This is a genomic window from Bacteroidota bacterium, from assembly GCA_026391695.1.
GTDB lineage: Bacteria > Bacteroidota > Bacteroidia > Bacteroidales > JAGONC01 > JAPLDP01.
In genome coordinates, this window is sequence record JAPLDP010000034.1 from 1 (window position 1) to 57,671 (window position 57,671).

44 protein-coding genes (1 of these 44 running past the window's edge) are annotated in these 57,671 nt (G+C 40.6%); 11 read left to right on the top strand and 33 right to left on the bottom strand.

The annotated features are described in order from the left end of the window. The 3 genes from NT175_04115 to NT175_04125 form a co-directional block, all read left to right on the top strand. Window positions 1-949: DNRLRE domain-containing protein (locus tag NT175_04115; protein MCX6233896.1), on the top strand; the 949-nt coding region annotated here is incomplete at its 5' end. A 244-nt stretch (window positions 950-1,193) separates the two neighbouring features. Next, on the top strand, window positions 1,194-3,461 hold the full coding sequence (locus NT175_04120) for a PKD domain-containing protein (GenBank protein MCX6233897.1): 2,268 nt from the start codon (window positions 1,194-1,196) through the stop codon (window positions 3,459-3,461). Between the two features lie 81 nt (window positions 3,462-3,542). Beyond that, entirely contained in the window at window positions 3,543-5,363 is a 1,821-nt protein-coding gene (locus tag NT175_04125; GenBank protein MCX6233898.1) for a PKD domain-containing protein, read from the top strand. 61 nt (window positions 5,364-5,424) lie between these two features. Here the strand turns inward: NT175_04125 and NT175_04130 are convergent, their stop codons facing one another. The 13 genes from NT175_04130 to NT175_04190 form a co-directional block, all read right to left on the bottom strand. Then, window positions 5,425-5,886, bottom strand: coding sequence for a VOC family protein (locus tag NT175_04130; GenBank protein MCX6233899.1), 462 nt, complete (start codon window positions 5,884-5,886; stop codon window positions 5,425-5,427). Between the two features lie 74 nt (window positions 5,887-5,960). Next, on the bottom strand, window positions 5,961-6,434 hold the full coding sequence (locus tag NT175_04135; protein ID MCX6233900.1) for a GNAT family N-acetyltransferase: 474 nt from the start codon (window positions 6,432-6,434) through the stop codon (window positions 5,961-5,963). A gap of 188 nt (window positions 6,435-6,622) precedes the next feature. Further along, window positions 6,623-7,012, bottom strand: coding sequence for a HEPN domain-containing protein (locus tag NT175_04140; GenBank protein ID MCX6233901.1), 390 nt, complete (start codon window positions 7,010-7,012; stop codon window positions 6,623-6,625). Window positions 7,013-7,016: 4 nt separating this feature from the next. Further along, entirely contained in the window at window positions 7,017-7,304 is a 288-nt protein-coding gene (locus NT175_04145; GenBank protein MCX6233902.1) for a nucleotidyltransferase domain-containing protein, read from the bottom strand. Window positions 7,305-7,507: 203 nt separating this feature from the next. Next, the gene (locus NT175_04150) at window positions 7,508-8,614 is read right to left on the bottom strand and encodes a hypothetical protein (GenBank protein ID MCX6233903.1); all 1,107 of its coding nucleotides are present in this window, start codon (window positions 8,612-8,614) and stop codon (window positions 7,508-7,510) included. A 4-nt stretch (window positions 8,615-8,618) separates the two neighbouring features. Continuing rightward, window positions 8,619-10,700 (bottom strand): hypothetical protein, encoded by a 2,082-nt coding sequence (locus tag NT175_04155; protein ID MCX6233904.1) that lies wholly within the window; start codon window positions 10,698-10,700, stop codon window positions 8,619-8,621. A 143-nt stretch (window positions 10,701-10,843) separates the two neighbouring features. Beyond that, complete coding sequence (locus NT175_04160) at window positions 10,844-11,266, bottom strand: energy transducer TonB (protein ID MCX6233905.1); 423 nt, start codon at window positions 11,264-11,266, stop codon at window positions 10,844-10,846. A 148-nt stretch (window positions 11,267-11,414) separates the two neighbouring features. Continuing rightward, window positions 11,415-11,726 carry a type II toxin-antitoxin system RelE/ParE family toxin gene (locus NT175_04165; protein MCX6233906.1) on the bottom strand — a complete coding sequence of 104 codons (312 nt, stop codon included), beginning with the start codon at window positions 11,724-11,726 and terminating at the stop codon, window positions 11,415-11,417. Then, complete coding sequence (locus NT175_04170; protein ID MCX6233907.1) at window positions 11,714-11,896, bottom strand: hypothetical protein; 183 nt, start codon at window positions 11,894-11,896, stop codon at window positions 11,714-11,716. The genes NT175_04165 and NT175_04170 overlap by 13 nt, the downstream gene beginning before the upstream one ends. Before the next feature lie 121 nt (window positions 11,897-12,017). Continuing rightward, complete coding sequence (locus tag NT175_04175; protein MCX6233908.1) at window positions 12,018-12,986, bottom strand: hypothetical protein; 969 nt, start codon at window positions 12,984-12,986, stop codon at window positions 12,018-12,020. 1,068 nt (window positions 12,987-14,054) lie between these two features. Further along, window positions 14,055-14,666: a hypothetical protein gene (locus NT175_04180; protein ID MCX6233909.1), complete on the bottom strand. Its 612-nt coding sequence runs from the start codon at window positions 14,664-14,666 to the stop codon at window positions 14,055-14,057. 208 nt (window positions 14,667-14,874) lie between these two features. Continuing rightward, a complete protein-coding gene (locus NT175_04185; protein MCX6233910.1) occupies window positions 14,875-15,348 on the bottom strand; it encodes a hypothetical protein in 474 nt (157 codons plus the stop codon). A 384-nt stretch (window positions 15,349-15,732) separates the two neighbouring features. After that, window positions 15,733-16,476, bottom strand: a complete 744-nt coding sequence (locus NT175_04190; GenBank protein MCX6233911.1) for a hypothetical protein — start codon at window positions 16,474-16,476, stop codon at window positions 15,733-15,735. Window positions 16,477-17,184: 708 nt separating this feature from the next. Between NT175_04190 and NT175_04195 the strand changes: the two genes are divergently transcribed. Both NT175_04195 and NT175_04200 read left to right on the top strand, forming a co-directional pair. After that, window positions 17,185-17,442, top strand: a complete 258-nt coding sequence (locus NT175_04195; protein MCX6233912.1) for a hypothetical protein — start codon at window positions 17,185-17,187, stop codon at window positions 17,440-17,442. Beyond that, complete coding sequence (locus NT175_04200) at window positions 17,435-17,971, top strand: DUF2335 domain-containing protein (GenBank protein MCX6233913.1); 537 nt, start codon at window positions 17,435-17,437, stop codon at window positions 17,969-17,971. Before NT175_04195 ends, NT175_04200 begins: the two co-directional genes overlap by 8 nt. A 159-nt stretch (window positions 17,972-18,130) precedes the next feature. On the opposite strand, the gene ccsB is transcribed toward NT175_04200, so the two are convergent. Beyond that, complete coding sequence (gene ccsB, locus NT175_04205) at window positions 18,131-21,271, bottom strand: c-type cytochrome biogenesis protein CcsB (GenBank protein ID MCX6233914.1); 3,141 nt, start codon at window positions 21,269-21,271, stop codon at window positions 18,131-18,133. Window positions 21,272-21,631: 360 nt separating this feature from the next. Here ccsB and NT175_04210 point away from each other — a divergent pair, with 360 nt between their 5' ends. Both NT175_04210 and NT175_04215 read left to right on the top strand, forming a co-directional pair. Next, window positions 21,632-22,753, top strand: coding sequence for an outer membrane beta-barrel protein (locus NT175_04210; GenBank protein MCX6233915.1), 1,122 nt, complete (start codon window positions 21,632-21,634; stop codon window positions 22,751-22,753). A 61-nt stretch (window positions 22,754-22,814) separates the two neighbouring features. After that, window positions 22,815-22,991 carry a hypothetical protein gene (locus tag NT175_04215; GenBank protein MCX6233916.1) on the top strand — a complete coding sequence of 59 codons (177 nt, stop codon included), beginning with the start codon at window positions 22,815-22,817 and terminating at the stop codon, window positions 22,989-22,991. 47 nt (window positions 22,992-23,038) lie between these two features. Here NT175_04215 and NT175_04220 read toward each other — a convergent pair whose 3' ends face one another. From NT175_04220 to NT175_04240, 5 genes are all read right to left on the bottom strand, one after another. After that, the gene (locus NT175_04220; protein MCX6233917.1) at window positions 23,039-23,860 is read right to left on the bottom strand and encodes a TPM domain-containing protein; all 822 of its coding nucleotides are present in this window, start codon (window positions 23,858-23,860) and stop codon (window positions 23,039-23,041) included. 23 nt (window positions 23,861-23,883) lie between these two features. Next, window positions 23,884-24,336: a TPM domain-containing protein gene (locus NT175_04225; protein MCX6233918.1), complete on the bottom strand. Its 453-nt coding sequence runs from the start codon at window positions 24,334-24,336 to the stop codon at window positions 23,884-23,886. 1 nt (window position 24,337) lies between these two features. After that, window positions 24,338-24,955: a LemA family protein gene (locus NT175_04230; GenBank protein ID MCX6233919.1), complete on the bottom strand. Its 618-nt coding sequence runs from the start codon at window positions 24,953-24,955 to the stop codon at window positions 24,338-24,340. Window positions 24,956-25,030: 75 nt separating this feature from the next. Further along, on the bottom strand, window positions 25,031-26,935 hold the full coding sequence (gene htpG, locus NT175_04235) for a molecular chaperone HtpG (protein MCX6233920.1): 1,905 nt from the start codon (window positions 26,933-26,935) through the stop codon (window positions 25,031-25,033). Window positions 26,936-27,180: 245 nt separating this feature from the next. After that, a complete protein-coding gene (locus NT175_04240) occupies window positions 27,181-27,642 on the bottom strand; it encodes a hypothetical protein (GenBank protein ID MCX6233921.1) in 462 nt (153 codons plus the stop codon). Window positions 27,643-27,761: 119 nt separating this feature from the next. On the opposite strand from NT175_04240, the gene NT175_04245 reads away from it, so the two are divergent. Further along, complete coding sequence (locus NT175_04245; protein ID MCX6233922.1) at window positions 27,762-28,781, top strand: branched-chain amino acid aminotransferase; 1,020 nt, start codon at window positions 27,762-27,764, stop codon at window positions 28,779-28,781. A gap of 47 nt (window positions 28,782-28,828) precedes the next feature. Here the strand turns inward: NT175_04245 and pyrF are convergent, their stop codons facing one another. The 6 genes from pyrF to secDF all read right to left on the bottom strand — a co-directional run bounded on the left by pyrF (window position 28,829) and on the right by secDF (window position 38,302). Beyond that, complete coding sequence (pyrF, locus tag NT175_04250) at window positions 28,829-29,659, bottom strand: orotidine-5'-phosphate decarboxylase (GenBank protein MCX6233923.1); 831 nt, start codon at window positions 29,657-29,659, stop codon at window positions 28,829-28,831. A gap of 13 nt (window positions 29,660-29,672) precedes the next feature. Then, window positions 29,673-30,749 (bottom strand): peptide chain release factor 1, encoded by a 1,077-nt coding sequence (gene prfA, locus NT175_04255; GenBank protein ID MCX6233924.1) that lies wholly within the window; start codon window positions 30,747-30,749, stop codon window positions 29,673-29,675. A gap of 89 nt (window positions 30,750-30,838) precedes the next feature. Next, window positions 30,839-32,008: an AIR synthase-related protein gene (locus tag NT175_04260; protein ID MCX6233925.1), complete on the bottom strand. Its 1,170-nt coding sequence runs from the start codon at window positions 32,006-32,008 to the stop codon at window positions 30,839-30,841. Between the two features lie 41 nt (window positions 32,009-32,049). Next, entirely contained in the window at window positions 32,050-34,476 is a 2,427-nt protein-coding gene (locus NT175_04265) for an OmpA family protein (protein ID MCX6233926.1), read from the bottom strand. 259 nt (window positions 34,477-34,735) lie between these two features. Beyond that, window positions 34,736-35,080 (bottom strand): twin-arginine translocase TatA/TatE family subunit, encoded by a 345-nt coding sequence (locus NT175_04270; GenBank protein MCX6233927.1) that lies wholly within the window; start codon window positions 35,078-35,080, stop codon window positions 34,736-34,738. 99 nt (window positions 35,081-35,179) lie between these two features. Beyond that, window positions 35,180-38,302, bottom strand: coding sequence for a protein translocase subunit SecDF (gene secDF, locus NT175_04275; protein ID MCX6233928.1), 3,123 nt, complete (start codon window positions 38,300-38,302; stop codon window positions 35,180-35,182). A gap of 750 nt (window positions 38,303-39,052) precedes the next feature. On the opposite strand from secDF, the gene NT175_04280 reads away from it, so the two are divergent. Beyond that, window positions 39,053-41,323, top strand: coding sequence for an FG-GAP-like repeat-containing protein (locus NT175_04280; protein ID MCX6233929.1), 2,271 nt, complete (start codon window positions 39,053-39,055; stop codon window positions 41,321-41,323). Between the two features lie 361 nt (window positions 41,324-41,684). Here the strand turns inward: NT175_04280 and tnpA are convergent, their stop codons facing one another. The 4 genes from tnpA to NT175_04300 all read right to left on the bottom strand — a co-directional run bounded on the left by tnpA (window position 41,685) and on the right by NT175_04300 (window position 47,621). Then, window positions 41,685-42,053, bottom strand: coding sequence for an IS200/IS605 family transposase (gene tnpA, locus NT175_04285; protein ID MCX6233930.1), 369 nt, complete (start codon window positions 42,051-42,053; stop codon window positions 41,685-41,687). Window positions 42,054-42,717: 664 nt separating this feature from the next. After that, window positions 42,718-43,173 carry a low molecular weight phosphotyrosine protein phosphatase gene (locus NT175_04290; GenBank protein ID MCX6233931.1) on the bottom strand — a complete coding sequence of 152 codons (456 nt, stop codon included), beginning with the start codon at window positions 43,171-43,173 and terminating at the stop codon, window positions 42,718-42,720. 153 nt (window positions 43,174-43,326) lie between these two features. Continuing rightward, complete coding sequence (locus NT175_04295; GenBank protein ID MCX6233932.1) at window positions 43,327-45,564, bottom strand: KamA family protein; 2,238 nt, start codon at window positions 45,562-45,564, stop codon at window positions 43,327-43,329. A gap of 680 nt (window positions 45,565-46,244) precedes the next feature. Then, complete coding sequence (locus NT175_04300; protein MCX6233933.1) at window positions 46,245-47,621, bottom strand: IS1380 family transposase; 1,377 nt, start codon at window positions 47,619-47,621, stop codon at window positions 46,245-46,247. 163 nt (window positions 47,622-47,784) lie between these two features. On the opposite strand from NT175_04300, the gene NT175_04305 reads away from it, so the two are divergent. Together NT175_04305 and NT175_04310 are read left to right on the top strand one after the other, a co-directional pair. Further along, complete coding sequence (locus NT175_04305; protein ID MCX6233934.1) at window positions 47,785-50,001, top strand: amino acid permease; 2,217 nt, start codon at window positions 47,785-47,787, stop codon at window positions 49,999-50,001. A 1-nt stretch (window position 50,002) separates the two neighbouring features. Beyond that, window positions 50,003-50,674 carry a hypothetical protein gene (locus NT175_04310; GenBank protein ID MCX6233935.1) on the top strand — a complete coding sequence of 224 codons (672 nt, stop codon included), beginning with the start codon at window positions 50,003-50,005 and terminating at the stop codon, window positions 50,672-50,674. A 143-nt stretch (window positions 50,675-50,817) separates the two neighbouring features. On the opposite strand, the gene NT175_04315 is transcribed toward NT175_04310, so the two are convergent. From NT175_04315 to carA, 4 genes are all read right to left on the bottom strand, one after another. Continuing rightward, window positions 50,818-53,190, bottom strand: coding sequence for an ABC transporter permease (locus NT175_04315; protein MCX6233936.1), 2,373 nt, complete (start codon window positions 53,188-53,190; stop codon window positions 50,818-50,820). A 38-nt stretch (window positions 53,191-53,228) separates the two neighbouring features. After that, window positions 53,229-53,963, bottom strand: a complete 735-nt coding sequence (locus NT175_04320) for a TIGR00730 family Rossman fold protein (GenBank protein ID MCX6233937.1) — start codon at window positions 53,961-53,963, stop codon at window positions 53,229-53,231. Window positions 53,964-54,073: 110 nt separating this feature from the next. Beyond that, on the bottom strand, window positions 54,074-57,292 hold the full coding sequence (gene carB / locus NT175_04325) for a carbamoyl-phosphate synthase (glutamine-hydrolyzing) large subunit (GenBank protein ID MCX6233938.1): 3,219 nt from the start codon (window positions 57,290-57,292) through the stop codon (window positions 54,074-54,076). Next, window positions 57,285-57,671, bottom strand: partial view of a glutamine-hydrolyzing carbamoyl-phosphate synthase small subunit gene (gene carA / locus NT175_04330; protein MCX6233939.1) — the end only. The gene runs 696 nt beyond the window's last position; only the last 387 of its 1,083 coding nucleotides appear in the window; its start codon lies beyond the right edge, outside the window; its stop codon occupies window positions 57,285-57,287. Before carA ends, carB begins: the two co-directional genes overlap by 8 nt.

Below are 57,671 nucleotides of genomic sequence, written 5' to 3' on the forward strand. Positions count from 1 at the left end.
GACTAAAGTGGTCAGCGTATATTTGCAAACGCAGACTACCATCGTTTTACAACCTGGCCCTGAAGATGGCAAGGATGTCCTGTTATCCACGCTGGATCCGGATTTAAACTTGTATTATGATCCTGATTTCTGCGCGGTTTCCTGGACTTTCCAGGGAGAACCTTATATTTACAGAAGCCTGATTGAATTTGATCTTTCGGCTATTCCGGCCGGTGCAGCCATAATCAATGCTTCGTTATATTTATCAAACAATCCAAATTCCACAACAAATAATGGGGAGCATTCCTCCTTATCAGGCTCAAATGAATGCTGGTTATCTCGCGTTATTGAGGAATGGGGTAAATATTCAGTAACCTGGAATAACCAACCTTCTGTCACAGAGGAGAATAAGGTTTATTTGCCATATACGCTTGATCCTCATCAGGACTTCGAGGTTGATGTCAGGCAGCTTATACAGGATATGATTGATAATCCTGCATCCGGTCATGGATTCATGTATAAGCTGGCTAATGAAGATGGCAATTCAACATCTTTTCTGTGGGATTTTGGCGATGGTGAAACATCCGATATTCAGAATCCGTTACATTTTTATGAAGAAATTGGAGAATATCAGTTACAACTTATCGCATATAATGACCTTGGATCGGATACCATCGTGGAACTCCTCGATATCATCACATCCAGTGATCAGATAATGATGGATCAGATAAGCATTTACCCAAATCCTGCACATGAGAAGATTTATCTGAAAATTGATTCCGACGATTTCAATTTACTTCACTATCAGTTGCTAAACATGCAGGGCCAGCTAATCAGGGAAGATAAGCTTTATCTTGCAGGTAATGGTTGCTTTAATTCTATTGATATTTCGCACTTCGAAGGAGGTATCTATTACTTCCGTTTTTTCAACCAGGAAATATCTTTGACTAAGAAGGTGGTGATATACTAATTGGAACTCAGGGATAGGGGTGGCTAAAAAGCCTTAGTGCGCCTTTGTCGCCTTTGTGGTTACATCTTAAGTTATTGAACCACAAGGATCACAAAGTACACGCAGAGGAGCACAAAGGAGGAAATCTAAAACATTTTAACTTATTAGTCACCCCCATCCCTTTAATACTGCCCTGAAATTTTTTTCAAACAGCTTTTATTAGATTGAATTATTTTGTATATTTAAAGGTTCTAAAATATATGAAATGAATAGATACTTCCTGATCCTGATTGTAGCTCTCACTGTTGGATACATAGGTCCAACACAATCGCAGACTACTATCACTTTACAACCTGGCCCTGAAGATGGCAAGGATGCCTTTATTAGCACCTATTACCCTGACCAGAATTATTATTATCATATAGATTATATTGCTATGGCCTGGACTGCGGGAGGGATTCCGTTTGTAGTTAGATCTTTAATTGAATTTGATTTATCAGTGGTTCCATCAGGGGCATCTATAATCAACGCTTCTTTGTCATTATATAATAGTCCAGATCCTACCAATAATCATGGTGAACACTCATCTTTATCCGGTCCAAATACCTGCTGGCTCCAACGGATAACTGACGAGTGGGATGAATATACAGTAACCTGGAACAATCAACCATCAACAACAACATTACATCAGGTTACTCTTAAACAATCAGTTGACCCTCACCAGGATTATGAAGATATAGATGTCACTCAACTTATAAAAGATATAATCGATAATCCCGAAACGGGACATGGTTTTATGATACGGCTTATTACAGAAGAGTATTATAGGTGCATGATCTTTGCCTCAAGCGATCATCCGGATCCAAACCTTCATCCTAAACTGGCCATCACATTTATTGCTCCTGTAGCTGATTTTTTATACATACTTGAAAATAAAACTGTATATTTCAACAATCTCTCGCAATGGGCTGATACGTTTTTATGGAACTTCGGAGATGGTGTCCAATCTATTCTGGAAAATCCGGTACATGAATACCAGGATTTTGGAGATTATGAGGTGACCCTGATAGCCAGCAAGGAGGAAATGTCAGATACTGTGACGAAAGTGGTCAGAGTATGCTTGCAGCCTGTTGCTGAATTTGACTATCAGTTGGATGAATTTACATTGTCTGTCAGCAATACATCCCAAAATGCCCTTTCTTATTTCTGGGACTTCGGGGATGGCAGCTTCTCTTATATGGAAAATCCAACGCATGTTTATCCTGACGCAGGAGAGTACGAATTACGGCTGGTAGCCTATAATGATTGTGAGCCTGATACTGCAGTTGAATACATTACAGTATATCATCATTACGAGATTGATTTTGATTATACTTGTGGTGATCTCAGGGTTTCATTTGTTATGAATACCTCATCCGATTATGATTCATTTATTTGGGACTTCGGAGATGGAATCCAGTCTATACTTGAAAATCCTGTGCATATTTATCAGGATTTTGGAGAATATGAAGTGACAGTGAAAGCCAGCAACGAGTTACAGTCAGATACTGTGGTGAAAATGATTAAAGTGTGCCAGCGGCCTGATGCTGAATTTGGCTATCAGTTGGATGGATATACATTGTCTGTGAACAATTTATCTCAAAATGCCAATTCTTACTTATGGGATTTTGGGGATGGCAACATCTCCTTTCTGGAGAACCCAACCTATGAATACCTGGTTGAGGGAGACTATGAAGTCAGTCTGATCGCATTTAATGAATGTGCACCTGACACAGCGGTGGAAAATATTTCGATATGCAAATCCCCCGTTGCAGGTTTTGACTATATCTGTGAGGACTTCAGGGTTTCATTTATGAATACTACCATCAATTATGATTCATGCATCTGGGATTATGGTGACGGTATTGGTTCTACATTGATTAATCCTGAACATATCTACCAGGAACCTGGAGATTATTCTGTAAATCTGGCAATATGGCGTTTTTGCGGAGAAAATCTGTTGACACAGGAGCTGGTTCAGGTCATTACGGTTCCCTGTTCGCCACAGGCATCGTTTACATACGCCATAAGTGAATTTGAAATCTCATTCACAAATATGTCATTCAATGCCACATCATTTATATGGGATTTCGGCGACGGCGATACATCCGACATTCAGAATCCGGTGCATTCTTATGCTGAAATTGGGGATTATCAGGTACAACTGATCGCATATAATGACCATGGATCGGATACCATCGTGGAACTCATTAATATTACTTCTATTGATCAGATATTGAAAAATAATATTATTAGCATTTTCCCCAATCCGGCACATGGGAGGATTTATCTGAAAATTGATTTTGGGGATTTTAGTTCACTTAACTATCAATTACTAAACATGCAAGGCCAGATAATCAGGGAAGATAAATTATATCCTGCAGATAATGGTTGCCTTAATCCTATGGATATTTCATATCTAAAAGGAGGTATCTATTATTTCCGGTTTTTCAACCAGGAAATATCTATGACTAAGAAAGTGGTGATATACTAATAAACAAAGGGATGACATCTCGCCAGAGATGTCATCCCTTTGACCAAAAATTTATAATTTATTGATTGTAAATAAAATTACATGAAACAGTCCCTTTACTTTTTACTGATTTTTCTCAGCATTATCCTTTATTGCAAATGCACAATTTTTTCCCAGACAATTATTATTCTGCAGCCGGATGCGGAGGAAGGAAAGGATGCTCCCATATCCGATTATAACCCAAATACCAATGATGGTAGTAGGAATGAGTTAACTGCCCTGGCCTGGACACAACAAGGAATCCCGTTCCTTTGCAGAGGTGTGATTGAGTTTGACCTGACAATTATTCCGGAAGGTTCAATTATTACTGATGCTTTACTTTCATTATTTAATAATCCGGAATCCTCATCTAACAATGGTGAACATTCTTCTCTTTCAGGTTCGAATGCCTGTCGGATTCTACGGATCACTGAAGAATGGGATGAATTTACAGTGACATGGAACAATCAGCCTTCTGTCACCACACTCCATCAGGTTACGCTTCCCCAATCAATCGATCCCCATCAGGATTATGAGGATATAGATGTCACGCAACTTGTTATAGATATGATCGATAACTCAGAGGTGAGTCATGGTTTTATGATTCGTCTCATCACTGAAGAGTATTACCGATGCATGACCTTTGCATCAAGCGATTATACGGATCCAGACCTTTATCCTAAACTGGCTATCACATTTACTGCCCCTGTAGCTGATTTTTTATACATACTTGAAAATAAAACTGTATATTTCAATAATCTCTCACAATGGGCTGATACGTATTTATGGGAATTTGGCGATGGCATTCAGTCAATACAGGAGAACCCTGTTCATGCCTATCAGCAATTTAGTGACTACGAAGTAACCCTGATTGCTAGTAATCAGTCATTTGCAGATACTGTAACCAAAGTGGTCAGAGTATGCTTGCAGCCTGTTGCTGAATTTGACTATCATTTGGATGAATTTACATTGTCTGTCAACAATACTTCCCAAAATGCCCTTTCCTATTTCTGGGACTTCGGTGATGGCAGCTTCTCTTTTCTGGAGAACCCAACCTATAAATATCTTGATGAAGGAGATTATAAAGTCAGTCTGATCGCATATAATGACTGTGAACCTGACACCACAATAAAATACATTTCGATCTGCACAAATCCTGAAGCCGGTTTTGATTATATCTGTGATGACCTCAGGATTTCATTTATGAATACTGCTATCAATTATGATTCATGCATCTGGGATTATGGTGACGGAATTGGTTCAACTTTAATTAATCCTGAACACATCTACCTTGAACCTGGAGATTATTGTGTTGGGATAACAGTATGGCGTTTTTGCGGGGAAAATCTGTTGACGCAGGAGCTGGTTCAGGTTATTACGGTTCCCTGTTCGCCACAGGCATCGTTTACATACGCCATAAGTGAATTTAAAGTCTCATTCACAAACATGTCATTCAATGCAACATCATTTATATGGGATTTCGGCGACGGCGATACATCCGACATTCAGAATCCGGTGCATTCTTATGCTGAAATTGGTGATTATCAGGTACAACTGATCGCATATAATGACCATGGATCGGATACCATCGTGGAACTCATTAATATTACTTCTATTGATCAGATATTGAAAAATAATATTATTAGCATTTTCCCCAATCCGGCACATGGGAGGATATATCTGAAAATTGATTCTGAGGATTTTAGTTCACTTTACTATCAATTACTAAACATGCAAGGCCAGATAATCAGGGAAGATAAATTATATCCTGCAGATAATGGTTGCCTTAATATTATGGATATTTCGTTTCTTAAAGGAGGCATCTATTATTTCCGATTTTTCAACCAGGAAATATCTTTGACTAAGAAGGTGGTGATATACTGATAAATTAAGGGATGACATCTCGCAAGAGATGTCATCCCTTTAATACCTTGAATATCATCAGTTATTTCCCTTTCCAGTTTTGAATTTCTATGATGTTACCCTCAGGATCTAAAGCATATATCGTTTTTAAAATTCCTAAACCCGTAATCTCTTTTTCAATTAATTCTCCATATTTCTTTCCCCCCATAGCAATTAACTTATCAATCGTATCTTCCACGTCACTTACGTGAAATGCAATATGACCAAATCCCAAATCATTAATTGATTGATCATTAGTTGTTCCCGATGCTTTATTATATTCAAAAATCTCAAGAGTCGGCCCATTATCATATCCTGGCAGTTTTAAATGAATCCCCTTGATTTTCACATCAGGAATCCTGGTCATTTTATCAATCCAATCTCCGGATAAATTTCTTTCCGGATATAACGGCTCACACTCAAATACATCCATATAAAATTGCGCAAGTTTTTTCCAATCCTTTGCAATAATGTTGGTATGTACAAATTTTATCTCGTTTCTCATGTTTTGGTCATTATGCCCAACGTTGGCTATTAACATTCGCCGGCTTGTGTTTACATCATATTTTCGCTAGTAGTTTATTTATTAATTTTCATTTCCATTGGTAAATATTTTATTCCATTTTCCTCCTGCATATTATCTGTTTCAATGAATCCCAATTTTTTATACACCGGTATTGAAAAAGGAGAAGCATGAACATAAAATTTATCCAGATTTGAATCTTTCTGAATACAATTTTTCAACGATTCCTGAAAAAGTTTCTTCGCTATACCTTGTCCCTGATACGCTTTATCTATAAATAGTAACGAAATTGTATTATTGTCGCGTATCTCAATCATTCCGACAATTTTTGAATCCATCATTGCTGTTAAGATAGTTCTCTGGTTTTTTTGTCTTTCTGCAATTTTATGAGGTTTGATCCAATCATAAAAAAACCGGTTGCCCTCTTTGGAATAATCCATCGAAACAAATTCATCATACACTTTTTTAATCAATTGTTGAATCATTATCTCTTGACCATCACGGTATCTTTTAATCTTTATATTGTTCATTTTTTGTCGTTAAAATCAAAATTTGCAGGATGTCTTTCGACTATTGGACATAACGCCGAGCGGAGATGCCGGCCAAGATTGTGTCGGTGTAAAGTTAAGAATTCATTATGCAGTATCCAAGCAGATACCCGCTTTCTCGGGGATTTAACATCGGGCTGGCATTTACACTTTCGTCGACTGTAGGTGATTTATTGCTTGGTAAGAGTTTCTATTTCTTTTATGAATTGATCGACTTCAGGAATTAATGTTATCACATTTTCCTCTTCAAAATCGAAAAAGTCACCGTAATCCCCTTTCTGTCGGAAGTCAAACAGGTCAGAATATAGAATTCCCAGCGATTTATCTAGTTTCTCAGTTTTTATAAAAAGAAGCAGAAATTGAGTTTTAACTCCTGAGTGAGTATGGCTATTGATGTCATGTTTGGCAAATAGAGCTAAAACAGCATAAAAACAAGCATAATACAATCGGTTAATTGAAGAATTCCAACTTCTTGCCTCAGCAAGTGATTTCGCATCGTTGAAAGTTCTCCATGCCCTTTCAATACGATATGCAATATATTCTTCTTGAGTTTTTGGCATTTATTTATATGGCTATTCCTTCGTTCGAAATATTTTTGTATAGGGGAGTCATCCAATATTTAGATTCCCATTCCTGTTTGTTATATACAAATGTTGAGAAAGCTTCTCCGAGTTCCAATTCTACATCAAATAATTTGTGCCTGAAGACTTTTTCAGTTTCTATATCTGCTTTTGTGTTGATTAGAATTAGGATGTCCCAATCAGAATCAGGTCGTTCATCTCCTCTCGCTCTTGAACCATACAGAATAATATCTGCAGTCGGGTCAATTTCCTTAACCCGCTTCTTAATCATCGATAGTACTATTTGCTTTTGGTTCTTCATAAAGCAAAGGTAAGAAAAAAAAGATTGGTTAACGAAGTTCACTTGCATCCAACGCCGAGCGCAGATGCCGGCCCGGATTGTTGTCCACCTCAGGAGGATGGTGTGAGAAGTGTACTCCGTCAGTTTTGACTGGCGGAGCCGCCTATTCGATTGAGGCATCGTACTTATTTTAATTATATTTTTTTCCTATTATTATGGAACGTGCTAAGTCTTCCATTTGCTTCAATATGGAATGTGTAATAATCACCTTCAAAATATAGGCTCTGTTCTCCATACTTGCTAAATCGCTGGTCTGGTTTTTCCTTCCAGAACTCCTGTATCTCATCATCTACCGAACTGATTACTTTTTGCATGACCATAATAACGTCCTCCGGATTCCACAGGAAATTATCTTTATGCTTGAATTGCTCGATTGCTTCAAACTCCTGGACATGCCTAAGAAATACATGGAGAAATCCTTTGAAGTCAAGATAAATGGCCCGTGCTCCTGCTATATTCAAATGCCGGGGAATGTAGCGATAGGTGTCTTTCATAAGAAACCAAAACAGGGAGGGTTTTTCGCTGCTCAATTTTTTTAAGTTGATCCCTGCATTATTCAATTCCTGTTTTAAGATTTCAAAGTTGCTGTTCATGGAATCTGACCACAACCGCTCTAATCTCTTTTGTTCCTCCTCTGTAATTACCTCTTTGTCAAACTTAATCTCCAAGTACTTTTCCTCAATGGCCGGTTTGAGTGTCCCATTATCCCGTATTTCGGCAGATTCATCTTCTGAAAGGTTTTTTTCTTCATGAAACAGCTTCATTGCCAAATACCATTCCCGGTCGTGGGGACAAAGCCCAACACCATCACTGACTAACTTCTTTGTGAAACCATACATCCAATCATAATCACCGCCCTTTGGTTCTTTTTTGATCGGGATTTCTATTTTCCTTATGGCTCTTTTTTCCTCTTTGTGGTAAAGGTTTTCATGAGGCCAGGGAGAAGGGAAGATTGATTTTATATCAGTGCTATTGATACCTTCTTTTCTGATGTACTCTGCTGCTTCCACCGGTATATCATAGCCCAGGTATTGTGCTTTAATCTTTCCGTGTGTACTTTCATCAGAATTGGCCCGAAACTTTTCTTCAAATTGTTCTCTTTCGTACTGATTGTACAAAAAGACCACCGTTAAGTCCTTACCAAACATTTTGTACCCTTCAGAATCTTCATGGAAGGTTAGCACTGCTACTTTATCATCCCTGCCAATAAGGGCATATATTTCTTCATGCGAATAGCTCATATTATTACGCAGGCTTATCAGACCAGAACATTCCAATTGGAATATGCTTGCTTACTCTTTGGAAAACGCCATCATCTAAATAAGTTGAATACTGGCTATCTTTATAGTTTTTACCGTCTTTTTCACAGATAATTTCATCTGCGATAGCAGAAGAAACTGGAAAGACTTCTCCATTTTTAATGGCATTTAACAACTCTGACTGGTCGGTTCTCAATTTCATTTTGAATTTCAATCCCTCTGAAGAGGGTTCGTAGTTGATATTAACGTCTGTGTCCACTGGTCGTCTTTTCAGGTAAAGAACTCCATCATACTTTATTATCTCTGATAATTCGGGTGATTTGTTGGCGGATTCAATGACGGATAGGTATTTAGCCTGGTCTTCTAACCATTTTTTGAAATTATCCCTTTCAGTAGGTATTTCCGAAAATGTGTCCATCCATCCTACAATATCTGTGACATGGCCTAAAACACTAATCAGGACTTCCTTATCTTCCATGTTCCATGCAAGGGTGAAGGAGAATACTTTTTCATTGCCTTTCTGAACCAAAGCTGTAAATAAGTTTTTTAGTGCAGTTAGGGTATCATTTAACAAATCCTGTGTGGTCCTATCGGAATGAAATACACAGGGTATATTGCAATACATATCTTCAGGAATCAGGTAGATAAGGTTGTCAGGAATAAACAAGTCGGTATCCAGCCTATTGAGTGCTTTCTTTAACTCAAATACATCATATTCAACCGCATTGTGGATTTCACTTCCAATAGAAAGGCTATCGAATATTGAAACTAACCTATCATGTTTAGGTTTTTCAGCCTGTTCATGATAAGAAACCAGCATTCTTATTCCTTCACCCTTGTTAATTGCATACGGTACTAACTTCTGAGTAACTGTTTGAGGAGCTTCTTCAATTACCCTGCGGACTTCCGGTTTTTCTAAACCGAAGTACTCAAATATCTGTGGATTTCCTTGCAAATAGTTAGTTACAAGACTTTTCCATTTAGCCAGAGGTAGTTTACCATCTACCCTAAAAATTTTGGTATATACGCTGCGTCTCCCAAAATCGGTCAATTTTGAATCAAGCCGTTCAAGCATCAAGTCTTTATTGTAAGATCTGATAGCTCCATCAAAATGGTTAAAACATTCTTGTTTCTTCTCATATATGGAATGAACGTATCTGCATCCATAGGTATCTACTAATTCCGGAGCAGGTTCATTTCTTACTTCTTCTAATTCGAATTCATAGTTGTTTCCGCTATGTTTCCAGTTGAAATCCGTGTTGACAATACCATAATAAAGTTTTTCAAACTCATCACTTCTGTATTGAGTTGGACCAGAAGGGATATTGGCTATATCGTCAGAATATTTCGGTCCCCACCAATATTCATATTCATAAGATTTAAGAAAGGAGGGAGCATAACCTATCATATCCGTGTCCAGCGATATTCTTACAGTAACGTCTTTTACACAATGAAGGGCAACAAGCTCATCTAAAAATTCAAAATGGAAATTATTCAAACGAGAAAGTGACCTACGAAAAAATGAGTTTGCAAAAACCGCTAAATCTGATTCTTTGTGTTTAAAAACTCCTTGGGACAAGTATTCAAATGACTGAAGCAAGTCACTCAGATATATCAATCCTGCTTTTTCCTTTTGGGCTAACTCTTTGAGGTCTGGGAAAACAGCATATAAAATTTCAGGGCTTATGTATGCAGCGCAAGAGGGATAATGAAATGTGCCGTTCTCAGAATAATTTGAGCCAAGCAAACCTATGAAAACCTCTTTATGTGGTTCAAATGCTTCACTGTATCTTTTGAGCAGTACTTTCCAACGAGCTGTATATATTTTTTCTGAATCTTCATTGTTGTCAGCAATTAAAATTCTCCCTACCGTGTAAGTAATCCCAGGCTCGAAATAAAGTCCAAACGGAATAGCCCATCCAATTAAACGGTGCATGTCGTGGCTCATGTGTGTTGGCATTCCATAAACGCCTGCTTGCCACATGCCATCTTCCAATGCTGACACGGTAAAACAGTGTCCGTACTTATTAACTTGATCAGTATTGAATACTCCGAAAAATGTTTTCATTAGTCAAATAGTCTTTGTATGTGCCCTAACGTTGAGCTCAGATGCCGGTCCGGATTGTTGTCCGCCTCCGGCGGATAATGTGAGAGGTGCACTCCGTCAGCTATGACTGGCGGAGACACCTACTCGATTATGGTGCGTTATTTCTATTCCATTCTAAACTTTATAGGGATACAGTATTTAACAGGTACAACCTTTCCATTGCATTTCCCTGGTTTCCATTTTGGCATCTTATCTATTATTCTTAGAGCTTCTTTGTCTGCAAGATCATATATTCCTTTAAGAATGATTTTATTAGTTAGGTTCCCATCAGTCTCTACCATTACCGAAACATAAACAGTTCCTTGAAAGTCATCTTGACCATCATTTGGCCATATCAAATTGTTCAAAATGAATCTTTTCAATGAGTTGGCACCTCCAGGAAATTCAGGCAATTGGTCAACCATCAAATACACTGTCCGGTTTGTAAGAGAGTCAAACAGAGACTTACACTCTGCTTTTGCATTATCTGTCTGTGCAAAGAGCAAAACTGTCCAAAATATTATAGAAATAGTCAGAAGATATTTCATTGACTTGCTTGTTTTATAATGTACCATAACGCCGAGCACAGATGCCTGCCCGGATTGTTGTCCGCCACCGGTGGACGATGTGAGTGGTGCACTCCGTTAGCTATGGCTGGCGGAGCCGCCTTTGAGATTGTCTGCTGTAGTTATTATACTACTTTTTTCTTTTGTATAGTGTTGATTTTGTCAATAATCGTGTAGAATTATGCACCGTAAGTATATCAATTCTATAAATATCCACAACTCGATAAACTATTCGGTAACTACCTCTTATTAACTCCCTTAAGTTTTTGTTATTAAATTCCGGGACAATTCTACCGGCTTTTGGGTGGGATTCCAACAGATCTGTTGATTCAAATAAATTTTGAATTACAACTTTTGCATAACGTTCAGAATCTTTTGCAATATATTCACCAATATCATTAAGATCACGAATTGCAAAATCGGTCCAAACTACTTTAACCATTTGGAAAGCCTTTTTTTTGCTTCTTCCTTGGAATAAACTTTATCTGCTAATGATTCTTCTAATCCTTTTTGAACTTTATCAATAAATATCAACTTATCTATGAGTTCATCAAGGCTGAAATTATCTGGAAGTTTTGAAACTGTTTTTATAACATTCTCTTTTGTCAACATATCTACATGGGGTGTTTTTACAAAGATAGCCGAAAATTCTATTCCCTGGATTATCAGTGAAAATTTTTATACTGGTATCCAATAAATAAGACTTCATGTTTGGTTGACGCCACACAAAGCCTTATTTATTGGTGGTAGTTATTGCTTTAATAAGTTCATTTTCAGTTATTTCAATTACTCGGATTATCCCAGCTTCACTAGCTGAACATTGATTTGCTGTATTTATTACAACGAAATAAAATACTTTGTTATTGAAATAGATAGCAGGAGGGAAAGTTTTTTCTGTTTCAGTAAAATTCATTTTAAGTTCAGCTTTGTCCATATTAAATATTATAAGGTATCCGACATCCTTATTATATTCATTAGTGTATCTGTAAATTTGCGTAAAACCATCTATAATTCTATCTTTTCCGTATCCTTTAGCTCTATCAAATATTTTTATTTCAACAACTAAAGGGTTTTCTGTATCTATTTCCCCTACAATATCGGCTCTACCGGAAGATGACATTGGAGTCGAAAATGGGTAATCAACTCCTTGGTCAAGGAGGAACAACCTTAAATCATCTTCAAAGATTTGTTCATAGTTCTTTTTTGCAGTGTCATACTGTTCAAATAATTTCTTCTTTGTAAACCATTCTGTCCTTCTCTTATACTTTTCAAGTAAGTAGATTGTTGAATTGGATTTGTCAAGCCTATCATCTAAGTAATAAAGTATTGGATAAACAAAATTTTTAATAAAAACTGTTTTTTTATCTTGATCACCCCGCGGAAGAACTTCAACATATAGAATCTGATCAGGTTCATTTCTCGAAAAAAGGTATTTTATCAACTTATAGCTGCATGTTGCTTCTTCTTCTTGGCTTTCATAACTGTAGCTACCAAAATTTCTATTATTTAACATGTTCTCAATTTTTAAATCATCATAATGATATTTAACACACGCTTCATTTATAATATTATTGGTAACTCTTTCCTTTTCAATATTGGTAATAAAAAATTCAAGTTGATTTCCAAAATGGCGAAAATCTGCCCGCTCTAATCTGGACAGCCACTCTTGAAGTTTTTCTTTTAGATTGTAGATATAATACATAATTTTTGGCTTTTGTAGTGTGTATTAAATGTTATTTTTTGATTCTCTAACGAAGTTAATAAAATCAAATTTTTCTTATAATTCTTGCACTAAAAAATATTTATTGAAAATCTTATAGATTATCCATTTCTTTATTTCCTGAATCTTTATTTCATCCAAGTATCTTAAATAAATCTCGGTCGTCTTAATATCCTTATGGCTTAGTATTTTACTGATAATGTTTACATGGATCATTATTTCCAGGGCAATAGTCGTAAAAATTGTGCCGTGAACAAGGTAAGTATGGATTTTTAATTCCGGCTATCTTTATAATCTTCGTGGCATCTATTCTTCAGACATTTCGTCTTTATTCATCTTCCGGTATCGCCGGTATGCCACTATTGTGACAATTATTATTATGGCGATGGCAAAATACACGAATGTCGGCACAAGCATCGGATCACCGCTGGCATAGGAATGAAGTCACAAAAGATAATAATTCACCCCCAGCTGATGCGCGTCCCGCTTTTGCAGGACAGGTCTTCCGAACACGTGTCCGGGTCCAGCGTCCTGCTTTTACGGGAACGCTTGCTTGAAAAAGTGATTTTAATGATAATGCTGTAAATCGATTAAACATGACCTACAGCGGAATAATAAAATGAGCCGTGGTTCACCCTGATCGATTGATCTCTACTTTCTTGTTTGTTTTTCAATTTCTACCGGCCTGGACGAGCCGGCTTTTTTATTGTGATATGCAGAGCGAATATTCTTACCAGCAATTCCTGTCAGATAGTCAAGATTTTGATCGGATCAGGGAGGGTAATACCTTTAAATAGAAAAGATTGTGAATTGTAGGACTTTATTTTAAGGGGTGGGAAAGATTATGACAATTTATATGAAGGTACAGTGATAAATCCTATCATTGTAAAAGATATTATTTTAATACGTTGCCGTACTAGTTACTCAGCCTCAAGCGGATGGTATGAGAAGCATACCTCGTCCGATAAATCTGGGGGGGCTGTCTACTTGATTATGCTCAGTTGAATAAACTTTTATCTTAATTTGTACGTTAGTTGTTTGTAATACAAATCATTTAATTTCGAAACACATTGATGCAAGAATAAACAATGAAAGTATCTCAATGAGAACAGTAATTAGAATTGAGTTCCAGTAAAGCATCATTTTTTTCTTTCGTTTTTGATAATATTCATTTTCTTCTTTTTTACTGCCCCAATCTTTTGGATCTAGATTTGACCATTCAGGCCGTTCTGGTTTTTCTTTAAAATCAGCGTTATTAATTTCCCAAGCCATTTTATTAAGAAAATAATTTATAAAATCTAAATCACGTTCGCTGGATATAAAAATGGCTTTCAAGTGCCTATGCTGGATCCATAATATTCCAATATAAACAATAAGAATTGTAATTAGAAAAATCCAATTGTATGGATGCGGAATCGGTCGATGCGCAGAATAATAAATATATCCTGAGAAAGTCGCAATAGCTGTCCACAACGCAAATGAAGTTTTCCATTCAATTTGTCGCCTTTTCCAAAGATTTTCTTGATTTATTTTGGCAGCTTCTAAATATTTATCTATTATTTTATTTTTGTTTTTTTTGGTCATTTTGAGATCCTCCATTTCATTTAAATTTAATATTTGATAATTCACTATATTCCCCGCATAATGCGTAATTCCCTTCATGAGTAAATTTATCCTTCATTCCTTCAATTAACTGAAAATCAACAATTTTTTATTAATCACCAACTTATTTGTGATCTGAATGTACTATGGTGAATGAGGCGCACTTCATTAGATAAATCGGGCGGGGCTGTCTATACGATTAGCAGTATTAATTTATTACTTTTCCTCTATTGGGGGGAGAGGTGGTGGAATAGGTTCTTGACCTTCCCTAATTATCCTGTCTGCTGGAGGTGGTGGAGGAGGAGGTAGTGGTGTCTCCTCTGGCGGTAATGTTTGATTTGTCGGTTCGTCTATCATAATTCTCAAAGTTTAAAAGGTGTTTATTTAATGCTTCAATGTTCTTTATCTCAATTTGATATGATTTATCAGGCTTATTGAATAAATTGAATAAAAATGGAATAAAGGAAAGAACTAATGAGACAATCGCAATGAACAAATATCTTTTTGAAATATATAAAAATTTAGATTTTAAATCATTATTAAAAGTATTTCTATCTGTGTATTCGGCAAGTTTATTTATAAGGTATTTTTCGAATTCAGAATCGCCATTAACTCCTGAATAACTAGCCTGATATTGCGAATAATACTCTTCAAGAGCTTTTTTATATTTTATAAGCTCTGATGCGAATGGAAGTCCACGGTATTCATAACCTTTAAATAGGTTGTTATATGATTTGAACAAATAATAACATGATAAAATTGAAAAAAAAGATGAAAGCAAAACGAATATTAGCAGAAAAAGTTTTTCTAAAAGCACAGAATTAGTGAAATCATATTCCGAAATGACATAAAATAGAACAGCAAAAATAACAGTCAAAATACCTATTGGTATATTCAGGGAACTTTCAAGCGAAGTTTTCCTTTCTTCTTCATTTTTATTCTTTTATATAAAGAAATTTAATAGATCCATATTTAATAAAGTATTTTTACTAACACCCTGCCGACAGCAGCAGTGTGGATTTTTGACAGTATTAATATTTATCTATAGTTTTCATTTTTAATATACCATTAACGTTTCTTTGCTAACCTGCATCGCATTGATTGACTGCCGGCTTGTTAGAGCATGTCATATTATTTCATCAATAACGTCATTATTGGGAACATTTTCATGAAATTTCTCATTAATAAGTTGCGCAATTGTGTGAATTGCTATATCTGGCTGATAATTTGCATTCCAGCGATAATATTTGCGGTTCATCCATTCAATTATGGCAGGCCGAGTCATTATAAACCTTCCGACAGCATTTCCTCGGCCTTTTGCATCCATATCGGCAATTCTTTGGAACCTATTTACAAGATGGATAATTAAACGTTCTGAGTTAAAATTATTTGGATACATTTTAGCAATTAAGTAGGCAGAATAGGCTGCATCAAAATCTCGAATTTGAAGAAATTCTATTAACTTCTGAATATTTAAAAAATTGACGTTTTGAGGAATTATATAGTCAGGCAATGAGTCAAACTTTCTCATTTCCCTTAGAACAATAACTTCTTGACAACCATTCTGAACACGTAATTGTTGCAATAAGTTTTCTTTTGTTAAATTATGCGGTAGATCCCACACAATTGCAACATCAAACCTCCCGTTGTCTCGGTAGTCTAATGAATTTGTTGGGATAAATTTGAACTCACAACGCCTCAGATTATATGGAATTCTTCTTTTGTCGAGTACAAGACAATCCGGACTGGACTCAATTCCATCTACCTCATTTAGTACGGGTCCAAAATATTCTATTTTCAAAATTTCGGAGGTATAACTTGAGGAAAAAAAATGTCTAAGAGATATCTCGTTACGGGGTTTGAATTGCATAATTTTAGTATTTAAGATGTGACTTAAAAGGATTGTTATAATTTAATGCATTCTAATAATTGCATAAACGCATAGAGCTTATTTCACCAATAAATGAATACTTTCTATACTTCCATAAAAGTACAAAATTTATGTACGTTTTCCAAATGCATGACGAAAGACTTATCATTCTCTCTTCTGATCTATGAACAGAAATACTCATATAGAGTGTTTTTCTGGAAGTTTTTGAATTGGGAATTTAAAAATATTTGCTAACAATGATAGTAGTTGTCGATATGATCAGGGCTTGATTCCGGAACGGTCCAGCGTAAAATGCTATCACTCTTTGCCTGGCCCAGTATCTCTGTAGTTGGTGAAAGGCCATCACTTGACTATGTGTCGAAGGCTCACCATGACGAAAAATGGATAGTATAATATTATTTTGTATTAATCATTTATTTAATATTGCATTAAATTTTTTTCATTCATAAAGGCTGTTATTGATTTCTTGGATAAAATGTTTTAACTTTAAGCGAATTTTTCTCCTCAAACCGGGTCACATTTTTTAAAACTATGGATTAACAGTAAATAGGTTGATGATGTTAAAATAGTAACATTCAAACCATTTATCAGTATAATACTGTAAACATTAATTCGTTTTAGCTGTTACATTATGGTTTGTGATTCTTTATAAACAGTTGTTTGTGGACAAATAAATAGTTATCGTGTATGTATAAGAAAGAGAGATTTAGAACAGACTTCTTATTTCCAGCTCCATCATTTTTTAAAGGATTGGCAAGCATTTTTAATGTACCGGGTAATTATTATGACTTTAATTATTCCCAATCTAATGAAGAAGCCGATTATAAGGCATTAAAGACAGATTGGTCTATTATTGGTCAAGATATCAGGAACGCCGTTGATAATATGGGCCAGCAAACAACCTTAAAAAAAGATAAGCAGTTAGAACTTAATTTTAATGAATAGTAATATCGAAGCAGATAAAGACGACAATAAAAAGAAAATACAAAAGAAAGCCGTCCATAAACAACCATCATCTAAGGCGATCCCCGAGGAAATAAGAGATTTTTTGGAGAAATTACCAGAAGAGAAACGCTTTGAAATTATGCAAGCCTATGCTGCAAAGCTTTCTATTATTGAAAAATCTATAATTTTTAGTGGCCCTTTACCGCCTGCTGCAATTTTAAAGGAATATAATGAAATCATTCCTAATGGAGCAGAAAGAATAATGAAAATGGCTGAAAAACAGTCTGATCATAGAATCGATATTGAAAAACATGCAATAAAAGAGCAATTTAAACAAAGCGGCATAGGACAGAAATTTGGATTTATTATAAGTATCTTAGGACTCGTACTTGCCTCTCTTTTAGCTTATTTTGGACATGATATAATTGCAGGTATATTCGGAACCACAACAATCCTTGGGCTGGTGACAGTATTCGTAATCGGGAAAAAACGACAAAAAAGCGAGCTAAAAGAAAAAGATGTTGATTAAAAATATTACAGATCATTCTATTTCTTTATCTCTTGAATCTTTATTTTCCCCAGCTAGTGCGAGTCCCGCTTTTGCGGGAAAGCGTGTTTGATATCAACATATTGGAAACGTAGCAAGCGTCACAGACTCGCTAGCATTGGTGACAAGCGCTGGCATTGGTCAGGAAGAAATTTCTTCCTCTTCAGTAATTTCTCCTTTATTCAACCTTCGGTATTGCCGGTATGCCATTAGTGTGACAATTATAATTATGGCGGCGGCATAATACACAAATGCCGGTACAGGCACAGGATCACCGCTGGCATATGAATGAAGTCCAGACAGATAATAATTTACTCCGAAATAGGTCATCAGCACAGAGCTGAAGCTGATAAGGGCGGCAAAATTAAAGGTGAAGGTGCCCCTGAGTCCCGGTATAAGCCTCATGTGTGTGACGAATGAATAGACTAGCATGGTGATCAGCGCCCATGTCTCCTTGGGATCCCATCCCCAGTAACGGCCCCACGATTCATTGGCCCATACGGCGCCAAGGAACGTGCCTATGCTTACCAGCACCAGGCCGATCATCAGGTTTATCTCATTTATGTTCGACAACTCTTCGATGGTCAGCTTTATCCTCTTATAGTTCTTTTCATTCTGAAAGATCATCAGCAGAAGGTTTGTGAAACCAAGGATGGCACCTATAGCCAGAAAGCTGTAGCTGGCCGTTATAACGGCAACATGTATCACCAGCCAGTAGGATTTGAGAACAGGCACAAGGTTGGTAATTTCAGGATCCATCCAGCTCATGTTGGCGACCATCAGCGTGAGAGAAGCCAATATAGCAGTCACGGCCAGCGTGATTTTCGACCTTTTGGCAAATATCAATCCCGATAGTACGATACCCCAGCCAATATAGATCATAGTCTCAAATCCATTGCTCCATGGCGCATGGCCGGCAACATACCAACGCAATATCAGTCCCAGTGTGTGAAGAATAAAGGCAATGACAATCAGGGCTATCAATATCCGTATGACTGTTTTAAAACGATCTGCATGACTTAGCATGCTGATGAAAACAAATATCAGCAGTATAAAACCAAGCAGGCTGTAAACAGGAAACAGACGTTTGAAGATATTCAGGTCATTATAAAGTACTTCACCTTTGACTTTCGATGGTGAAGGGAAGACGGCTTTACCGTACTTTTCCTGATATGACCGGATATCGCTGAGGTTTTGGTTTGGGATATTCCAGTCACCCGTTTTAATGGCTTCCGTGATAGAGGCGTAATAGCGGGGAAGGAAAGTCTTAATAAGTATCCGTTCTGTCGAATCGAAATCTTTTTCCGCATTAATATCTGAGTACCAGGTATTATTTAAATCGCCGGGTTTAGGAAATAGCTTCATCATGGAACCGCTGTAGATCATATAACAGATATTAAGCCTTTCGTCCACCTTGATGACGTCCTTGTCGAAAGCGTTGCGTAGGGCAGGTTTCTTGTTATAGGCAGCATCCACATACCCTCCAATGAGATATTTACCCATATTTTCCATATCAAAGAGATCACTGAAAGTTGCGTACTTCCCGTTAATATCAAGGATGTTTTTTAGCGTGGGGTCAGATATTTTAATCATGGGGACTTTTTGCCACGTCTCCGGATCGGTGAGCATGCCGAGCATGACCTGGTCGGGATTGAGCCCGTTAATGTCATTTAAGCGACTCACCTTACGGAGGATTTCAGATGCCATCGTATTCAACGGTTTAATGCGTCCCTGCTGATCCTGAATCAACAGTTTACCAAAAGCATCTGCATGTTTTTTGGTTACCCCTTTCGTTGGGATTATCCGTTCATCCTGTCCGGCAATAGCTTGAACCGACAAACCTGATAGGATAGCTATCAATATGACTGCCGTGATGCCTTTACTTTTTTGCCTGATAGCTGTGCTAAGATTTATGAGCTGACGAAAGCGGCTTTTTTTACTGAACAGGTTAAGAATGAGCCCTGCTGTCATGAGAAAATAACCTGCATAACTTATATAAGTTCCCCAGAAATCATGGTTGACCGACAAAATGGTGCCTTTCTCATCATTATCATACGACGACTGATAAAACCGGTAGCCGCTGTAATTAAGGACGTTATTCATGAATATTCGTCTCTGTTCTTCCAGGTTTTTACGCTGGTCGATGAGAGTGACCTCGCTCATGAAGGATGAAGGGCTTATGGAGCCGGGGTAACGCTCCAGCTTAAAGTCATTGAGTTTGATAGAGAATGGAATGGTGACGGTCTTCTGACCATAAGCTATGGTGAAATCCGCACCATTTATGCTGGTCGTGACCGGCTCGCCAAATGTATTCTCGGATGTGTATAGCACAACCTCTTTTGAAAGCCCTTCAAATTCAAGGTTGAATGTGATGGCATCTTTCAGGTTATGCGACTGATCGGCCGGAGCAGAAATGAGCTTGACTTTCCCTTTTTCCATAAACGACCGGATGACAAAATTCCTGTCATCGAAAGAGTATAGCCTTCTTATGCCAAGAGGATAGGATGCATGTGCTTCGAGCGTGTCGGTGGTGCTTAGTTCCATGGCCATCTCAACAACAGGTAAAGGGGCCTCAAATGTCAGCGCTCCGTCTTTAAACCTGAATTGAAAGGCATTTGTATCGCTAGATGGACTATTGAAGAAAAATTTCCGGTCACCAAAAGTGATGCTGTCACCCTGTTTTAAATAAAAGTATTTACGGCCTTGCTGATCAATGGTGATAAGCGTGATGATAGGCTCCCCGTTAGGATCTTCTTCAACCGTTTGACCCACGTTGGGAAGATAGTTGACATATTTTACCGTACAGTTTTTATCTCCGAACCTGATATTCTCCTTAAAATGGTTGCGTGCCTTTGTGTAAAAAAAGGCTTGTTTATCATGTGATAATACCTGTTCACCATCACGTATGGTGACCTGTACATAATGGTCGGAAGTGATGATCTGGTTGGAAGTGGCACCCTCCCTGATTATCATGGTCCCCTCAAAGCTAAAAAATCGTGTGATGGCTCCACCGAGAAGGATGATCACAAATGCAAGATGGAAGATCAGAACCAGCCACTTTTTCTTTTGAATAAGCCTGTATTTTAAAATGGTTCCTATCAGGCTGAGCGACAGGATCAAAAGAAGTATTTCCATCCATGTTGCACCGTAAACAAGGCCTTTGGCTACCGTTGTTCCGAAATCATTTTCAATGAAGGTGGCCATGGCAATGGCCACGACGAAGACCAGGAGAAGTGTCAGGGCAAACTGCATGGAAACGAAGTAGTCGACTATTTTTTTCATTTTATCAGGTTGTTAGTTTTACTCAGCCTCACCCCCCGTCCCCCTCTCCTCCAGGAGAGGGGGTGAAGAGGGTGAGGTGGTTTAGTTCATATCAATTTAGTGAAAAACCGGAGCGCAAAGATACAAATATTTAGCGCTGGTGATATATGATTTACGATATATGTAAAAATGGGATGAGGCTGTCTCAAAAGTGTTTGAAATTTGCTTTCCTGACTTTGTGTTACTTTGAGTATCTTTTGTGACACTTTGTGGTTTAATTAAATTGTGTTGTTAAGGATCAACTATTTAATTAGATAAATTTATATATTTGTATTTCAGCTTATTGTATTGTATATTTGTCTAGATATAAATTCAATTCCTATGAAAACAATTTGGATTATCATCACAGGTTTAGTCACTAATTTCTTATTATTAGGATCATTTTACACTCTCTTTGCGCAAAACCAAGAACAAAACAAACCATCGGATTGCTTAAACGCAGTTAAGCAATTAATTGAACAACTTGAAATTGTTAAAAGAGGACTTGAAAATGGCTTCGATTCTCAAGGCTCAGGTAAAAATTCAAAAGATGCGAAAGAATTGGATAAAATCATAAAACAATTACAAGACTTCATAGCTGTAAAGAACTATACGAAAAATTGGGGTGGAAGCGCACCCAGAGATCATAAGAAATTTAATGAATGGATGGATAAAATATTAAAAAAACTTGACGGAATTTTAAAAAAGTTTGACGATGGCTCTGGAAGAGACGGAAAAAAATCACCGGGCGTAGATGAAATTTCTGAGCTAATAAAGAGGATACTTGCTGCTAAGGAGCTGAATAAAGATACGATTCATGAGGATGTTGGCGGATTATATAACCGTGAAAAAGTTAAAGAAGAAAAATCAAAAAATGAACGAAAAGTATCAGATAAAAAAGGTAATGATAATGTGCAAAAAATTTTCATTGACGGAAGTTTTGGTTATTTTTTCCCAACCTTATCAGAAATCAATGATAGTTACGGAGGAAATATAACAGGTTTGATTGGAGTCTTTTATTGCCTACCGTACAATTTCTCTTTAGGTTTAGACGGAAGATTTTGGGGATCGAATTATGAAGAATGGATATACTCCGAAATAAAAGCTATAAGTAAAATCATTGTAATACCGCTAAATGTTAACTGCAACTATAATATCAGTTTGTATAATGAACACTGGTCACCTTATTTTGGAATCGGAACTGGAATTTCTCTGATAAATTCCACAACCGAATTATCTTACACTGATCCTGCAGGTGGCCATCCAATTATGGACAAAACATCCGAAAACAGAACAAGTTGGGATTTAGATGTAATGGCAGGTTTAGATTTTTATTTGAATTCTAAATTGGGAATTACCTTAAACGGAAATTATTTATATATTCCAAATGGAGACAAGGATGATCTCAGTGGACTTGGCGTGCAGATAGGTATGAAATTCTTTATGCCATGTAAATCAAAATAAATTTTTGACACTTATCCATTATTAACAATCACTATGTTAATAGTTGTTAAGAAAAAAAGGGATGAGCTGTCTACCGATGGTGGTTCAGGCATTCATCGAGATAGGGATAATTTTTCGGCACCAGTGGCACCCTGCTGAGAAACCAGGTTACCAACAATATGAACAGGCCTGTAAATCCTGCAAGGGAACCTATTCCGATAGAACCGATATTACAATGATGCACAACACTAAGGAATAAAAAAGAGGGTGCCTCACTTTTGAAACACCCTCTTTCCTGGAAAAAGGTTACCAGCTTCCGCCGGCGCCACCACCGCCAAAAGAGCCGCCGCCAAAGCCACCGAAACCTCCACCTCCGCCGAAGCCACCAAAGCCTCCACCTCCTGATGTGAAGTTGTCCCAGCTTCCGTCATGCTGACGACCTTGTCCCATGCTTCCAAGCATGAACATGGTAGCCCAGAAAGGCAGGCTGCTTTTACCGACATGATAAGATGACCGCGCACTGCTTCCCCGCATCAATAAAAATACAATGACGATGATAATAATCGGAATTAATGCACCTATTGGATATCCTCCGGTTTTTTTCCTGTACTTGGCCTTAGAAAATTCCTTTGCAGCCAGTGACATCAGAACAGAGGTAGCTTTATCCAGACCCTGGTAGTAATTGTTATTCTTGAATTCCGGGATCATCTCATTTTCTATGATGCGCTTGCTGATAGCATCACCGATGACCGGTTCAAGACCGTAACCTGTGGCAATAAATACATCTCCCCGGGTGTTGCCCTTTTTAGGCTTAAGCAGTACGACGACACCGTTATTAAAACCTTTTTGCCCGACACCCCATTTTTCACCGATCTGATAAGCCAGTGACTGAGGATCATAACCGTATAGGGAGTCCACGATGACAATAGCAATCTGGTTGGATGTGCTGTCACTGAAGCTGACAAGTTTGTTTTCAAGAGCGTTTATTTCTCCCGGCTGAAGCAATCCTGTATAATCGTTTACCAATCGGGGTGGCTGCGGACGTTTAGGTATATCCTGTGAATGGGAAACCCCCGGCGATAATAAAAACAAGATGGTAGTGAGAAAAAAGACCAGCGATATTTTCATGTTACAAAGCGTATGTTATAACCTCATTTATTTCCTTTTCCAAAAGATATATCATCCGACAATTCATTCACATCCTCCTTTTGATACGGGAAATGGCTTTTAAGCTGCTCACCTGCCATGGTGATGCCTTTTATCAGCCCTTCAGCGAATGCACCAGTGCTGAAATGTTCGAGCATAATCTTTTTGGTACTATCCCAGAAGTCGGCAGGTACCAGAACATTGATCCCAACATCGCCGATGATGGCAAATTTATGGGCGGCAATAGCCAGATAAAACAGCACACCATTTCTCTGCTGTGTCTTATGCATACCTATAATCCCAAACAAGTATGAAGCCCGGTTCAGGACATCACCTTTACAGCGGTTTTCGACGTGTACCCGTATTTCTCCTGATGTTTTTAATTCGGCCTGCCTGATGGCATTTTTAATACTCTCTTTTTCTGTTGCCGAGAAGAAGTTACGTGCAGTTGTTGCCATTTTAAAACTCGACTTTTGGAGGTTCTTCTGCTCCGGCTTTGGCTTCAAAGTAAGCTTTCTTCTCAAAACCGAACATGGAAGCAAACATATTTCTGGGGAATCGCCGGACTGACGTGTTGTATTGCTGTGCAACGGTATTGAATTTTTGCCGTTCTACGGTGATCCGGTTTTCAGTGCCTTCGAGCTGAGCCTGTAACTCTAGAAAATTCTGGTTTGCTTTCAGATCGGGATATTGTTCAACCACAACCATCAGCCTGGATAATGCCGAACTCAGGTTATCCTGCGCTTGCTGGAACTGTTGCAGCGAGTTGGCATCGAGATTTTCAGGATTTATATTGATGGATGTAGCCTTGGCACGGGCTTCAATAACCTTGGTGAAGGTTTCCTGCTCATGCTCAGCATATCCTTTAACTGTGCTCACCAGATTCGGTATCAGATCGGCACGCCGCTGGTATACATTTTCCACCTGCGCCCACTGCGAATTAACAGCCTCTTCCTGTTTTACAAGATTATTGTAAATACCGGCAATGTACGTGATGAGAAGAAAAATGAATAAGATTAATACCCCAATGATACCCCATTTACGATATGAACGGGTTCTGTTTGTGCTTTCTTCCATTTTCAGATGATTTAATGTTTAACAAATATAGTGTATATATAAGGAATGAAGTTATTAAAATGAAATATAAACGATTTATTTGATGATTTCCACGCTGCGTTTGATAAATTTAGTTAGATCTTCACCTTTTAAAAGGTTTTGCGACAGGAGAGCCAGGTCGGTGAGTTGCCTGATCAGCTCAGCTTGCCTGGTTTCATCCGCTTCTTCCAGTATCTTGCCTATCAGCCGGTGGTTCGTGTTAACGATCAGGTTGTACGTGTCGGGGAAATCCGACATAAACGGTGCTAAACCTCCCAGCCTTGACATATCTTTCATTCTTCTCATGAATTCGGGCTGTGTAATGAAGACCGGAAGATCATCTTCACCAAGACTTTCGGGCACAATGTTATATTTCTCCTTGACAACGTTTTTTTCAAAAATATTCTTCAGGTCATCCTTTTCTTTATCCGACAATTTCGAAGGTAATGTATCTTCTTTGTTAACCAGTTTATCGATAATATCGGCGTCGACACGTGAAAACCGCGTGTTTTCAAGTTTTACTTCCAGCGTATTGATAAGATGGTTATCGATCGGGCCGTCCATCACCAGCACATCATATCCCCTTGCTTTTGCCGTTTCGATATAGCTGTGCTGCTCCTCGGCGTTTGTTGTATACAGGTAAACCAGTTTTTTATCCTTATCTGCCTGAGCCTCCTTAATATGCTCATGATATTCATCGAATGTGAAATACCTGCGGGCTTCATTTTTCAGCAGTGCGAATTTCTGCGCTCTTTCATAAAATTTATCATCCGATATCATCCCGTAAGCAATGAAAAGTTTAATATCTCCCCATTTTTTCTCGAATTCCTCACGGTTATTTTTGAATATTTCCTCCAGCCTGTCAGCTACTTTTTTTGTGATGTGATTGGATATCTTCTTCACATTTGTATCACTCTGAAGGAAACTCCGCGACACATTAAGAGGGATATCGGGGGAGTCGATGACACCATGGAGTAGCATAAGGAAATCAGGAACGATTCCTTCCACCGAGTCGGTCACAAATACCTGGTTGCAGTAAAGCTGGATTTTATCTTTCCGGATATCCAGGTAGTTTTTAACCTTTGGAAAATACAATACACCTGTCAGGTTGAATGGATAGTCAACATTTAAATGAATATTAAACAGGGGATCTTCAAACATGAACGGATAAAGTTCACGGTAAAAGCTCAGATAATCCTCATCTTTAAGTTCCGAAGGTTTACGTTTCCATGCCGGGTTGGTATTATTAATAATTCGCGGTTTTTCAACCTGAATGGTTTTATCACTGCCATCTTTTTCCTTTTCCCCTTCAGCTTTTTCGAATACTTTCTCCAAGCCGAACTGGATAGGAACAGGTAAGAATTTGCAGTACTTTTTAAGTATCTCAAGAATACGGTATTCTTCCAGAAACTCCTTTGAATCATCAGCAATGTGAAGTATCACTTCAGTTCCGCGGTCATTTTTTTCAGTATCGGTCATGGTATATTCAGGGCTGCCATCACATTCCCACTTGATAGCCTTTGTGGATCCGCCTTTTTTGAAAGTCTTGGTGAGAATCTCAACTTTGTCGGAAACCATAAATGTGGAAAAAAAGCCCAGGCCAAAGTGACCAATGAGCGACTTGGCTTCTTCTTCACTTTTACCTTTGTATTTTTTCAGGAACTCTTCAGCACTTGAGAAAGCAATCTGGCTGATATATTTTTCAACCTCTTCAGCAGTCATACCAATGCCCTTGTCCTTCACAGTGAGTGTTTTTGCATCCTTATCCAATGTCACCACAATGGTCATATCTCCCAGCTCATCCTTGAATTTTCCAAGAGACGCAATTGTTCTGAGCTTTGTCGTTGCATCAACAGCATTGGAGATCAGCTCACGCAAAAAAATCTCATGATCCGAATACAAAAACTTCTTAATAATAGGGAAGATGTTTTCGGTTTTGACGTCAATTCGGCCTTTTTGCATAGTCAATAATTTTTATGGGTGCATTCTTTCTGTCAAAGCTTGTGCCATTGGATAATATCTGACAAAATGTCGGAATGATATCTGATTAACGATATTTGATATTTGATTTTAGATTTGGAGGGGATTGAGTAAATTGGTAAGGAGTTTTGGACTACAATCCCGGTATTCGTTACGCCTCACTTTCCCATTCCTAATGACTTGTGTAAAACTTCAAAAATCAAATATCGTTAATCATAAATCGTAAATCATCCCAGTTCCGGCAGTTTTTCGATCCATCCCAGGTGATATAATCCCCACACTCCGATAAGTATTGCTTCAGCTACATCGTGGGACAATGAAGTAGGATTTTTGCCTCCCGACCATTTGATAGCCTTCTGGGCCATGTCAATGGCAGTGCTCTTGGCCTGGCGGGCATTTCTCATCTCTTTTTTATCAAAAAGGTCTTTACGCCACTCTTCCGCATATATCTGGATAAAACCGATATTTTTCCGTGCGGCTTCCTTTTCCCATATAGCGGCCATTTCACCGCCTCCTTCAAGGATTAAATATCCCGGTCCGGGCAGATCGCCAAGGATATTAGCAACATCCTGCTTCAGCCTCTGCCTGCTACCATAATTATGCGACCTGTACCAGATGAGCCGGGCTTGATCACTGAATAACGCCAGGCCTGTCCTTACACCTGAATCAATTGAAAGCAGGAAAGCCATATACTTATTGTTATTTCTGCCATGACAAGTTTAAAATTATTTCCGGCAACCCTGACGAAATGATAAAAAATTTTAATTTTGCAAGAGAACCTATATGTCATTATAAAAATTACCTGCTTATGAATATAGATTGGATTAGCTTGCCTTTCGGTTATTATAAGACTGATTATAATGTGCGCTGTTATTACCGGGATGGTGCCTGGGGAGAGATGGAAATATCATCTTCCGAAATTATTCCTATCCATATGGCTGCAACATGCCTGCATTACGGGCAGGAAGCCTTTGAGGGCATGAAGGTCTTCAGGGGAAAAGACGGTAAGCTGAGGTTGTTCAGGTGGGAGGAGAATGCCAAGCGTATGCAGCGCTCAGGCAATGGTATCATGATGCCCGGTGTTCCCCTGGAGCTGTTTAAAAAAGCCATCGTTACCGCTACGCTTCTGAATAAGAAATATATTCCACCCTATGGTACAGGGGCTGCGCTATACGTGCGTCCGGTGCTCATCGGCACAGGTGCGCAGGTGGGCGTAAAACCATCCAGAGAGTATTTGTTTATGGTTTTTGTCGGTCCTGTTGGCCCCTATTTCAGGGAGGGATTTAAACCTGTCAATATTCAACTGGTCAGGGATTTCGATCGTGCAGCACCTCTTGGCACCGGCCATATTAAAGTGGGAGGCAACTATGCCGCCAGCCTTAAACCGGCAGAACGGGCTCACCAGGAAGGTTATGCCTCAGTGCTGTTCCTCGATTCCAAAGAAAAAAAGTATATCGATGAAGCCGGACCTGCCAACTTTTTTGGCATCAAAGGCAATACCTATGTTACTCCTGATTCCGGCACTATTCTCCCGTCCATCATTAATATGAGCGTTCGACAACTTGCACGGGATATGGGGATGACTGTCGAACAGCGTCATGTCCCCGTTGAAGAACTCGAGGAATTCGATGAAGCAGGTGCATGTGGTACCGCTGCCGTGATAACACCGATCGGAAAGATTTTTGACAGGGAAAGTGGAAAGGTTTATGAGTATTGCCATAATGATAGCGTGGGTTGTATATCACAGAAATTATACAATAAGCTATTGGCTATTCAATATGGTGAAGAACCTGATCCATATGGATGGACTACGGTAATTGAAGAATAATATTTCCTGCCAAATCTTACCGGATTAAATAGGGGAGGGAGAGAAGTTTAGATTATCTTACTTTTCTTTAAGATCGCCTTCATTTGACCTTGCACCGCCAATGCCTGTTCGCGGGCTTTCACGGCAAAATCTTTACCTGACGAAGCGTAGATGATATTACGTGAGGAGTTCACGATCAACCCGCAATTTTCATTAAGGCCGAATTTTGCTACATCCTCAAGACTCCCACCCTGCGCTCCAACGCCAGGCACAAGCAGAAAATGATCGGGCACGATCTCACGGATATCGGCAAGCATTTCAGCCTGCGTGGCTCCCACAACATACATCATGTTTTCCTTGCTTCCCCATTGCCGTGATCTGAACAGAACCTCCTCAAAAAATTTTTGTCTGGAGATGGTTTCCAGCATCTGGAAATCCTTGGCGCCCTTATTGGATGTCAAAGCCAGCAGAATAATCCATTTATTTTTATGGGTCAGAAAGGGGCTTACCGAATCCTCACCCATATATGGTGCCACAGTGATGGCATCAAAATCGAAATGCTCAAAGAATGCCCTGGCATATTGTGCTGAAGTGTTGCCAATATCACCGCGTTTTGCATCGGCAATTGCGAAAATATTCCTGCTGCGCGACCGTATATGTTCCAGTGTCCTTTCAAGGCTTATCCATCCTTTGGGGCCCAGCGCTTCATAAAAAGCCAGATTCGGCTTGTAGGCAACGGCAAGGTCAATAGTGGCATCAATGATTTGCCGGTTAAATGCGAAAACAGGATCATCGTCGCCTAAAAGGTGCTCAGGTATCTTAGTAACTTCAGTATCAAGACCAATACATAAGAAAGAACCCTTTAACCTGATCTGTTCCGTAATTTCGTTATAGGTCATATATCATAAGTATTTATTCAATGCTGACAGCCTCCTGGAGACGCTCAGCATTTTCAGCTATTTGCAGTTTATCGATTAATTCCTGGATGTTACCATCCATTATTGCCTGTAGATTATATAATGTAAAGTTGATGCGGTGATCAGTCACACGTCCCTGCGGATAATTATATGTTCTGATCTTTGCCGACCTGTCACCTGTCGACACCATGGTTTTGCGTCTTGACGCTATCTCGGCGAGGTATTTTTGATAATGCCTCTCGTATATTCTTGTCCGAAGCACATTCATGGCCTTTTCGAGGTTTTTGAGCTGTGATTTCTGATCCTGGCATGTAACGACAATGCCTGTGGGGATATGGGTCAGCCGGACAGCAGAATAGGTGGTATTCACCGATTGTCCGCCAGGGCCTGATGAACAGAATGTATCTTTACGGATATCCTCCGGCAGGATTTCCACATCGAATTCCTCAGCTTCGGGAAGAACTGCAACCGTTGCAGCCGAAGTATGCAGCCGCCCCTGTGTTTCAGTTTGAGGTACACGCTGAACACGATGCACTCCGGACTCGTACTTTAACAGTCCATAAACATTTTCACCGGTTACATTGAAAATGATTTCCTTATATCCCCCTACAGTCCCTTCGGCTGAGTCAACATATTCCACCTTCCAGTTTTTGCTTTCACAGTATTTTACATACATCCTGTAAAGATCACCGGCAAAGATACTGGCTTCGTCGCCACCTGTACCGGCACGTATCTCCACAATGGCGTTTTTGCTGTCCTGCGGTTCTTTAGGTATCAGCAACATTTTGATCCTTTCCTCAAGTCTATCCTTTTGTGCGGTCAGATCTGTCAGTTCCTCCTTCGCTAGCAATTTGAATTCTTCATCCTTCTCATTGTATAGGACGTCCTTAGCCGATGCTGTATTGTCAAGGATGTTTTTGTATTCAATGTATGCCTCCACGATAGGTTTCAGATCCTTATAGTCTTTGCTGAGCTTTATGAATTTCTTCATGTCACCCATCGCTTCCGGATCGTTCATTTTTTCTTCTATCTGCTTCCAGCGCTTATATATTGCCTCTAACTTCTGAATCATGTTTCATCACCTTGTTATTCTGGTTGCAAAGTTAAAAGAAAATTGATTACACAATTTCGCTCAGTAGCGCTTCGCTTCACCTGTAAAATTTAATATTCAAAAGTGCCCAACTCTGATTTGATAGTCAGTTTCAGTTTGTCGGACGGGAGGCAATGTCCGATGATCTGGGCTTCGATATGAAATTCGCCGGCAATATCAACGATCTTCTCCGCATACTTTTCGTTGACATAGAGCTCCATCCTGTGTCCCATGTTGAAGACCTTATACATCTCGTGCCAGGGCGTGTGCGATTGTTCATGGATCATCATGAAAAGCGGCGGAACGGGGAACAGATGATCTTTCACAATGTGCAGGTTATCAATGAAATTCAGTACCTTAGTCTGAGCTCCGCCACTGCAGTGAATCATCCCATGAATTTTCGGACGGTAATGTTCCAAAATTTTTTTTATTACCGGAGCATATGTCCTTGTGGGCGAAAGAACGAGTCTGCCAGCATTTACTCCAGTGATGCCTGTTTCTGATTGGATCGTCATTTTACCGCTGTATACAAGTTCTTCAGGAATATGGTGATCGAAGCTTTCGGGATATTTTTTTTCATATTGTTTTGAGAACATGTCATGCCGCGCAGAGGTCAGGCCGTTGCTGCCTATGCCGCTGTTGTATTCATTTTCATAGATGGCCTTGCCATAGGAGGTCAGCCCGACAATGACATCGCCGGCCGCAATCCTGTCAGTGGTCACGACATCCGATCTTTTCATTCTCGCAGCAACAGTTGAATCCACAACCACAGTTCTGACCAGGTCGCCTATATCGGCAGTTTCTCCGCCCGTTGACCAGATGCCGATACCCAGATCCCTCAGTTTTTTTAGGTATTCCTCAACGCCGGTGATGATGGCCGATATGACCTCACCCGGGATATTTTTCTTGTTGCGTCCGATAGTCGTTGAAAGAAGGATGTTATCATAACAGCCAACACAAAGCAGGTCATCAAGGTTCATGACAATAGCGTCCTGGGCGATCCCTTTCCATACCGACAGGTCACCTGTCTCTTTCCAATAGATATATGCCAGCGAGGATTTGGTGCCGGCTCCGTCGGCATGCATGATGTTACACCACCTTTCGTCGCACCCGAGGATATCCGGAATGATTTTACAAAAAGCTTTAGGGAAGAGACCTTTGTCAAGATGCCTGATGGCATTGTGGACATCTGTTTTGGATGCCGAAACGCCTCTTCTGTGATATGTTGATTCAGATGGCATTAAACTGTCAGGGTATTCTGAAATTGTCAGAACTGTCGATATTATTCAAAAACAATCTCCGATTTTTCTTTGTCAATTTTAAATTTGCCGAACATTTTAAGTGTGTTCTCGCCAAATAATAGAGGTGTCTCCTGATTATAGATGACTGTAGCAGCAAGATCATTGACAGTTTTGTTACCTATGCGAATCTCCTTGATATAGAAGGCAGCTCTGTCGACGATGGTACCTCCGGCAAGGATTTTTGTGACATCACCCTCAAAATCATTCTTTGTGATATTGCCATCTTTCAGCATTTTCAATGCGAAGGTGAGTGATACATTTAATCCTTTCGTCGATGGGATATAAGTGAAATCCATTGAGTACCCATTGATGATGCATGATGCGATGATGGCTTCCCCCGTGCCGGCATGATACTTGACGACATCCTCCTGGGGATTGACCACCACATCCACTTTGGCTGTCGGTGCGATCTCCTCGATTGTTGTTTTGGGAATAAAATCATTTCTAAGCACGCGGAATTCTGTGCGCCTGTTCAGTGAGTGGGCTGCTTCTCTTTCATCTACAGTGGGAAGCGAATCGATATAGGTTTCAGTCAGGATTGTTCCTGCTTTGAATGTGTATCCATTAACAGTAATATCCTTTACCAGTAACCGTGGTACACGCTCACCATAACCTCTGGCAACGAGCCGGTCAGGGTCAATACCACGTTCAATCAAGTAATTGACAACCGATTCAGCCCTCTTTTGCGAGAGGACATCATTGTATTCGTATGTGTTACGTGTATCCGTGTGTGCAGCCAGCTCAATGACAATAGTCGGATTCAGGTCGAGTGTTTTGATAAGGCCCTGAAGTGAATCCTGGTATTGCGGCTTTAAATCCCATTTGGCTAAGTCATACCGGATCTCGGGAAGAATAATGGGTTCGGAGGGTATATGCTGTAACATAAAATCCTGTGTAAAGTCTTTGCTGCCTTCCAGTCCCACAGTGGTTATTTTTCCGCTGGTATTAAAATATCCCTCCTTCGAGACGAAAATCTCATAAGTGGTATTTTGTTTAATTTGTGTTTCACTGAAGTTGTAAAATCCTTTCGGGTCGGTTTTGGCCTCTACCGAGCTGCCATCTGTGCCGACCATTTTAACTTTTACTCCTTCAATATACAGCAGGCTAAGTTCATCTTTGACGACACCGGAGATTTTGAAAATGACAGGGGGTACCTCAAAAGCATAGATATCGTCGCCACCGCGGCCACCTTTTCTGTTGGATGAAAAAAAGCCGCTTTCCTGATCAGGTCTGAAAACCATGCCGAAGTCATCAGAATTTGAGTTGATAGGGGATTTCAGATTCTCGGGAGTGCTCCATTCATCATCCTTATACGAGGATTTGAAAATATCCAGGCCGCCCATGCCCATCAGCCTGTTGGAAGCGAAATAGAGTACCGTATCACTCCGCAGAAAGGGGAACATCTCATCACCTGATGTGTTTATTTTCGGCCCCAGGTTCACCGGCCTGTCAAAGTCATCTTCCGCTTTTTCACGCGTTGCCATCCACAGGTCTTTGCCACCAAGTCCACCCTCACGGTCCGATGCAAAGATGATCATGAGTTCATCGTTACTCAGGGTTGGATGGCCTACAGTGATGGTTGTGTCCAGTCCGATATTCAGCCATTTTGGAGTTGCGTATGACTTTCCTTTGCTGGCTGAGATAAATATCTGGCACTCCTTATTTAACCCTTCAACATACTCGCAGCGCGTAAAATACATCTGTGAGAAGGTGCTGTTGAATGTCGCCACTCCTTCATTGGCCCTGCTGTTGATTTTCCCTTCTTTTTCGATCAGTACAGGTGCACTCCATGTGTTCTTTTTATCCACTTTGGTATACCAGAGATCACTGAATTTCTGGCCGGTCCATTCATCAAATTCTTTACCCGTAGAGCCATCACGCGTTGAAGTGAAAATAATCGACGAGTAGAATTTATCAGCAAAACAGGGCGAAAAATCGTCGGCTTTTGTATTGATCTTAGGTATCGGTTCCACTTTGTATTTGGATGGAATGGTATCCCATGACATGGCCAGACGGCAGGATGTAGCGCCCTGCTGCCCCCTGGGATCTTCCGGAACTTTTTCAGTATAGTTATTATATTCCACAATGGCATCTTCATATTTACCATTGGCTTTCATAGCATCCGCCAGATAGAGATACGTCAAGGGCTCCTTACGCTGGTATTTCAACCGGATGGCACGCTGATAGGCTGCTTCAGCTTTCTTGCTGTCGTTGATGAACCGGTAACATTCGGCAATCTGAAAGGCGATACGGCTTTTTTCTGATTTATCTTTCTTGACTTTGGAGAATGCTTTTTTATACCGGTCAAGGGCGGTAAAGTAATGCTGGTCGGTGAAGGCCTGGTCGGCTATCTGTGTGCGCTTCTTTTGCGCAAAGGCTTCTGATGGCACCACCATGCCTATAATCAAACAAGCACATATGATTTTAAACAACTTCATGGTAACAATCAATCGGACTTTATTTTTGATATAATGAAATGTCTTCTAATTAACCTCACCCCCGTCCCCCTCTCCTCCAGGAGAGGGGGACGGGGGTGAGGTGGTTTGGTTAGATTCCACACAGCTCGCTACTGAATTTGAGTCCAAAACTTGCTCTGGGATTCATACCAATTGTTTTAAACTTAAAATACACTGTTAATTTTACAAATAACGTCATTTCTGTTAAATTCTATATAGAATCAGCATTATTTTGTTTTGCCTGCCCGATTTCGGGATCATCAGGTACCTGCTGCCGGATTGGATCTGCCTCTTTTCTAATATCATTCACAATCTTTCCGGCTTCATCCTTGAGATCCTGCTGAACTTTGTCAAACTCTTGCTTTACTGAGCGGGTTTCGTTGGTGATCTCTCTGGTGACGTCGCTTGATGCTTTTTTCAGGTCATAGACTACTTTGCCGATTTTTTTTGCCATTTCAGGCAGTTTACTGGGACCGAAAAGAATAAAAACAGCAAGCAGAATGACCAGAAGTTCACCGCCGCCTATGTCGAGAAACAACAGAATGCCGTGTGTCATAAAACAGCTTTAACTGCCAGAGCAAAGGTAATACAAAAAGTCCCGATCAAAGATATGACTTTAACCGGGACTTATCAGAATTTAATTAATCGGTCAGGCTTATACCTTTTTTTTGCGTTCCAGTTTTTTCTGTTTCATCTTCTCAAATTCATAGGCTATTGGAGTAGAAATAGCGATAGATGAATACGAACCGAGAGCAACACCGAGAAGCATGGCAAAGGAGAATCCCCTGATGATCTCACCACCGAGAATAAAGATGATGAGAAGAACGACGATAACAGTTCCGGATGTGTTGATGGTTCGGCTCAATGTACTGTTGATGGCGCCGTTTATATTATCTTTCAGGTCCCTTTTGGGGTATAATTTGTTATACTCCCTCACCCTGTCGAAGACGATCACACTATCGTTAATCGAATAACCTATAATGGTCAGAATTGCAGCAATTGTTGATTGATCGACATCCAGGTTGAAGGGCATGATGCCGTAAAAAAGTGAATAAAGAGATATGGTAATCAACGAGTCGTGCAGCAGACATATAACACCTCCCAGACCATACGACCATCTTTTGAATCGGAGCGAAATATAAATGAAGATGCCTACCAATGCAAAGATGACGGCAAGATACGCTTGCCTTCTGATATCGGATGCCACGGCAGGACCGACCTTCTGAGAACTTAATCTTCCGACATATTTGTTCTCAGCATCAGTCGTAAAAGTTTCGTAATCAATCTTTTTGACAAAAAAACTTTTTAATCCTTCATATAGCTTAGTCTCAACAATTGAATCGGCAGAAGGTGAATTATCATCGATCAGATATTTTGTCATGACCTTAACCTGCGAATTAGCTCCGAATGTCTTGACTTCAGTGGCATCTGCAAATTCCCTTGTCAATGCTGCCCTGATATCATCGGTTCTCACATCCTGGTCAAACCTGACCACATAAGTTCTTCCCCCGACAAAGTCTACACCAGGATTCAATCCTCTGAAAACCAATGATGTAATACCAATGAGGCTGAGTACGATGGAGAGGATATAAAGTTTTTTCCGGATGTTGATCCAGTTGACATGAATATTTGTCAAAGCATAAAGGGTGAACTTATTACCAAATATGATGGTTTTGTTTCTATCCAGCATATTGGTGAAGATGATCCTTGAAATGAAGATGGCTGTGAACAGGGATGTCAGAATACCAATGACGAGAGTGGTAGCAAAACCCTGGACAGGGCCTGAGCCGAAGATATACAGTATGACCCCTGTAAGCAGCGTGGTAAGGTTACTATCGATGATAGCCGAGTAGGCATGCTTATACCCGTCGCTGATAGCCAGCCTTAATCCCTTTCCCGCTCGAATCTCTTCCTTTATACGTTCATTGATAAGCACGTTGGCATCAACAGCCATACCCAACGTTAGTACGATACCGGCTAAGCCGGGAAGTGTAAGTGTGGCCCCGAGAGATGCCATGATACCCAACAGAAGGAAAATATTAGTCAGCAGAGCAATATTGGCAACTACGCCTGCTATATTATAATAGATCAGCATATATAATACCACACCAAGTAGAGCAAAAAGTATGGAAGTGAGCCCTGCCCTTATAGCTTCTTTTCCGAGTGATGGCCCAACTACCTCTTCCTGGATGATATGGGCAGGAGCAGGCAGTTTACCTGCTTTAAGAATGTTGGCCATATCCTGAGCCTCTTCAACGGTCATGCCGCCGCCGGAAATAGAGGATTGTCCGTTTGGTATTTCCCCCTTGACATTGGGAGCGGAACGGACATAACCATCGAGGACTATGGCGATCTGTTTTCCGATGTTCTCGCCTGTCATGCGTTTCCATGTCCGTGCACCTTCATTGTTCATCGACATGGAAACTTCTGGCTGGCCATTCTGGTCATAATCCTGGAATGCATTCACTATGGCATCGCCGCCTAACGGTGCTATACCTTCACGGGTGGTGACTTTCAATGCATAAAGTGTAAGAATATCCTCCTTTTGATAACGTTCCGGCTTGGCTGTCCATAATAACCTCAGGTCCATGGGAAGAATATCCTGGACTTTTCTTAACAATGCGTTGACCTGTGCCGTATCCTTAATAGGTGCATACCCCACAGCGGAGCCTTCGGATGCGTAAAACTTACCGTCTTTCTGGTAGTAGGCCGGCGATAAAACACTGAATAACGGATTCTCCTCAGCCCATTTTTCGCGGTTCTGATCCATCTTTGCACTGTCAGCTTTCGTGGAATCGGCTGATATCAGTTTTTCAAGAGATGCTGTAGCGGTCGTATCGACTTTTGCAGTGGATACCTTTTGTGTTGTTCCGGTTGCTGTTTGCGGGGTTGTGCCGGCAATGGAATCTCGCACCGACTTTTCCTGTGCCAGAACTGCCTTCAGCCTCTGGTTAGTGGCATTGAAAACAGGAGCAAGAGCGTTAAACTGATAGGTTTCCCAGAATTCAAGATTGGCTGTCCCCTGTAATAGCTTTCTCACACGTTCCGGATCTTTTATACCGGGTAATTCAATTAATATCCTGCCGCTGGCTGGCAATCTCTGTATATTCGGCTGGGTGACGCCAAAACGGTCAATACGCGTTCTGAGTATATCGAACGTACGGTCGATGGAGCCATTGGTTTCCTCACGAATCACCTTCATCACATCCTGATTCGATGACGTGGCGTTGATATTCTTCCCTTTGAATTCAAAGGCAAAAATAGCGGCAAGCCTCGCATTTGGGTCTACTTCGGTAAAGGATTCTTCAAAAAGGTTCAGGAAATCCCTGCCGGTGTTCCTTTCTTTTTCCTTGGCCCGGCGTATCGCTTCATTAAAGGTCGCATCGGTGCTGTTACCTGACAGGCTCTTCAGAATGTCAGCTTCCGAAACCTCCATCATCACGTTCATACCGCCCTTGAGGTCCAGACCAAGATTCAGTTCACGTTCTTTACAGTCCTTATAGGTGTATTTTTTTAACAGGACATTAAAAACCGTTACGTTCGACATGGAATCCAGGTAGTACCTGTTCATTGCCTGCGAAATGGAGTCATATAGATAAGCTTCCTTAGGAGAATTGCCTCCCGCCAATCGTTTTGCCAAATTAACAACCTGTTCATTAGTGGAATATGTCTTCGCCTTATTTTCAACATGACGGGTGAAAAAAGTGAATGAGAGCTGGAACAAACTCACCAAAGCAAGAATAACAGCAAACGTCAATATTGCTCCTCTGTTCTGCATGTGTTTAAAATTTAATCGTTTAGATTCAGACTACCTATTTTTAAGAGCCTGCAAATATAGAAATACATTTGGAATTTAACAACCCTGACTGTTAAAAGATTTTAAGACTAAATAATATTTTGATGAGTCGGTATCCTTTTAAATGCCTTAGGGTTTGCAGGCTGGGCACCGCACCAGTCAAGGTCGCTTATGCGATGGTTGAAATTTTTTGAAATGATGCTGCTTCCACCTTCATCAGAAGAAATGATTAATAAGCATCATTGAGGCTGGTTTATTGGCAACCGCATCCAAAAATGGCTTAAATGATGAATTACCCGGAGAAGGGTAAAAAATCTTTTTTATTACCAGTTATGGTGGAGCAACCTAGGGAAGCGGACTGAGGAGCGCAGCGACGAGGGAGCCTCCCAGTTGCGAAACCATAACGAGGCCTTGCGGCCCGAGCATAAAAAAAAGAAGCTTTCTTGGGGTATGAATCAGACTCATCATTTCTCCTGTCTTTGGATTGGAATCAATCCCATAGTGGATAGCAGAAAAACCAGGCTGTTCTTTTCTTTCGTACTTTCTGGAGTTTATCCCGTTGAAAGACTGGAGACACGCAAAAGTACATCAATAGGGCTGATGGTGTAAAACGCTATTATTCATAACTTCGTCGTATCGTTTAAATACTGAGATAATATGAAGGATATTTTGCTTTGCCTATTACTGTGGATTCCTTTTCTATCTCAAAGTCAAATAAATCACACTGCCCCTTTGAGCCGGGAAGACCTGAATGACTTTGGATTCATCAGGGATTTTACGATTCCTGTTTATGACAGCCTTGGTGATCTGTTCACCCAGCCCTGGGTAGGAGGAATGAACTCCTGCCAGTTTTCAGAAATCGATTTAGACCGTGACGGCATTAAAGACCTTCTCGTTTTTGACCGCCACGGGAACAGGATCATGCCCTTTATTAATAACACCAAATGCTTGGGTAGCCAATATACCTATGCTCCGGAATACATCATTAAATTCCCTTACCTTCATGACTGGGTCAACCTCGTCGACTATAACTGCGATGGCCTTGAGGATATCTTTACTTATACAACAGGCGGAATAAGAGTCTACAAGAATGTATCGGATTGCTGTGATTTAAAGTTTGAGATGGTGGAATCTATCTTATACAGCTTTTATTACAACGGATATGTGAACCTTTTTGCCCTGGTGGATGATTACCCTGCCTTTACAGATATTGATGGTGACGGCGACATGGATATCCTGAATTTCTGGACACTGGGCAAATATGTCAATTATCATAAAAATCTCTCTATGGAGAAATACGGCAATTGCGATAGCCTGGATTTCATCTTGACTGCGGAGTGCTGGGGCTACTTTGAGGAGAGTGAAGCTTCCAATGTACTGACTCTGAATATTTCCTGCGGCCAGGATGAGGATTCTTATATTCCACCTGATGGTGGCAACCGGCATTCCGGCTCATCACTTCTGGCCATTGATCTGGATGGCGATGCAGATAAAGATGTCATCATTGGTGATGTGGATTACCCAAATCTGGTCGGGCTGATCAATGGAGGCACGGCAGATTCGGCGTACATGATTAGTCAGGATACACTTTTTCCGTCAAATACCAAATTCCAAATACCAAATTCCAAACAAATTCCAAATACTAAATACAAGATCTCAAACACGCGTACACGCCCTGTTGACCTGATGTCATTGCCGGCAACGCAGTATCTTGATCTTGATAATGACGGTATAAAAGACCTTATTGTATCACCATCGGATCCATCATACGACAGGGCAGAAAATTACCAGAGTGTATGGTTATATAAAAATACCGGCACCGACACATCGCCGATTTTTGAATATTATCAGAATGATTTTCTCCAGGGCGAAATGATTGATGTGGGCGGCGGCGCATATCCGGTAGTGTATGATGTCGACGGTGATGGTTTGGAGGACCTCCTCATCGGTAATTTCGGTTATCTCGATTCAACATACTATTCTTTTGGATACCTCTATTTTATTTATCGTTCGCAGATAGCATATTTTAAAAATACCGGCACCGCAGGTGCTCCAGCGTATAAGCTGATCAACAGTGACTTTGCCGAAATTGCCTCACTGAGTATACAGGGTGCCTGTCCGGCTATGGCCGACCTGGACGGTGACAATGATGCCGATATGCTGGTTGGCAATGCTGATGGAACTCTGTATTATTTCGAAAATCTGGCAGGGCAGGGGAATACTCCTGTTTTTGCACGACTTGTTCAAAATTACCAGAACATCGATGTTGGTCACTACAGCACACCGCAGCTCATCGACCTGAACAGGGATGGATTGGTCGACCTGGTGATCGGTAACAAGGAGGGCACATTAAGTTTCTATGCCAACACAGGCACAGCCCAGGATCCACTGTTTACTTTCATCACCGGCAAGCTCGGTGGTGTCGATGTGAACAATCCCAACCTCTCTCTTGCTGGTTACAGTGTACCCTGTTTCTTTGATATGAATGGAGAATACCGCCTCTTTGTCGGATCTGAATTCGGTGGCATCTTTTATTACAAAGACATTGACGGGAACCTTGATGGTCAGTTCACACTTGTCGATCCCCATCTGTTATACATCAGCGAAGGTTACCGGACAGGTGTAACTATATTTAATTATAATAGCGATCAATACCCCGACATGATCATCGGCAACTGGGCAGGTGGTGTGGCCTTGTATAAAGGAGTTACGCCATCACCGGCTGATATGGAGGAGAAAACGGGAACTGCTGCAATCACGATGAAAGTGTTTCCAAATCCTGCCGGAAATATCATTACCGTCATCCTCGATGGTATGTCTCAGGCTAAAAGCAGTGAACTGCATGTCAGTGATGTTTTTGGACGTGAGGTGAAAGTCATTGACGTCGGCAGGGATCAGGGCGAGATGCAAATAGATGCGTCCGGATTGAAGCCGGGAGTTTACTTTATTTATTTAGTGATGGACGGAGTGAAGGCAGGTGGGGGAAAAATTATCATGAAATAGAGAAGGGAGAGGGTCTGATGGAACCAATATTTCGTCCCTACGGGACTCAAAAATGATTCTGCATATCCATTGTTTCTGCCGATATTACGTCCCTAACGGGACGGTGTTGTTGCATAAATAAACAATGGGCAATCGATTTTTTATTTTTTTAGAGGAATTATTGGAGAAATAGACATTTTGCATTTTCCTGCAAATAAAAAATTCCAATAGTTGTCAATTACAATTCGCATTTGTCCCGTAGGGACAATATATCGGTAGAAAAAAGGGATCCCCCCCAATATTTAAAGTCCCGTGGGGACAGGATATAAACGATAAATCCTCGGGAAAATATCCTGTCAAATTCCAACGGTATATGATTCAATCAAATTGATTTAAACAAATACCGTTCATCGAATTCAATATTGAATTTTTTCAAAAGCTCACGATATTCTTCGAGAAAGGTCTTTTTGAGGTGATGCCTCTCCTGCTCATGAATATATTTTATCACGGCCGGAATATGTGATTTACTGTATGAAAATGCGCCATAACCTTCCTGCCATGTAAACTTACCTTTGACAAACCCTTGCTCATTAATCCATCGAGATGAGCTCCCTTTAACATCCTTCATGAGATCGGATAATGACTGATGTGGCCGGAACCCAACAAGAATGTGAATATGGTCAGGCATGCCATTGATAGCTAATAGTTTATGATCGTTGTTCTGAATAATGCCAGTAATATATTTGAACAATTCATCCTTCCATCCTGGTTAAATACATGAGATTTTATTTTGGACCGTAAAAACCACATGTATGTGAATTTGTGTGTATGTGTTCGTCATGATTGAAATATTATGATTGCGATATTGATTGAAATGGTTTGTGAAAATATAAATAATTTCGTAAATATTTATGTCCCATACGAAACAAAAATGATTGGGGCGAAAACATTTCCGATATTGCGTCCCTAAAGGGACTACTATTATTCGGGGTATATTGTTTTCTACCAATATTACGTCCCTAACGGGACGGCGCTAATCGAGGGTGTGGCGATTTCTGACGATATCATGTCCCTGACGGGACTGCGGTTTTGGAATTGCCAATAAAGTCCAATCGATTTTAATCCTTTCGGAATTATTGGAGGATGAAATATTTAACGTTTTCTCGTAAATAATAAATTCAAAGGTTTGTCAATTGCAATTCGCATCTGTCCCGTAGGGACAATATATCGGTAGAAACAGGATCCCCCATAATTTATAGTCCCGTTGGGACGGGATATAATTTATGAGAGAACATATTGTTGCCTAAATGAAATTTTATATTTCGTCCCTAGGGGACGTGCATGATCATGGGGGAGAATCGTTTTTGATTCTCATCTTTAATTCATGTTATTAATACCAGTTGTATTAATCATTATCAATCTATTGTATCTGCAATTTTCTTGCAGGCTTTGTCGATGAGATTAAATGTTGCATCAAAATCTTCTTGATTTCGTCCGTGTGGGTATGGCACAGCTTTATTATGTCCAGGTAATAATACATTCATGAGATAGTCGACTTTCTTTTTGTCATTTTCATTTCTCGCATAAAATTTAACATCTTTTAATGTCCGATAATCTGTGACATAAATCTTATCAAAGTTGTCGAAATCCTGAGCTGAGAAAAGTCGGATTACATGTCCGGAAATATCGATGCCCTTTTCACTGGCATATTTAATTATATCCTGTCCCGCACCGTCACCGATGAGATGAGGCTCGAATCCGGCTGAATCAATGATGGCAGTTTTATGGGTTTGCCTGAGTTTTTCTTTAAGGATTCCAACGGCGAGTGGTGATGTACAATCGTTATTATGGCTGACAAAAAGAATTTTCATAGAGAATTGAATTAATGTGAAGATAAAATTAAAGATAATTTATCGAGTTCGATGGCTACAACGATTATTTTATTCAGATAGTATGAGTCGCACACCTGTCTTTGATAAAATGATTTATTATCTTACTTTAAGTTCCTTGCTTATAACAACATGTTAATTGATACTATCTTGTGATAAACAAAGATTAGTATAATGGGGTGTAACTTCAAAATCATAGAATGGGTAATCATATATCGGTAGTCTGATCTCAGTTTCACCAAGAGAATAACCATAGATGTTCTCGTACTCGTTTAAGTTTTCACCCATTTCATCAAGCTGTTGGAGGTAGTCACTTATTGATTTGGATTCAATGATAATGACCTTTCCCATTTGTTCAATAATAGGGCTATGGTTTCTGGTATGATCATAGTCAAATTTTAGTATTCTCCTGCCATCATGTGTTATCCCTATAACACGGAAGGTCATGCTTTTTCCAACGCCTGGAAGATTCAGAACATTTCTGTCAGTAGCAATAAAGGGTAAATCGAATGATGTTCTTATTTCGTTCAGGCTTTTATGAATCCCTGCAGGATCATTTAAAAATTCCCCCAACGATTTGACAATGTCATCGGGGAGTTTACCATATACCTTTTCTTCCTGTTGTTCCTGTACAATCCTGGCATTATTGACGAAATTGCTGTAATTTTCTGCATATCCTTTAACAGTGAAAGTATAGTAGGGCAGTACACCAATATCATTAAGGATTTTTCTTAACTTAATGGTATGTCCTCTTCGTGAAGTACTTGCAGTATATACCTGTTGGTTTGTGACATGCCATCCTGCTGATATCAGCTTTCTTATCGCCTCCTTCGACTCTGGAGTGACTTCCATTGGTGATTCAAAATGGGTTTGAATAAAGAACTGGCGTATTCCTATTGAAGAGGCTTTGTTACGAAAATCAGAAAGAATTTTGATCAACTTAGGCGTTATGCGTTGAGGCAGGTAAACAGGCAAACGGGTTCCAAGCCTAATCCTAAGTATTTCAGCATATTTCTCTCCATTTTTCCGATTCTTATTTGCTTTCTTTTTTTGCTCTGCCATTTCATAAATTGCATCAAAAATAAGCTTCAATGACATATCGCGGCTCATCAACGCATCACCTCCTGTGATCAGGATATCACGAATCTGAGAATCTGTTTCAAAATACTTCAGCAATCGTTTTAATTTTATAGGCCATGTTTCTTTAGGCCGAAGTTCATCCATTTCAAAGTTGAGGTGTCCACTCTGGAAATCATACATACGTTGGCATGAGGCACACAAACCGCCGCAGGCCCTGCCAATTGTGTCAGGGATCAGGATAGCAACTTCAGGATAACGACGATGTACATTATGATAATCAGGTAGAAGCCATCCTGCAGCATTAGGTTGATCAGGTCTGACGGTATCCTCCTTCTCCCATGCCACAATCTTTCCGAATTCATTGATTAATTGACGTGTATAAAATACATAACTGCGTATGGCCATGTCTGCTCCAACGGCAAAGTCAGGAGCTTTGACATTTAATAATGAAAGATAATAAGGATTTACAAAGATAGGAATACCTTTTAGCTCTGCATCCCTGAGGATTGACATAGTTGAGCTATCAAGCGAGTTGTCAAGCATTTCGTTAAGAAGATTTGATGAGCGTATCGCAAAGGATAAATGAAACTGCCAGTCATTCCACCAATCTAAAACCTTTTCGAACTTTGCCTGGTACGACATTCCATTTTCAAAGATGTACTTCGGGTGAAAAGATAACCCTTTGTCAACCCTGTCGATAATGATGTTGATTATCCGCTCCCGGTTTTTTAGCCGCATCCTGACAATAGCCGGATGCATACCGGAGGGATAACGTTCCATCCAATCCATGACCCGCTTTTTAGAGGGCATGACCCGTATTTTTGTGCCCATAAATTGATGAAACAGCTCGATCATATCTTTAAAAAACGCCGGGGAAGCACCTCCTGTGCCATCTTTGTAAGCCAGGTAGATGAACTTAAACGGTGTATTTTTTACCTTTAATCCATGAAGATTCAGGTCAACATAAGAATTCCCTGCATGGTCGAGGTAGTCAAGCAGACGGATAGCCGCTATATCCTGCCAGCCCAGTTTATGATATACGCCAGATAGATTAGCTTTATCTTTATAAATCTGATGAACTATTCTATTATTTTCGACAGATGATAATACCCATTTTCTTATCCGGTTCCTGAAATCCTCCACATTATCTGTTTCCTCTAAAAATCGTTCTATCAGCGGATTCTCCTCCAACAATTGTTTCAACAGCCGATGTGCTTTAATACTGATGGAAATCCGGTCTAAGGAATCACTCTCTTCAAATGAATCCCTTACATGGGTGATTCTCTCTTTCATGTCATTTCTAAAGTTTTCAGGGATCATAGTGATTTCATTATTGTCTCTGTTTAATAAAACGTTTTTTACGTTTTCTGTTGTTGGTAAAATACAATTTTTTTAACAATTTCCCAAATTTTATACTAAACAAAATATATTGAATATTCTGTTAAGTGTCTTGACGTGACGGTGTGAAAATCAGGAATCTTTTTCAGTTTAGTAAACAGAATTGATTTATCAGATTAGTATCTATTGTTCTGTTTTTTTTAATTTTACAAATCATGATTTATCAGTTGCTTTTCACGATCCCATGTGTTAAATTTACAGCGAAGAAGTTTGAGATATCATAATAAAAAGATTACCAGGAATTTAAATATTCAGAGTAATTGGGGCATAATTGAGATTGGGATATTAAAAATTATGATCATTCTGGCTTGACTTTATCAGATAAAGGATGGTAAAACCACTTAACCTGATTAATTCACAAACTATAGTTCATGACCAAAGTTAGGATTAAATCTGGCAATAATGCATATTCTATACGCATTTCATTTTGGTTTTTCCTGATTAGTAGGGATTTTCGGAGGTGTAATCAAGTGAGCGTGCATACTTTTCCCGGTCAGTTTCTGGCTTATAAACTTAGTTTGTGAATATTGCATTGTGGGTCAGCATGTTAAAGAACGACAATCTGTGTTCAATATTTAAACCCGTATTACCTCAAACAGCCTGAAACATCTCTCGAATGCCCATTTACTATAAAACTCTGCAGGTAATTCGATTTGTACTTTGGTTTTCAGTATTTTAACCCGGGCTGCTGCTTTTATCAGTTTGAGCTGTATGGTTTTCATTGTTGCCTTGCAATACTCTGTACCTGTAAGCACCTCTTTTTGAAGGGTGTGGATAAGCACATATGCGGCAGAGTGCATAAACAAGCGGAATTGGTTGGCCAAAAAACTGCTACATGACATGCGATCGGAAAGTAGGTATGTTTTGTGATCTTTAATACGCAACTCGGCTGCTCCCCTGGCACAATAGGCATTTTCGTACAGCGCTTTCGTCCTGATACATCGCATGCTACTTGTAATATAGCGGATATTGGTTCCCATACTGTTCACTTCAACCTTGACAACTACCCGTTGTGGGTGTTCCCATGTGTTGGCTTGATATTCAAAAGAATGATACCTCTTTATAGGCTTGCCGCAAGAGTTGTATTCGCGTTGCGCACTTTCAATGGTTATCATAGCGTTTTGGTTCAGCACCGCATTGCCGGCAAGGCCGGTAATAAACTCAACGTTGTTTTCACCCTCTGCCCAATCCATAAATTCTTTTGAGCAAAAATGACTGTCGCCACGCAGGATAATGATTGTCTTAGGCCAGTATTGCCGCAGATAATCAATCAGCCTTCGCGTAATAGCGAACACATTTACACTTTTGCTCCTGCGCCCGGGCTTAAGGATGGTGGTGATCAACTTGCCGGATAATCCCTCGTATATGTGCAGTGGCATATAGCAATTGTCGCCATAATATGTGTTGAACAAGGCCAGTTCCTGCTGTCCGTATGTTAATGCGCTTGTGTCATCGCAGTCTAAGATAATTGCTTCGGGTTGGCTTGTGTAAGAAGCAATAAACTGATCAACAAATGCTTTGGCCATATTGTATAGTTCTTTCCCGCCCAACTGATTCTCAAACCGACTCATCGTGGGTTGGGTTGCAAGTGATTGCTCCTGCTTTGAACATATTTTCAGAATGCCATCATTTCGCAGGGTGTTACAATCGTTGCCGTCTTCATATCCGGCGGCTATCTGCATGATGCGTTGTCTGAGCATAGCTTCTATACTATGCTTCACGTATCCCTGGTGACGCTTATCGTTGATACATGCCGCCAGATTGCCAATAAGTCCAATCTGGTTATCAACCTCATTGAGTAACAACAAGCCTCCATCATTTGAGACCTGCTCAAAATTGAAGCGGACTTCAACTTTCTTCCTGTTAAATTTCGATAGATTAAAAAGGGAGGGAAGCAAAAAATCTACCGATTTTTGCTTGCCGATTGCTTTTATTGAAGTAATTTTATGCATAGGGGATAGTTGATTGTTTTGCGACTCAAAGATATTCATTATCAATGAGATAACAAAAATTATCCCCACTTTTTTTAATTTTGTGAATTATCCAGGTTAAAACTGGAGGTTGGTTTTGAAACATTTTGAGACAGAGGTACGACTGGCCCAAAATATGAGCTTAATGGATGCCACCATGATAGGTGTTGGGGCAATGATTGGAGCAGGTATCTTTGTACTGATCGGTATAGCTGCCGGGGTTGCCGGGCCAGGATTATTACTCACTTTTATCTTAAATGGGATAGTTGCATTACTCACTGCGATGTCTTATGCTGAACTCGGATCTTGCTATCATGACGCCGGTGGTGGATATCTATGGGTAAAAGAAGGATTACCCAAATGGAATGGTTTTATTTCTGGATGGATGAGCTGGTTCGCACATGCTGTAGCATGCAGTCTTTATGCCATCGGTTTTGGAGCTTACTTTGAACATGTTTTACATGAACTTTCTGTAACGCTTCCGCAATGGGGTTTTCTTTCCCCTCAGAAGATTTTAGCCATGAGTGCGGCATTACTTTTTGGATATATTAATTTCCGCGGTGCGTCAGAAACAGGAAAAATTGGTAATCTGGTGACTATAACCAAAATCATAATCCTTCTCATTTTTGTAGGATTTGGATTAGAATTGATTCTGCGACAAGGTGACTGGCAGGCGATATTTCACCCTTTTTTGCCACAAGGTGTTGGTGGTGTTTTTAAGGCTATGGGGCTGACATTCATTGCCTTTCAGGGATTTGAAGTGATTGCCCAGAGTTCGGAGGAGATTAAAAATCCAAAAAAGAATATCCCCAGGGCAGTCTTTCTTTCATTATTGATCGTGATACCAATTTATTTACTTGTAGCTTTTGTTGCACTGGGCGCAGTTTCTCCCCAGGGCATGGCACCATGGGATTACCTGGCAAAACAGAAAGAGATTGCCTTGGTTAATGTTGCCCGGAATTTCTTTATTGGTGGAGGTGTGATGATCCTTGTTGGTGGTCTGATCTCCACAATGTCGGCCCTGAATGCCACCATATACTCCTCATCGCGTGTGGCATTTGCCATGGGCCGTGACCGTAATTTTCCTTCGTTTTTCAGTAAAGTTCATGCTAAAAATTTTACGCCTCACTGGAGTATTCTTGTGTCATTGGTAATAATTGTCTTTATGGCAATTTCTTTGCCTATTGAAGTTGTGGCAAGCGCCGCTGATATTATGTTCCTGTTATTGTTCCTGCAGGTTAACCTGGCTATGATACGTCTGCGTAAACAACGCCCTGACCTGGACAGGGGTTTCAAAGTGCCTTTATTCCCGGTATTATCTATAGCAGGTATTCTGATGCTGCTGTTCCTGGCTGTTTATATGTTCAATTATAGTCTGATAGCCTGGATCGTTGCGGGAATATGGATAACCATTGGATTTGTTGTATATCGCTTTTACGCTGCACACAGGGAGGTAGAACATATCCGTAAAGTGAATATCCTCGATAGGATACTCAAAAAAGAATACAGCATCCTGGTCTGTCTGTCGAGTCAGAAAACTTTAAATAGTCTGACAACCATTGCATTTGCATTTGCCAAAAAGTATGATGCCAAAATTATTTTTTTGTATGTGATTGAATTGCCTGAGGGAGTGAGGCTTAGTCCTGATCAGACAGAATTGGAACCTGCTAAAAAACTCCTTAATGAAGCAGAACGTATGGCTGAAGAAGCAGGCATATTTGCAAAATCCGTCATCAAGATTTCGCACAGGATCTCGCAGGGAATTTTGGATACGGCAGTGGAAGAAAATTGCAATTTCATTTTGACCGGCCGGAAGAAAAAAACAAGTGTCCCTGAACAGATCTTTTCATTGGTCCTCGACACTGTACTGCAAAAGTCTACAAACGAAGTAGCGGTTATTCATGGAAGTATCATTCCCGGAAATATCCGCAACATTTTGATCCCTTTTAACGATGACGCACATACTCGACTGGCTCTGGAAATGGCACCTGCATTGGTTGACTATTTCAATGCAAGATTAACCATCGCCATTGTTTTTAGTCCTAAAACAACTGCTGCTGAACGTCAGAAGAAAATTGACAGAATTAATGAACTGATAAGGGAGAATAAACTTCAGGCACAGATTGATGTGATAACGGATGAAGACATTCTGAATGGCATTCTGATAGCAGCCCAGCATACTGATTTGTTGGTAATGGGTGGCAGGACTGGGGTTTTTATCGAGTTATTTTTTGTCAACTCGCTGATACGGGATATCACTGAACAGGTGCCTTGTCCGGTTCTGTGGCTTAAAGAATATGAGAAAAAAAGATCATTTATGAGTTCTCTTTTTATACAACATAAAACAATAGGAGAAACCTGATATGAAAGACAGTTTACGTGATCAGTTTTTAGGTTTGACCAATACCTTTATTGAGTACATGCCGAATTTACTTGGCGGGATTTTATTGGTGATAATAGGTTGGATTCTGGGTTGGATCGTCAAGCGTTTGCTTATACAGCTGGCCATCATATTAAAGCTGGAGCGTCTATTTATGCGATATCGCTGGGGTAGTGATTTTGTTAAAGCCGATATACGTTATACATTTAATAATTTAATTGGCAATTTTGGTTTTCTGATTATTTTTTTAATTTTCGTCGATAATGCCATAATTGTTTGGAAGCTGACCATATTGGCAGATCTTCTGAGTAAGGGTATACTTTTTCTACCGAAGATATTAATAGCCTTGTTCGTCTTCGGAATCGGCTGGTTTATCGCATCCTGGGCTGCAAGATCAGTTCTTAAGACTTTGCACCGTGAAGCTATCCCACGTTCATCTCTTATCTCACGTTTCGTCAAGAGTGTGCTGATTGTGTTTTTTGCTGCGATGGCACTGGTTGTTCTTGATGTGGCTAAAGAAATCGTCATCATTGGATTCGCCACGATCATCATTACCCTTGGCTGTATAACCATCATTATTGTTACTATTGGTGGTAAAAAATTCATTAAAAATTTTGAAAAGTTTTTGGATGAGGAAAAGTCCGACAATGTATAAATTATCAATTTCTCTTTCTAATATGAAACATCAGTCTCTTATAGCTCACGGATGTCATCTCTGGGAGAGATGCCATCCGTTCCATTCAGGATGACATCTTTCAAAAAGATGGCATCCGTGAAAATGATAGTCAGAAGTGTTTCTTATTCATATTTAATCACCTCAGCCGGATTTGTCCGCGCCAGCTTGCTGGTCAGATAGATGACAGTCAACCAGGAAATTAACAGTGTCAATAGTAATGTAACAATGAATATCCAAGGCTGGAATCCTATTCTGAAAGCGAAGTTCTGCAGCCATTTATTCATTATGATCCACGCCAAAGGCCAGGCTATGATGTTGGCGATAATGACCAGTATGGCAAATTCAACAGAAATTTTCAGTACGATAGTGGTGATGCCGGCACCGAAGATTTTTCTCAATCCGATCTCACGGCGGCGGCGCCCTGCCGCAAAAGCCACCAGACCCAGTAATCCCAGACAAGCGATGAACACAGCCAGCACAGCAAACCAGAATATGGTCTTCCCGAAAAAGTCTTCATTTGAATACCCTTCGCGGATGTAGTCTTCAAGGAGCTGATAATTAAAGGGTTCAAATGGTGCAACCGACTTCCATTCCTGCTCAAGTGCGCCAATCATTTTTTCTATATCGGTCCCACCGGTCTTGACTACCAGATATTCATAGCCTGACCAGGGCTCCATGGTGATGATAAGAGGCCCTATAGGTGAGTGTAGTGAGGAGAAGTGAAAATCCCTCACCATGCCAATCACTTTATGAATACCGTCCCGCATGATATTCTTACCTGTGGGATCATCCCAGTTCAGTTGCCGGGCAAGGGTTTCATTAATGAGGAAGGCCTTTTTATCAGCTTCAGATTCCCTTGAAAATCCCCTGCCTTTGACAACAGGTATTTCCAGAACATCCAGTAGATTCGCATCCACATCCATCACATGAATCATAATCGGTTCTTTCATTCCTTCAGGGAGATATCCGTTCATCGTGAGCCCATGTCCCGGCACGCCGGTCGTGGCACCCACATCTATCGCACCGGGTACGGTTCGAAAGGCGTTTTTAACGACCTCATATTTTTCCCTGACCTTTTCACTGTATAAAGGGATCAGGATTATATTCTGTTTCTGGAAACCCAAAGGCTTGGTTTTCAGAAACCTGGTCTGGGTGAAGATGACTAAAGTGGAAAGGATCAATGCTGATGAAATAATGAACTGGAAAATAACCAACAGGTTCCTTATGACAAGCTTTCCTTTGGCAGAAGTAAAAACACCTTTTATGATTCTTGTCGGCTGGAACCGGGTCATGTAAAAGGCAGGATAACTGCCGGCAATGACCCCCGTGATCACAATCAGGGCGGCAAGAGAGGGGATGAGGAATATATTTGATGAATGGAAAAGATCTAATCGGGTATTAGTGAGCATATTGAACCATGGCATTGCGAGATTTACCATGGCCAATGCCAGAATGAATGACAGGAAACTGATGACCAATGATTCGCCAAGAAATTGTTTGATGATCTCTGACTTGGTCGCACCAACAACTTTCCGCATCCCCACCTCTTTGGCCCTGTACACAGATTGTGCTGTAGACAGATTCATAAAGTTAATGCAGGCTATCAGCAGGATGAACACAGCGATGACGGAAAAAATGATGATAGTCGGCAGATCGCCTTTGGTGTCGCTGTCATAATCGGCAATTGAAAAAAGGTGCACCTTCGTCAAGGGTTCCAGCATCAGGCTGAGAATAACACCATATTGCTTGTATTTGACATTTATATGCCTCTCCATGAAATCCGGAAACCTTGTTGCCAACTGCTCGGTGTTGGCCTGATTATTCAGAGCCACAAACGTATAATAATTCCAACCACCATCCCAGTCGAGAAACATATCAGGCATTTTATACAGTGTGCTGAAGGCTATCAATGCTTCAAACTGCAGCTGTGAATTGGCAGGTGGATTCTCGATGATGCCGGTTATCCTGAGCGGATTTTTCCCGTCAAGGGTTACCATTTCATTCAGTGCACCTTTATCTCCAAATATCCTGTGTGCGGTTTCTTGTGTGATAACCAGTGAATATGGCTCGGTCAGCGCTGTTTTGGGATTACCTGAGATAAGGTGAAAAGAAAAAACATCAAAAAATGATGAATCGGCATATACAATTCGGGCAATGTCATAATTGGTATTCTGTGAAGTAAGATAACCACCTGAAGGACTGGAGAGTCTCACCACATCTTCTACTTCAGGAAGTTCTTCTTTCATCGACGGTCCAATACCAGCCGTGGCAATGGCGGTTATGTCACTGCTTTCAGCCCTGTCCTGTTTGACCAGGACACGGTATATCCGGTCCTTGTTCTCATGAAAGCGATCATAGGAGAATTCATTGAAGATATATAAAAGGATAAGGATAGCCGCGGCAATGCCAATGGATAGACCAACAATGTTGATGACTGAGAATAATTTATTTCTCAATAAATGGCGAAGGGCAACCTTAAAATAATGGAAAAACATTATAATTTTTCATTTTTCATTCTTCATTTCCCTCCCTCTCAGAAATTTGGCTTCAGTGCATATTTATTATAGAATTCCTCAATGCATTTGACTGCCTCATCGGCTGTATCCACAAGCTGGAATATCTCCAGATCTTCAGGGGAAATCTTGTTGTCAGCCAGCAGTTTTTCTTTAAGCCAGCTGATGAGGCCGCTCCAGTATTCCCTGCCAACCATGACGATGGGGAATTTGACCAGCTTATGGGTTTGTATCAGTGTGATGGCTTCAAACATCTCATCCAGAGTGCCATATCCTCCCGGCATAACGATATACCCCTGTGCATATTTCATGAACATGACTTTACGGACAAAGAAATAATGGAACGAAAGGTATTTATCCGGGTCGATAAAAGGATTGGGTACCTGCTCATAAGGCAGTTCAATATTTAATCCGACCGATTTACCTCCCGCAAAATGAGCGCCCTTGTTGGCAGCCTCCATGATGCCGGGGCCTCCGCCGGTGATGACGCCAAAGCCTTTCTTAACCAGCAGGTAAGCCATTTCCTCGGCCATGCGGTAATATTTGTTGGTGGGTTTTGCCCTTGCTGAACCAAAAATCGAAACACAGGGGCCGATTTTAGCCAGATTCTCAAATCCGTCGACAAGCTCAGCCATGACTTTAAACACCGACCACGCATCGGTAGTTTTGATCTCATTCCAGTTCTTTGGCGTGATAGCTTCCCTGATGTGATCCTCACTGGTCAAATAAATATCATCACTATTCTTGTCAATCATAATGCAAGGTATTTATAATGCAAATGTATTCAATATTTTTATCGAAGCTGACCAGGCGAGGGATGGTTTTGTATTTTATCGCAGAGGGCGCAGAGGAATCACAGAACTGTTCAATATTCATCCCAGCTTGAGATGGATAAATCTTTCAAATCCACCTTGCAGAAGGAATAAATAAATGCCCCGGCCAGCCGCGCATTGGTGATGAGCGGAATATTGAAATCGACCGCTGCACGACGAATCCGATAGTCATTGTCGAGTTCTGTCTTGCTGAGGTTTTTCGGAATGTTGATTACCAGGTCGATCTTCCTTGCCTTCAGATAATCCAAAGTGTTGGGTTTTTTATCTTCATCAGGCCAGTGAAGAAGTGTTGAGGCTAAATGGTTTTTTGTGAAGAAATCATGGGTGCCGCCGGTGGCAAAGATATGATAACCCTTTTCAGCCAGCATGCGGGCGCTGTCCAGCAGTTCGATCTTTGACCGGGTTGGGCCACTGGAGAAAAGAACAGCCTGCTGCGGAATCGTATATCCTACCGAAAGCATCGACTTCAGGATGGCTTCATAATAATTGTCGCCGATGCATCCCACTTCGCCTGTTGATACCATATCAACTCCGAGCACAGGGTCAGCTTTCTGGAGACGTGCAAAAGAGAACTGGGACGCTTTGACACCGACATAATCAAGGTCAAACAGCGATTTATCGGGTTTTTCAACAGGTCTGCCGAGCATGATCCGTGTGGCTATATCAATGAAGTTGGTCTTCAACACTTTCGATATAAACGGGAAGCTCCTGGAAGCCCTCAGATTACATTCAATGACCATGACATCATTGTCTTTGGCGAGGAACTGAATATTGAAAGGACCCGATATCTGAAGGGTTTCTGCTATCTGACGTGATATTTTTTTAATTCTTCTTACGGTTTCGACATAGATTTTTTGTGGCGGGAAGAGCATCGTTGCATCACCGGAGTGGACACCTGCAAACTCTACATGCTCCGAAATGGCATAGCAGATGATCTCTCCATCCTTGGCGACGGCATCCATTTCGATCTCCTTGGCCTCTTCAATAAATTGCGAAACGACTACCGGATATTGCTTCGACACTTCAGTGGCCAGTTCAAGATAATGATCGAGCTCATTCTTATTTGACACCACATTCATTGCAGCACCTGACAGGACATAGGACGGTCGCACAATGACCGGGAATCCCACTTCCCTGGCGAATGTATGCACATCATCGATGACCGACAGCTCTTTCCAGCGGGGCTGGTCGATCGACAGCTCATCCAGCATGGCTGAAAACTTATGACGGTTCTCAGCCCTGTCAATGGAAAATGGCGAAGTGCCGAGTATTGTCACCTCCTGCTCCAGGAGCCGCATAGCCAGGTTATTGGGTATCTGTCCCCCGGTCGAAACAATCACACCTTCGGGCATTTCGAAATCAATGATGTCCATGACACGTTCAAATGTCAGCTCTTCAAAGTATAACCTGTCACAGATATCATAATCTGTGCTGACGGTTTCAGGATTATAATTGATCATCACCGACTGGTAACCTTCCTTTTTAAGGGTATTCAATGCATTTACCCCACACCAGTCGAACTCCACGCTGCTGCCAATACGGTATGCGCCTGATCCCAATACGATAACCGATCTCTTCGTCTTGTCAACTTCAACATCATGCTCGCTGCCGTTATAGGTGAGGTAGAGGTAATTAGTCTGTGCAGGATATTCTGCCGCCATGGTGTCGATCTGTTTGACAAATGGAAGTATCTTTTTCTTCTTTCGGTGTTGCCTGATCTTCAACAGGTCATCAGTGATATGATCTTTGTCACTTCTGAAAATAAATCTGGCGATCTGAAAATCCGAGAATCCCATTTTTTTTGCCGTCAGAAGCAGGTCATCCGGAAGAGCACTGAGCGAATGGAATGCAAGTAGTTCATTTCTGATATCAAAAATGTTCCTGAGTTTTTCGAGGAACCAGCGGTCGATTTTGGTCAGTTCATATATCCGGTCGATGCTGTATTGTTTATGAAGCGCCATGGCGATGACAAAGATGCGCATGTCGGTGGGTATAGCCAGCTCTCTGTCGATGAAGATATCTTCAATATCTTTATTGCCGACAAATCCATGCATACCCTGGCCTATCATTCGCAGACCTTTCTGGATAGCTTCTTCAAAAGTCCTGCCGATAGCCATCACCTCGCCGACGCTTTTCATGCTGGAGCCTATTTCACGTGATACACCACGGAACTTATCAAGATCCCATCTGGGTATCTTAACAACAACATAGTCGAGTGCCGGCTCAAAGAAAGCTGAAGTCTCTTTTGTGATCGAATTTTTCAATTCAAATAATCCATAACCAAGTGCCAGTTTAGCCGCGACAAAAGCCAGGGGATAGCCTGTGGCCTTTGATGCCAGGGCACTCGACCTGGAGAGGCGTGCGTTGACTTCAATAACCCTGTAGTCTTCCGACTCCGGGTCTACAGCAAACTGCACATTGCATTCGCCCACAATGCCAATATGCCGTATGATGCGGATTGAGAGCTCACGTAGCTTATGGTATTCGCGGTTCGTAAGCGTTTGTGATGGAGCCACAACAATGCTTTCACCGGTGTGTATACCCAGAGGATCGAAGTTCTCCATGTTGCACACTGTGATACAATTATTATAACAGTCGCGGACGACCTCATATTCCACCTCCTTCCATCCTTTGAGCGATTCTTCCACTAGCACCTGATTTGAGAATGAGAATGCCTTTTCAGCCAGGGCAAAAAGTTCCTTTTCATCGGAACAGAAACCGCTTCCAAGGCCTCCCAGGGCATAAGCTGACCTGATGATCAGCGGGTAGCCGAGGTGGTTGGCAGCAGTGAGAGCCCCCTGCACACTTTTTACGGCGACACTCTTTGGCGTTTTGACGTCAATCTCACCAAGCTTCCGGGCAAAGAGTTCACGGTCTTCGGTGTTAATTATAGCTTGTACCGATGTGCCCAGGACTTTCATTTTATACTTTTCGAAAATGCCGTTTTTGAATAGTTCAATGCCGCAGTTCAGTGCTGTCTGTCCGCCAAAGGAGAGAAGGATGCTGTCGGGCTTTTCCTTAGCGATGACTTTTTCCACAAAAAAAGGTGTGACCGGAAGGAAATAGATCTTATCGGCCAGCCCCTCGGATGTCTGGACAGTGGCGATGTTTGGATTTATCAGGACTGTGCGAATGCCTTCCTCGCGCAGCGCCTTGAGAGCCTGGGTGCCGGAATAATCAAATTCCCCCGCTTCGCCGATTTTCAGTGCGCCGGAACCCAGCACTATGACATTATTTATTCCTTCATCCATTTTTCCTTTGTTTAACCAGCCTGATAAAATCATCAAAAAGAAATTCAGTATCTACCGGTCCGGCGGAAGCCTCAGGATGAAACTGCACCGCCATCCAAGGCATGCTGCGATGTATAATACCTTCGCATGTGCCGTCGTTCAGGTTGGTAAAAGAAGATTCCCATTCCTCCGGAAGAGATGATGTTTCAACAGCATAACCATGGTTCTGTGATGTGATATAGCACAGTTTTGTCCCATTCCGGATCACCGGCTGGTTATGGCTTCTGTGCCCATACTTCAGCTTATAGGTCCTTGCCCCTGCGGCCAGGGCCATTAGCTGCGATCCGAGGCATATACCGAAAATTGGATAGCCGGCAGCATACAACTTCCTGATGTGTTC

Excerpts from the sequence above, each read along its gene's own strand:
- NT175_04120 (MCX6233897.1), top strand. The coding sequence starts at position 1,194 with ATGAATAGATACTTCCTGATCCTGATTGTAGCTCTCACTGTTGGATAC.
- NT175_04125 (MCX6233898.1), top strand. The coding sequence starts at position 3,543 with ATGAAACAGTCCCTTTACTTTTTACTGATTTTTCTCAGCATTATCCTT.
- NT175_04130 (MCX6233899.1), bottom strand. The coding sequence starts at position 5,886 with ATGAGAAACGAGATAAAATTTGTACATACCAACATTATTGCAAAGGAT.
- NT175_04135 (MCX6233900.1), bottom strand. The coding sequence starts at position 6,434 with ATGAACAATATAAAGATTAAAAGATACCGTGATGGTCAAGAGATAATG.
- NT175_04140 (MCX6233901.1), bottom strand. The coding sequence starts at position 7,012 with ATGCCAAAAACTCAAGAAGAATATATTGCATATCGTATTGAAAGGGCA.
- NT175_04145 (MCX6233902.1), bottom strand. The coding sequence starts at position 7,304 with ATGATTAAGAAGCGGGTTAAGGAAATTGACCCGACTGCAGATATTATT.
- NT175_04150 (MCX6233903.1), bottom strand. The coding sequence starts at position 8,614 with ATGAGCTATTCGCATGAAGAAATATATGCCCTTATTGGCAGGGATGAT.
- NT175_04155 (MCX6233904.1), bottom strand. The coding sequence starts at position 10,700 with ATGAAAACATTTTTCGGAGTATTCAATACTGATCAAGTTAATAAGTAC.
- NT175_04160 (MCX6233905.1), bottom strand. The coding sequence starts at position 11,266 with ATGAAATATCTTCTGACTATTTCTATAATATTTTGGACAGTTTTGCTC.
- NT175_04165 (MCX6233906.1), bottom strand. The coding sequence starts at position 11,726 with ATGGTTAAAGTAGTTTGGACCGATTTTGCAATTCGTGATCTTAATGAT.
- NT175_04170 (MCX6233907.1), bottom strand. The coding sequence starts at position 11,896 with ATGTTGACAAAAGAGAATGTTATAAAAACAGTTTCAAAACTTCCAGAT.
- NT175_04175 (MCX6233908.1), bottom strand. The coding sequence starts at position 12,986 with ATGTATTATATCTACAATCTAAAAGAAAAACTTCAAGAGTGGCTGTCC.
- NT175_04180 (MCX6233909.1), bottom strand. The coding sequence starts at position 14,666 with ATGAAGGGAATTACGCATTATGCGGGGAATATAGTGAATTATCAAATA.
- NT175_04190 (MCX6233911.1), bottom strand. The coding sequence starts at position 16,476 with ATGCAATTCAAACCCCGTAACGAGATATCTCTTAGACATTTTTTTTCC.
- NT175_04195 (MCX6233912.1), top strand. The coding sequence starts at position 17,185 with ATGTATAAGAAAGAGAGATTTAGAACAGACTTCTTATTTCCAGCTCCA.
- NT175_04200 (MCX6233913.1), top strand. The coding sequence starts at position 17,435 with ATGAATAGTAATATCGAAGCAGATAAAGACGACAATAAAAAGAAAATA.
- ccsB (MCX6233914.1), bottom strand. The coding sequence starts at position 21,271 with ATGAAAAAAATAGTCGACTACTTCGTTTCCATGCAGTTTGCCCTGACA.
- NT175_04210 (MCX6233915.1), top strand. The coding sequence starts at position 21,632 with ATGAAAACAATTTGGATTATCATCACAGGTTTAGTCACTAATTTCTTA.
- NT175_04215 (MCX6233916.1), top strand. The coding sequence starts at position 22,815 with ATGAGCTGTCTACCGATGGTGGTTCAGGCATTCATCGAGATAGGGATA.
- NT175_04220 (MCX6233917.1), bottom strand. The coding sequence starts at position 23,860 with ATGAAAATATCGCTGGTCTTTTTTCTCACTACCATCTTGTTTTTATTA.
- NT175_04225 (MCX6233918.1), bottom strand. The coding sequence starts at position 24,336 with ATGGCAACAACTGCACGTAACTTCTTCTCGGCAACAGAAAAAGAGAGT.
- NT175_04230 (MCX6233919.1), bottom strand. The coding sequence starts at position 24,955 with ATGGAAGAAAGCACAAACAGAACCCGTTCATATCGTAAATGGGGTATC.
- htpG (MCX6233920.1), bottom strand. The coding sequence starts at position 26,935 with ATGCAAAAAGGCCGAATTGACGTCAAAACCGAAAACATCTTCCCTATT.
- NT175_04240 (MCX6233921.1), bottom strand. The coding sequence starts at position 27,642 with ATGGCTTTCCTGCTTTCAATTGATTCAGGTGTAAGGACAGGCCTGGCG.
- NT175_04245 (MCX6233922.1), top strand. The coding sequence starts at position 27,762 with ATGAATATAGATTGGATTAGCTTGCCTTTCGGTTATTATAAGACTGAT.
- pyrF (MCX6233923.1), bottom strand. The coding sequence starts at position 29,659 with ATGACCTATAACGAAATTACGGAACAGATCAGGTTAAAGGGTTCTTTC.
- prfA (MCX6233924.1), bottom strand. The coding sequence starts at position 30,749 with ATGATTCAGAAGTTAGAGGCAATATATAAGCGCTGGAAGCAGATAGAA.
- NT175_04260 (MCX6233925.1), bottom strand. The coding sequence starts at position 32,008 with ATGCCATCTGAATCAACATATCACAGAAGAGGCGTTTCGGCATCCAAA.
- NT175_04270 (MCX6233927.1), bottom strand. The coding sequence starts at position 35,080 with ATGACACACGGCATTCTGTTGTTTCTCGACATAGGCGGCGGTGAACTT.
- secDF (MCX6233928.1), bottom strand. The coding sequence starts at position 38,302 with ATGCAGAACAGAGGAGCAATATTGACGTTTGCTGTTATTCTTGCTTTG.
- NT175_04290 (MCX6233931.1), bottom strand. The coding sequence starts at position 43,173 with ATGAAAATTCTTTTTGTCAGCCATAATAACGATTGTACATCACCACTC.
- NT175_04295 (MCX6233932.1), bottom strand. The coding sequence starts at position 45,564 with ATGAAAGAGAGAATCACCCATGTAAGGGATTCATTTGAAGAGAGTGAT.
- NT175_04300 (MCX6233933.1), bottom strand. The coding sequence starts at position 47,621 with ATGCATAAAATTACTTCAATAAAAGCAATCGGCAAGCAAAAATCGGTA.
- NT175_04305 (MCX6233934.1), top strand. The coding sequence starts at position 47,785 with ATGGATGCCACCATGATAGGTGTTGGGGCAATGATTGGAGCAGGTATC.
- NT175_04310 (MCX6233935.1), top strand. The coding sequence starts at position 50,003 with ATGAAAGACAGTTTACGTGATCAGTTTTTAGGTTTGACCAATACCTTT.
- NT175_04315 (MCX6233936.1), bottom strand. The coding sequence starts at position 53,190 with ATGTTTTTCCATTATTTTAAGGTTGCCCTTCGCCATTTATTGAGAAAT.
- NT175_04320 (MCX6233937.1), bottom strand. The coding sequence starts at position 53,963 with ATGATTGACAAGAATAGTGATGATATTTATTTGACCAGTGAGGATCAC.
- carB (MCX6233938.1), bottom strand. The coding sequence starts at position 57,292 with ATGGATGAAGGAATAAATAATGTCATAGTGCTGGGTTCCGGCGCACTG.